This window comes from Paenibacillus arenilitoris (genome assembly GCF_014705655.1).
Taxonomy (GTDB): Bacteria; Bacillota; Bacilli; order Paenibacillales; family Paenibacillaceae; genus Pristimantibacillus; species Pristimantibacillus arenilitoris.
This window is the reverse complement of the sequence record NZ_JACXIY010000009.1, coordinates 115343-160119: the sequence shown is the minus strand read 5'-3', so window position 1 is coordinate 160119 and position 44777 is coordinate 115343. Positions and strand designations below refer to the sequence as shown.

General features: G+C 56.4%; 33 protein-coding genes (1 of these 33 cut by a window edge). 4 read left to right on the top strand and 29 right to left on the bottom strand.

Annotated elements, in window-relative coordinates:
- The 3 genes from pcrA to IDH41_RS07645 all read right to left on the bottom strand — a co-directional run.
- Window positions 1-2083 (bottom strand): DNA helicase PcrA (gene pcrA / locus IDH41_RS07655; RefSeq protein ID WP_449867045.1); only part of this gene is annotated, 2083 nt, incomplete at its 3' end.
- A 193-nt stretch (window positions 2084-2276) separates the two neighbouring features.
- Window positions 2277-2996, bottom strand: coding sequence for a heptaprenylglyceryl phosphate synthase (locus tag IDH41_RS07650; protein WP_190859742.1), 720 nt, complete (start codon window positions 2994-2996; stop codon window positions 2277-2279).
- Between the two features lie 22 nt (window positions 2997-3018).
- Complete coding sequence (locus IDH41_RS07645) at window positions 3019-5541, bottom strand: U32 family peptidase (RefSeq protein WP_190859740.1); 2523 nt, start codon at window positions 5539-5541, stop codon at window positions 3019-3021.
- 339 nt (window positions 5542-5880) lie between these two features.
- On the opposite strand from IDH41_RS07645, the gene IDH41_RS07640 reads away from it, so the two are divergent.
- A complete protein-coding gene (locus IDH41_RS07640; RefSeq protein WP_190859738.1) occupies window positions 5881-6849 on the top strand; it encodes a sugar phosphate isomerase/epimerase family protein in 969 nt (322 codons plus the stop codon).
- 56 nt (window positions 6850-6905) lie between these two features.
- Here the strand turns inward: IDH41_RS07640 and IDH41_RS07635 are convergent, their stop codons facing one another.
- Window positions 6906-7121 (bottom strand): hypothetical protein, encoded by a 216-nt coding sequence (locus IDH41_RS07635; protein WP_190859736.1) that lies wholly within the window; start codon window positions 7119-7121, stop codon window positions 6906-6908.
- A gap of 283 nt (window positions 7122-7404) precedes the next feature.
- Between IDH41_RS07635 and IDH41_RS07630 the strand changes: the two genes are divergently transcribed.
- Window positions 7405-9015 carry a nitrite/sulfite reductase gene (locus IDH41_RS07630; protein ID WP_190859734.1) on the top strand — a complete coding sequence of 537 codons (1611 nt, stop codon included), beginning with the start codon at window positions 7405-7407 and terminating at the stop codon, window positions 9013-9015.
- Window positions 9016-9223: 208 nt separating this feature from the next.
- Here IDH41_RS07630 and uvrA read toward each other — a convergent pair whose 3' ends face one another.
- The 3 genes from uvrA to IDH41_RS07615 all read right to left on the bottom strand — a co-directional run bounded on the left by uvrA (window position 9224) and on the right by IDH41_RS07615 (window position 15450).
- Window positions 9224-12106, bottom strand: a complete 2883-nt coding sequence (gene uvrA, locus IDH41_RS07625) for an excinuclease ABC subunit UvrA (protein WP_190859732.1) — start codon at window positions 12104-12106, stop codon at window positions 9224-9226.
- 17 nt (window positions 12107-12123) lie between these two features.
- Complete coding sequence (uvrB, locus tag IDH41_RS07620) at window positions 12124-14124, bottom strand: excinuclease ABC subunit UvrB (protein WP_397327604.1); 2001 nt, start codon at window positions 14122-14124, stop codon at window positions 12124-12126.
- A 165-nt stretch (window positions 14125-14289) separates the two neighbouring features.
- A complete protein-coding gene (locus tag IDH41_RS07615) occupies window positions 14290-15450 on the bottom strand; it encodes a response regulator (protein ID WP_190859728.1) in 1161 nt (386 codons plus the stop codon).
- 276 nt (window positions 15451-15726) lie between these two features.
- Between IDH41_RS07615 and IDH41_RS07610 the strand changes: the two genes are divergently transcribed.
- Entirely contained in the window at window positions 15727-19452 is a 3726-nt protein-coding gene (locus tag IDH41_RS07610) for a collagen binding domain-containing protein (protein ID WP_190859726.1), read from the top strand.
- A 64-nt stretch (window positions 19453-19516) separates the two neighbouring features.
- Here the strand turns inward: IDH41_RS07610 and IDH41_RS07605 are convergent, their stop codons facing one another.
- The 5 genes from IDH41_RS07605 to ftsE form a co-directional block, all read right to left on the bottom strand.
- Window positions 19517-20827 carry a PDZ domain-containing protein gene (locus IDH41_RS07605; RefSeq protein ID WP_223829523.1) on the bottom strand — a complete coding sequence of 437 codons (1311 nt, stop codon included), beginning with the start codon at window positions 20825-20827 and terminating at the stop codon, window positions 19517-19519.
- Between the two features lie 95 nt (window positions 20828-20922).
- Window positions 20923-22380: a S41 family peptidase gene (locus tag IDH41_RS07600; RefSeq protein WP_317890699.1), complete on the bottom strand. Its 1458-nt coding sequence runs from the start codon at window positions 22378-22380 to the stop codon at window positions 20923-20925.
- Between the two features lie 177 nt (window positions 22381-22557).
- Window positions 22558-23817, bottom strand: a complete 1260-nt coding sequence (locus IDH41_RS07595; RefSeq protein WP_317890698.1) for a murein hydrolase activator EnvC family protein — start codon at window positions 23815-23817, stop codon at window positions 22558-22560.
- Between the two features lie 12 nt (window positions 23818-23829).
- Window positions 23830-24747: a permease-like cell division protein FtsX gene (gene ftsX, locus IDH41_RS07590; RefSeq protein WP_190859724.1), complete on the bottom strand. Its 918-nt coding sequence runs from the start codon at window positions 24745-24747 to the stop codon at window positions 23830-23832.
- Window positions 24737-25423 carry a cell division ATP-binding protein FtsE gene (gene ftsE / locus IDH41_RS07585; protein WP_190859722.1) on the bottom strand — a complete coding sequence of 229 codons (687 nt, stop codon included), beginning with the start codon at window positions 25421-25423 and terminating at the stop codon, window positions 24737-24739. Before ftsE ends, ftsX begins: the two co-directional genes overlap by 11 nt.
- A gap of 287 nt (window positions 25424-25710) precedes the next feature.
- Between ftsE and IDH41_RS07580 the strand changes: the two genes are divergently transcribed.
- Window positions 25711-27066: a VanW family protein gene (locus IDH41_RS07580; protein ID WP_317890697.1), complete on the top strand. Its 1356-nt coding sequence runs from the start codon at window positions 25711-25713 to the stop codon at window positions 27064-27066.
- A gap of 85 nt (window positions 27067-27151) precedes the next feature.
- On the opposite strand, the gene argH is transcribed toward IDH41_RS07580, so the two are convergent.
- From argH to IDH41_RS07495, 17 genes are all read right to left on the bottom strand, one after another.
- Complete coding sequence (gene argH / locus IDH41_RS07575) at window positions 27152-28567, bottom strand: argininosuccinate lyase (RefSeq protein ID WP_190859720.1); 1416 nt, start codon at window positions 28565-28567, stop codon at window positions 27152-27154.
- A gap of 26 nt (window positions 28568-28593) precedes the next feature.
- Window positions 28594-29823: an argininosuccinate synthase gene (locus IDH41_RS07570; protein WP_190859718.1), complete on the bottom strand. Its 1230-nt coding sequence runs from the start codon at window positions 29821-29823 to the stop codon at window positions 28594-28596.
- A 48-nt stretch (window positions 29824-29871) separates the two neighbouring features.
- Window positions 29872-30831, bottom strand: coding sequence for an ornithine carbamoyltransferase (gene argF, locus IDH41_RS07565; protein ID WP_190859716.1), 960 nt, complete (start codon window positions 30829-30831; stop codon window positions 29872-29874).
- A 47-nt stretch (window positions 30832-30878) separates the two neighbouring features.
- Complete coding sequence (locus IDH41_RS07560; RefSeq protein WP_190859714.1) at window positions 30879-32069, bottom strand: acetylornithine transaminase; 1191 nt, start codon at window positions 32067-32069, stop codon at window positions 30879-30881.
- 6 nt (window positions 32070-32075) lie between these two features.
- Window positions 32076-32861 (bottom strand): acetylglutamate kinase, encoded by a 786-nt coding sequence (gene argB / locus IDH41_RS07555; RefSeq protein WP_190859763.1) that lies wholly within the window; start codon window positions 32859-32861, stop codon window positions 32076-32078.
- Window positions 32862-32911: 50 nt separating this feature from the next.
- Window positions 32912-34153, bottom strand: coding sequence for a bifunctional ornithine acetyltransferase/N-acetylglutamate synthase (gene argJ / locus IDH41_RS07550; protein ID WP_190859713.1), 1242 nt, complete (start codon window positions 34151-34153; stop codon window positions 32912-32914).
- 67 nt (window positions 34154-34220) lie between these two features.
- Window positions 34221-35270: an N-acetyl-gamma-glutamyl-phosphate reductase gene (gene argC, locus IDH41_RS07545; RefSeq protein ID WP_223829521.1), complete on the bottom strand. Its 1050-nt coding sequence runs from the start codon at window positions 35268-35270 to the stop codon at window positions 34221-34223.
- 326 nt (window positions 35271-35596) lie between these two features.
- Window positions 35597-36481: a YitT family protein gene (locus IDH41_RS07540; RefSeq protein ID WP_190859711.1), complete on the bottom strand. Its 885-nt coding sequence runs from the start codon at window positions 36479-36481 to the stop codon at window positions 35597-35599.
- A 106-nt stretch (window positions 36482-36587) separates the two neighbouring features.
- Window positions 36588-37695, bottom strand: a protein-coding gene (gene prfB, locus IDH41_RS07535; protein ID WP_190859709.1) for a peptide chain release factor 2 whose coding sequence is annotated in 2 segments (ribosomal slippage) — window positions 36588-37622 and window positions 37624-37695 — 1107 coding nt in all. Because the reading frame shifts where the segments join, the coding sequence is not laid out codon by codon here.
- Between the two features lie 64 nt (window positions 37696-37759).
- A complete protein-coding gene (secA, locus tag IDH41_RS07530; protein ID WP_190859707.1) occupies window positions 37760-40267 on the bottom strand; it encodes a preprotein translocase subunit SecA in 2508 nt (835 codons plus the stop codon).
- 138 nt (window positions 40268-40405) lie between these two features.
- A complete protein-coding gene (gene hpf, locus IDH41_RS07525; RefSeq protein ID WP_190859705.1) occupies window positions 40406-40951 on the bottom strand; it encodes a ribosome hibernation-promoting factor, HPF/YfiA family in 546 nt (181 codons plus the stop codon).
- Window positions 40952-41200: 249 nt separating this feature from the next.
- Window positions 41201-41398: a cold-shock protein gene (locus IDH41_RS07520; RefSeq protein ID WP_028599014.1), complete on the bottom strand. Its 198-nt coding sequence runs from the start codon at window positions 41396-41398 to the stop codon at window positions 41201-41203.
- Between the two features lie 140 nt (window positions 41399-41538).
- The gene (locus tag IDH41_RS07515; protein WP_190859703.1) at window positions 41539-41877 is read right to left on the bottom strand and encodes a hypothetical protein; all 339 of its coding nucleotides are present in this window, start codon (window positions 41875-41877) and stop codon (window positions 41539-41541) included.
- Window positions 41837-42268, bottom strand: a complete 432-nt coding sequence (gene fliS / locus IDH41_RS07510; RefSeq protein WP_190859701.1) for a flagellar export chaperone FliS — start codon at window positions 42266-42268, stop codon at window positions 41837-41839. Before fliS ends, IDH41_RS07515 begins: the two co-directional genes overlap by 41 nt.
- A gap of 11 nt (window positions 42269-42279) precedes the next feature.
- Window positions 42280-44073: a flagellar filament capping protein FliD gene (gene fliD, locus IDH41_RS07505; RefSeq protein WP_190859699.1), complete on the bottom strand. Its 1794-nt coding sequence runs from the start codon at window positions 44071-44073 to the stop codon at window positions 42280-42282.
- A 20-nt stretch (window positions 44074-44093) separates the two neighbouring features.
- Window positions 44094-44504, bottom strand: coding sequence for a flagellar protein FlaG (locus IDH41_RS07500; protein WP_190859697.1), 411 nt, complete (start codon window positions 44502-44504; stop codon window positions 44094-44096).
- Between the two features lie 122 nt (window positions 44505-44626).
- A protein-coding gene (locus tag IDH41_RS07495; RefSeq protein ID WP_190859694.1) for a flagellin N-terminal helical domain-containing protein crosses the window boundary here: on the bottom strand, window positions 44627-44777 show its end. The gene runs 1211 nt beyond the window's last position; the window shows 151 of its 1362 coding nt (coding positions 1212-1362); its start codon lies off the right edge, out of view; its stop codon occupies window positions 44627-44629.

Genomic DNA, 44777 nt, shown 5'->3' with positions numbered 1-44777 from the left:
CGGGCGCGCCGTATGCCGGCGCGCGCCCGCCAAAGCTGCGGCCGGCGGCGCTATGCGCTGCCGCGCCGCCGCCGAAGCCGCCCGCTCCGGCACCGAAGCCGCCTCCGCGGGAGAAACCTCCGCCGGCCGAAGCGGTTTCGCGCACGCCCTCCGGTATTTCCTGCAGGAAGCGCGAAGGGGCGTTGCTGCCTGTTCGGCCGAACAGCGTGCGCATTCTCGCGCACGTGAGGTACAGCCGCTTTTCCGCGCGGGTAATGCCCACGTAAGCAAGCCGCCGCTCCTCCTCCAGCTCCTCGTTGTCGGCCAGCGCCCGGCTGTGCGGAAATACGCTCTCTTCCATGCCGATGATGAACACGACCGGGAACTCGAGTCCTTTGGCGCTGTGCATCGTCATGAGCACGACCGCGTCGCCGCTTTTGTCCGCCGCTTCTTCTTCTTTGCTTAGCGTATCGATATCGGCAATCAAAGCGAGGTCCGTCAAGAACGCGACCAGCGTCCGATCCTCGTTCCGCTTCTCGAAGTCCATCGTCACCGACAGGAACTCCTCGATGTTCTCCAAGCGGGCCTTCGACTCGAGCGTGTTCTCCTGCTGCAGCTCCAGTCGGTATTGCGACAGCTCAAGCACCTTCTCGGTGAGCTCCGTCACCGATAAATATTCGACCATTCTCGTCAGGTTGTCGATAATCCCGTGAAATTCGCGAAGCTGCGTTCGCGTCCGTCCGTTCACGTCAAGATCGCGCAGATCGTCCAGTACCCGATAAATCGAGGTGCCCCGCCGCGCCGCTTCCTCCGCCAGCTTGCCGACCGTCGTATCGCCGATGCCGCGCTTCGGCACGTTAATGATGCGCAGCAGGCTGATATCGTCGTCCGGGTTCGAGACGAGCTTCAAATAACCGAGCAAATCCTTGATCTCTTTGCGGTCGTAGAACTTGATGCCCCCGACGATCTGATAAGGAATATCCGATTTGATTAGTATTTCCTCGATTACCCGGGATTGTGCATTCGTGCGGTACAAAATCGCGTGATCGGCGTATTTGTAGCCTTTGCCCAGGTTTTTGCGAATTTCTCCCGTTACGAAGTAGCCTTCCTCATGCTCCGTATCCGCCTGGTAGAGCGAGATCGGGTCGCCGGCCCCCTGATCGGTCCACAGCTTCTTCGGCTTCCGGCCCGTATTCAGCTTGATGACCGCATTGGCGGCGTCGAGTATGTTGGCCGTCGAACGATAGTTCTGCTCGAGCATAATCGTCCGCGCCTCGGGATAATCGCTTTCGAAGTTCAAAATGTTCGTAATGTCCGCTCCGCGCCACCGGTAAATCGACTGGTCGCTGTCGCCGACGACGCACAGGTTGTGGTGCTTATCCGCCAGCATGCGGGTCAGCATATATTGCGCCCGGTTCGTATCCTGATACTCGTCCACGTGGATGTAGCGGAATTTGTTCTGATAGAAATCGAGCACCTCGGGCATTTCCTTGAACAGCCGGATCGTGATCATGATCAGGTCGTCGAAGTCGAGCGAGTTGTTGCTGTACAGCCTCTTCTGGTACTTGGTATAAACCTGGGCCACGATGCCTTGAAAATAATCCCCGACCTTCTGCTCGTACTGCTCCGGCGTGATCAGCTCGTTCTTCGCGCCGCTGATCGCGGCTTGCACCGCCTTCGGCTCGAATTTTTTCGTATCGATGTTCATATCCTTCATGCAATTGCGGATAACCGAGAGCTGGTCCGAGGAATCCAGGATGGAGAAGCTGGACGTGAAGCCGATCCGGTCGATGTCCCTGCGCAGGATGCGCACGCACATAGAGTGGAAGGTCGAAACCCAAATATCCCTTCCCGACGGCCCGACGAGGGCGCTGACCCTGTCCTGCATCTCCCTCGACGCTTTATTCGTAAAGGTGATCGCCAGAATGCTCCACGGCGCCACGCGTTTCTTTTCTATTAAGTATGCAATCCGATGCGTCAGCACGCGCGTCTTGCCGCTGCCCGCCCCCGCCATGATGAGCAGGGGACCGTCGGTCGCCAGAACGGCTTCCCGCTGCGGCGAGTTCAGCTTCTGCACCGCTTGCTCGATGCCAATGGAATTCAACATGCTTTGGCTCCTTTGTTCGCATTTGTTCGCCTATTTCCAGTGTAGACAACGGCCACCGCCGTGTCAATTTGCTTAAGCTCATTTTTGAGAGAATTTTATTACTCCTTGCCATCCGACAAAAATGCCACCGTTCCGGGTTCAGAGCGATGGCATCCGTGCAATTCTTCTGTTGTTCGGCACCAGCCTTCGGTTACTTGGAGCCGATGGTGCCGCCCGCCGCTTCACGGACAGCCGCGACGGTGGAGAGCGCTGCTTCGAGGTCGCTGTAGATCGCGTTGCCGACCACGACCGTATGGGCCGATTCGGCCGCTTGGCGGGCCTTGTCCGCGCCGTCAATGCCTCCGCCGTAAAAAACGCGCGCCTGAACGGCGGCCGCCTTCGCCCGCTTCACGAGCTGCATATCGCCGAAACGTCCGCTATATTCCAAATAAACGACCGGCAGCCGCATGAGCCGGTCCGCCATTTGTACGTGCGCGACGACGTCGGCTTCGGTCAATTGCGTCCGCGCTCCCGTCAGCTTCGCCGCGGTCGCCTCCGCGTTCAAGATGAGATAGCCTTGCGCGGCCGTCGTCTCCCAAGGGACGAACGAGCCGTATTCCTTCAGCCCTTCCGTCTGGCGGCCGTTAATCCACTCCGCTTCGCCCGTGTTCAGGACGAGGGGAACGAAATAGCCGTCGAATCCGGGAACGGCGCCTTCCGCCGTCGATACTTCCAGCGCGCAGTCCAACGCGTAGCGGCGGACGCGCGCCATGAGGTCGACCGTATTCTCGAACGTGACGCCGCTCGAGCCTCCAATGATGATCGCATCCGTACCGGACGTACATACCGCTTCTAGCGCCTCATCGGAAATGTGCCGGTCGGGGTCAAGCTTAAACACATGCCGCCAACCGGAAAACCAAGCCTCGTTCATGAAAAATCCTGCCTCGCTATTGTTATTTAACCAGCTGTCCGCGGGTCACGCCAAGCTGATTGATCGCCTTCAGGCTCCGCCATACCTGCGTGCCGCTGATGCGTCCGTCGAGCGCGTCGCGGTATAGCGACAGCACCTCCAGCACCTTCTCCGATGACTCTTCCAAAAACTCGACGCGGAAGTTCTCGACGCCGAGGCCGACGAAGTTGCGGATATATTCCGCCCCGGACTGCTCGATCGCGTTGTATACCGTATTGCGGCAGCCTTCGTCGACGCGCACGGGATGCGCCATGCCGATCCGGTCCTGCAAGGACGCGCGCTGCTCCTCGCACGGCCGGCCGCAGTTCGTATAATCCGTGCCTTCGCTCATGAAGGTGCAGTACACGCAATGCTCCGTGTGGAACATCGGCAAATGCTGATGAATGACGACCTCCAGCTTCGAGGTGTCCGCGTGCTCGAGCAGATCGACCATCTGCTGAATGTTAAGGTCGTACGACGGCGTAATCAGGTCGAGGCCGACCTCGGCGAACAGGTTAACCGCCTTATGGTTCGCCACGTTAAGCGAGAAGTCGCCGATCAGCTTAGGGAACGGCTTCTCCGGATTCGCGGCGCGCGCCCTCAAATAATAGTAGAGCGCCCCCGTGTTCCGAACGAGCACCGCGTCCGGCTGCAGCTTCAATATATTCGCGTGATAGCCGTTCTCGCCCGGCATATGGATGCGCGGCGTCGCCAGCGCGATCGGCTTGCCCGCCTCGCGGGCGGCCGCGACCGCGGCGGGGAACTGCTTAATGAATTCGAAATCGGCGTAAATGTAGGCGACATCGGTTGTGACCGCGGCCTGCACCTGCTCGAGGCTGCGGCAGAGCGCCGTCAGCTTCGCATTCTTGCCGCTTCGCGGAGCGGTAATGTCCTTGCCTCCGGCATAGGCATCCGCGAACGCGTTCACTTTATTTTTGACGTAGACCGGCGGCTTCGGGCGCTCGCCTGCCAGCTGCTCGACCGCTTCGCGGCGCATTCGGTTCAGTTCGCGGATCGGTACGATCAAATCGCCCTGCAAGTCGACCTCCAGCTTGTCGAGCTGATAGATCGTCCCGCCGAGCCGTCCGAGCTGATCCTCCAGCAGCGCCGCGTCCATCGGCCGCTTCTGCGCCTGCTCCAGCAGCAGCTCGGACGCGACTTCAACCGTCGTTCCTTTCTGAACGTCCGTCCACCAGGTGCGCAGCGGCGCTCCGAGCTCGCCGGAGACGCGGATATGCAGCGGGAACACGCGGTACGGCTTCTCCGTCTCGAACGTTGCGCGCAGCCGCTTGTCTAACGCCGGATCGCTCGTCTTCCAGACGCGGTCGCCGACATGCACCTTGCGCAGATCAACGTCGTTGCGGCCGGCGACGAGTTCAATCACGACGCCTTCCTGCGCCTCGCCCTCGATCTTCACGCCTTGGCGGCGAATGTCGTAGACGCGTCCGCCCTCTTCCTTCTTCGTAGGGTCGCCCGCGTCGAACACGATGCCGTCGCCGCGCTTCAGCGGCGCTTCGATCCGCAGCGTAACCGCGTCGCGCATAATGCGTTCGACTCTGCCAAGATAGACGCCACGGCTTTTCGGGAACGTGCCCTCGACCAGCTGCTTGTTGTTCGTTCCTTGCAGGAAGCCGTGCGTAAAGCCGCGCGAGAAGCTTTGCTGCAGCTCGCGCACATCCTCGGCGGACGGCTTCGATAAGTCTCCCTCGAAATAGTTGTCGATCGCACGGCGATATTTGCTTACGACGTTCGCGACATATTCCGGGCTTTTGAGGCGCCCTTCGATTTTAAACGACGTGACGCCCGCTTCGATGAGCTCCGGCATGATATCGATCGCCGCCAAATCTTTCGGCGACAGCAAGTAGGCGATGTCTCCCATCGGCTTCACCTCGCCGTCGACCAGCAGATCGTACGGCAGCCGGCAAGCTTGCGCGCATTCGCCGCGGTTCGCGGAGCGGCCGCCCCACATTTCCGAGGTGAGGCATTGCCCGGAGTACGATACGCAAAGCGCGCCGTGCACGAACACCTCCATCGGCAGCTTCGCCTGCTCGCCGATCGTGCGAATTTGCTTCAGGTTATTCTCCCGGCCGAGCACAACCCGCTCCAGTCCGAACGGCTTCGTGAATTCGACCGCCTCCGGCGACGTGATCGTCATCTGCGTCGAGCCGTGGATCGGAAAGTCCGGCGACAGCTCGCGGATCAGCTTCACGAGCCCCAAGTCCTGCACGATGACCGCGTCGACGCCCGCGTCGATGCACATCTCGATCAGCTTCTGCGCGTCCCGCAGCTCGTCCTCGAACACGAGAATATTGAACGTCAGGAAGCCCTTGACGCCGTACGTATGAAGAAACGCCATAATCTCCGGCAGCTCCTCGCTGCGGAAGTTGTTCGCGCGGGCGCGGGCGTTAAACTTCTCCACGCCGAAAAATATCGCATCGGCGCCGTTGGCCACGGCCGCCCGCATGCAATCCCAATCGCCGGCCGGAGCCAGCAGCTCGACATCCGATCTATTTAAGGTTGTTTTCATCTATTCGTTAATCCCTCTCATTCCTCGCGTAAACGGCTGGCGCCGTTGCTTCTATCAGTGTATCAAACCGCGACTCTCTATTCCACCACACATTGCTGCCAGTCGGCTAGCCCCTTAACAGTATCACCTTCTACTAAATAGCTAAACAAGTATTATTCTATTACTAGGAACATAGTCTGACGTCGAACGGCCCCTCTGCCGCTCTATTCTTGTTTTGCTTTGTTATTATGCGATTTTGTCAAATGTCGTTTGGATTATGTGTTCCTTAGACGGAAGTGGTATACTAGAAGAGACTGCTAAAACAATCCATTCGGTGGATTTTGGGAGGTATATGATTCGATGAAATTAGGAGTATTCAGCGTTTTATTTGCTCAGAAGCCTTTCGAAGAAGCGCTCGACTACATCGCCTCCAAAGGGCTTGAAGCGATCGAGATCGGAACGGGCGGCTACCCGGGCAACGCGCACTGCGACGTTGACGCGCTGCTTGCGGACGAGGCTAAGCTGAAAGCGTTTAAACAGGCGGTGGAATCGCGCGGTTTGATCATCAGCGCGCTCAGCTGCCACGCCAATCCGCTGCATCCGCAGAAGGCGATCTCCACCGAGCATGACGGCGTGATCCGCAAAACGATCGAGCTCGCGAACCGTCTCGAAGTACCGGTCGTCAACACGTTCTCCGGCTGCCCGGGCGATCACGAGGATGCCAAGTATCCGAACTGGCCGGTTGCGCCATGGCCGAACGATTATCAAGATATTTTGAAATGGCAATGGGAAGCGAAAGTTATTCCATATTGGTCCGAAATCGGCAAACAGGCCGAAGCGGCAGGGGTCAAAATCGGCCTCGAGCTTCACGGCGGCTTCTCCGTGCACAGCCCGGCGACGCTTCTTCGCCTCCGCGAAGCGGCTGGCAGCGCAATCGGCGCCAACCTGGATCCGAGCCATATGTGGTGGCAAGGCATCGATCCCGTGCAAGCGGTACATATTCTTGGCCGCGCGGGCGCCATCCATCACTTCCACGCGAAGGATACGACGATCGATCCGATCAACGTCAACCATCACGGCGTAACGGACATGCAATCCTACGCGCTCATGCTTGACCGCGCTTGGCAGTTCCGTACCGTCGGCTATGGACACGACCTGAAGACATGGGCTGACATCCTCAGCGCGCTCCGCCTCGTCGGCTACGACTACGTCGTCAGCATCGAGCACGAAGACGGCTTGATGTCCGTTGACGAAGGCTTCACGAAAGCCGTTCAAAACCTTCAGCAAATCCTGATCCGCGAGCCGCTTGGCGAAATGTGGTGGGTATAATTTTGACAACAAAAGGTCTGCCGGATGCGTCCGGCAGACCTTTTGTTTCCCTATTTTTAAGCTAACCAAACCTTCGTGATCATGATGTAGTCGATGACCAGAAACAGGATGAGCGCTACCGCCGTGAATCCGATAGCGAACAAGTTCCTTTTGGGACGGGCGCCGAGCAGTCGAACGAAGCCGATTGCAATCAGTATGGTGAACGCGAGCATGAACCAATCGAACGTATTGATTTTGCTGGCCGCCTGAGCTGCTTCTTCTGCCAAAAACATGAAGGGACCTCCTTTTTTTCGCACGTAGCCTATATTACTCTATGTTAGCTTCAAGTTGCCGCGGACGCAAGTCCGAATCCGGTTTCGTAACAACTTTGTCACGAATTTCGAATGATCGCTTCAATATAATAAAAGCCAATCAATCGCATAATAAAGTCTTATGGATGACCTGCGCCATTTCATTGTACCCATACCTAAAATATGTTACCATCATCGTAGTATATTCATACTAAGAACGTCGGAATTTATAGGCATGCTTGACACTTACAAGGGGGACATGACAATGGCTTACGAACCGATTTGGATGAACGATCCGTCCAAATTGAATAAATTCGAATTTGTGAAGATGGAGAAGGACGGTCTCGACGTCATCCGCACCATCATTGAAGAATATTCCCAGAAAGGGTATTCCTCGATTCCGGAAGACGATATGAACCGCTTCAAATGGGCGGGCGTCTATGAGCAAAAGCCGCGCGACGGCCACTTCATGATGCGCATCCGGATTAACAGCGGCATTATGACGTCCGAGCAGGCGCGCATGCTCGCTTCGATTGGCCGCGATTACGGCCGCGATCTGATCGACGTCACGACTAGGCAAGCGATTCAGTATCACTGGTTGAAGGTCGAGAACCTGCCCGATATTTTCAAACGGCTTGAGCAAGTCGGCCTTTACAGCTACGAAGCTTGCGGCGACTGCCCGAGAACGATTGTAGGCAATCCGCTGGCGGGTATCGACAAGAACGAGTTGATGGATACGACGGCGATCGTGAGTGAAGTGAACGATTTCTTCCTGATGAACCGCGACTTCTCGAACCTGCCTCGTAAATATAAAATGTCCATCTCTGCCAATATCTATAACAACGCCAACGCGGAGATCAACGACCTTGCCTTCGTCCCTGCAACTAAGGTGATCGACGGCCAAGAGGTAATCGGATTCCACTTTTTCGTCGGAGGCGGCCTGTCCGCTAAGCCGCATTTGGCGAAGCCGATCGATATGTTCGTGCGTCCGGAGGAAGTATTGAAGGTAGCCATCGGCGTTACGACGATTTTCCGCGATTACGGGTACCGCGAGAAGCGCCATCAGGCCCGCCTGAAATATTTGGTCGCGGACTGGGGTCCGGAGAAGTTCAAAGAGAAGCTGGTCGAAATTATCGGCGACATGCCTTCGCGCGGCGAAGACAAAACGGCCGGCTGGCAAGCCGCTTACTTTGACGGCGTTCACCCGCAGAAGCAGGACGGCCTGAATTACATCGGCCTGAACGTTCCGGTCGGCCGCACGAATTCCAACGAATTCGAGCAGCTTGCCGATATCGCGGACAAATACGGAGACGGCACAATCCGCACGACGATGTCGCAAAACATTATTATCGCGGGAGTGCCGGACGACAAGGTGGAAGAGGCGCTTCAAGCACCCGTGTTTAACCGCCTGTCGCCGAATCCGAAGCATTTCATGAGCCGTACCGTATCCTGCACGGGCAACGAATTCTGCAACCTGGCGATCGTAGAGACGAAGGAATTCGCCCGCGTCGTCGCGCAATACCTGGATGAGAACGTCGAGCTGGACGAGAAGATCCGCATTCACTTTATCGGCTGCCCGAACGCTTGCGGCCAGAAGCATATCGCGGATATCGGCCTGCAAGGCTCGCTCGTCAAGACGCCGGAAGGCATGGTCGACGCATACGACATTGCCGTCGGAGGCATCCTCGGTCCGGACGCCAAGTTCAATACAGCGCTCAAAGGGCGCGTGAAGAGCAGCGACGTCGGCAGCGTGCTGAAGCAGTTGATCGAGTTCTACAAGGAGCAGCGGAGCAGCGGCGAAAGCTTCCACGCCTTCGTTAATCGCGTAGGCGTACCTGCTTTCCAAGAAAAGCTGACCGAAATTTTGGCTAGTTAAACCCTATTGCAAAATGTTAAAACCCGCTGGCGGACTAGGCTTATGCCGTTCCCGCCAGCGGGTTTTTGTCTATTTTCACCCTTTTTTGATAGAAGCCAAATTTACTCCTATCCCCCACTGGTGTTGCTCCTTTCCGTTATTGCCGAAAAAAGAGAGGGCTCATCGCCCGAAGATCCGAAGATCGACAGCGATGCGCCCTCCTGACGGTTTATTCTGCTGCGGCAGCTACCTGCTCCAGTTCCTTGCGTCTCGCGATCGTCCGTTCACGGTCGCGGGCCAGAACCGGCTTCAAATATTTGCCGGTATACGACTGCTCGACCTTGATGACCTGCTCCGGCGTGCCGGTCGCGACGATCGTTCCGCCGCCGTTGCCGCCTTCCGGACCGAGGTCGATAAGATAGTCGGCCGTCTTGATGACGTCCAGATTATGCTCGATAACGAGCACGGATTCGCCCGAATCGACCAGCCGGTGAAGCACGGTCAGCAGCCGGTCAATGTCATGGACATGCAAGCCGGTCGTCGGTTCATCCAGTATATAAAGCGTCTTGCCCGTCGACCTGCGGTACAGCTCCGCCGCCAGCTTCACGCGCTGCGCTTCGCCGCCGGACAGCGTCGTCGCCGGCTGACCAAGCTTCATATAGCCGAGACCGACATCGAGCAACGTCTGCACTTTGCGATGGATGCGCGGAAGATTCTCGAAGAAGACGCAGCTGTCCTCGATCGTCATTTCCAGCACTTCCGCGATGTTTTTCCCTTTGTACTTCACTTCCAGCGTCTCGCGGTTGTAACGCTTGCCTTTGCAAATCTCGCAAGGAACGTAAACGTCCGGCAGGAAGTGCATCTCGATCTTAATAATGCCGTCGCCGCGGCAGGCTTCGCAGCGGCCGCCCTTCACGTTGAAGCTGAACCGGCCCTTCTTGTAGCCGCGTACCTTCGCCTCGTTCGTGCTGGCGTACAAGTCGCGGATATCGTCGAACACGCCCGTATAGGTTGCCGGATTCGAGCGCGGCGTCCGGCCGATCGGCGACTGATCGATGTCAATGACCTTCTCCAAATGCTCAAGGCCGCGAAGTTCTTTGTATTGGCCAGGGCGAACCTTCGCCTTGTTCAAGTCCCGCGCAAGCGTCTTATACAAAATTTCATTAACGAACGTCGATTTGCCCGAGCCGGATACGCCCGTCACGGCGGAGAACACGCCGAGCGGGATTTTGACGTTGACGTTCCTCAGGTTGTTCTCCTTCGCGCCGCGAACCTCGAGCCACTTGTCGTTCGTCTTGCGGCGCTCCTCCGGCACCTCGATGAACTTCCGGCCGCTCAAATATTGGCCCGTAAGCGAGTTATCGTCCGCCATTACTTCCTTCGGCGTTCCCTGCGCGATAACCTTGCCCCCGTGAATGCCGGCGCCCGGTCCGATGTCGATAATGTAATCGGCCGCGAGCATCGTATCCTCGTCATGCTCGACGACGATGAGCGTATTGCCCAGATTGCGCATATGCTCCAGCGTCTGGATCAACCGATCGTTATCCCGCTGATGCAGCCCGATGCTCGGCTCGTCCAAGATATAGAGGACGCCCATCAGGCTGGATCCGATTTGGGTGGCCAACCGGATCCGCTGCGCTTCGCCGCCCGATAGCGTGCCCGCTGCTCGGCTTAGCGACAAATATTCAAGTCCGACGTTGACGAGGAACCCGAGCCGGCTGTTAATTTCCTTCAAAATAAGACCCGCGATCGTCCGCTCCTTGTCGATCAGCTTCAGCCCTTCGAAATAGCGGCTCGCTTCCCCGATCGACAACGAAGTGACCTGCGCGACGTTCTGCGCGCCGATCGTGACGGCGAGACTTTCCTTGCGCAGGCGCTGGCCCTTGCATGATCCGCAAGGCTTGGCGCTCATATAGCCTTCGATATGCTCGCGCATCATGTCAGAACCCGTGTCCCGGTACCGGCGCTCCAGGTTGTTGACGATGCCCTCGAACGGAACGTACGCTTCCTTGCGGTGGCCGAAGTCGTTCTCGTAGAGGAATCGGACGCGCTCTCCGCCGGTTCCGTACAGAAGCTTCTTCATCTGTTCGGCGGACAGCTCCGACACCGGCACGTTCTGGGGGATACCGTAATGAACGCAAACGGCGCTTAGAAATTGCGGGTAATAGTTCGACGTGCTTCCGACCCATGCCTGGAAGGCGCCTTCTTCGATCGTAAGCGAAGCATCCGGCACCAGCAATTCGGGATCGACGATCATCTTCACGCCCAAGCCGTCGCATTCCGGGCAGGCGCCGTACGGGCTGTTGAAGGAGAACATGCGCGGCTCCAGCTCGTCGATGCTGAACCCGCATTCCGGACATGCGAGATTCGAGCTGAACAGCAGCTCCTCCTGATCGATGATGTCGACGAGCACTCTTCCTTCGGCCAGCTTTAGTGCCGTTTCGAGGGAGTCGGCCAGCCGGCCGTGGACGTCCGACTTCACGACGATCCGATCTACGACGACCTCGATGCTGTGCTTCTTGTTCTTCTCGAGCTCGATCTTCTCGCTAAGCTCCCTCAGCTCGCCGTTCACCCGAACGCGCACGAAGCCCTGCTTCTGGATGTCGGCCAGCAGCTTCGCATGCTCGCCCTTGCGCCCCGAGACGATCGGAGCCAAAATTTGAAGCCTTGTCTTCTCCGGATATTCCATAATGCGGTCGACCATCTGTTCGACCGTCTGCGACGTAATCTCGATGCCGTGCTCCGGGCAGTGCGGCTTGCCGATGCGCGCGAACAGCAACCGAAGATAGTCGTAAATTTCCGTTACCGTGCCCACCGTAGAGCGAGGGTTGCGGCTCGTCGTCTTCTGGTCGATCGAGATGGCCGGGGACAGCCCGTCGATCGAATCGACGTCGGGCTTCTCCATTTGCCCGAGAAATTGGCGGGCGTAAGCCGACAGCGACTCCACGTAGCGGCGCTGGCCCTCGGCATAAATGGTATCGAACGCAAGCGAGGATTTGCCCGATCCGCTCAGCCCGGTTAAGACGACGAACTTGTCGCGCGGTATCGTGACGTCTATGTTTTTGAGATTGTGGGCGCGCGCGCCCTTAATGACGATCTTATCGCTAGCCAATTTCTTCTCTCCTCCTACTATCCCATCTCGGCGCGAAGCTCAAGCAGCGCGTCGCGAAGCTCCGCGGCCCGCTCGAACTGCAAGCTCTTCGCCGCTTCCTTCATCTCCGCCTCCAGCTTCTCCACAAGCGCCAAGCGATCCTTTTTGGACATTTTGTCGGCGTCCGCCCCGGTCAAGTAGTCGGACTTCTGCTCCGCTACCTTCGTAGCCTCGATGACGTTGAGGACTTTCTTCCGTATCGTCTGAGGCGTAATGCCATGCTTCTCGTTATGCGCCAGCTGAATCGCGCGCCGGCGCTCCGTCTCCTTGATCGCGCGATCCATCGAATCGGTGATTTTGTCGCCGTACATGATGACGCGGCCTTCGCTGTTCCTCGCGGCCCGCCCGATCGTCTGGATGAGCGAGCGGTCGGAGCGAAGAAAGCCTTCCTTGTCCGCGTCGAGTATCGCGACGAGCGATACTTCCGGCAGGTCAAGGCCTTCCCGTAGCAGATTGATCCCGATCAGCACATGGAAAACCCCGAGCCGGAGGTCGCGCAGGATCGCAAGCCTCTCGAGCGTCTTAATATCGGAATGAAGGTAACGGACTTTGATGCCGATCTCCTTCATGTAGTCCGTCAAATCCTCCGCCATCTTCTTCGTCAGCGTCGTGACGAGAACCCTCTCGTCCTTCGCGATCCGATCGCGGATTTCATGCAGCAAGTCGTCGATCTGCCCCTTCGTCGGGCGCACCTCGATGATCGGATCGATGAGTCCCGTCGGACGGATGATCTGCTCCGTCATCGTATCGCAATGCTCCAGCTCGTAAGGGCCGGGCGTGGCGGATACGTAAATGAGCTGCTTCGTCTTCTCCTCGAACTCCTCGAAGCGAAGCGGCCGGTTATCCATCGCGGACGGCAGGCGGAAGCCGTGATTGACGAGCATTTCCTTCCGCGCCCGGTCGCCGTTGAACATCGCCCGAATCTGGGGCAGCGACACGTGCGACTCGTCGATGACGACCAGCATGTCGTCAGGGAAATAATCGAGCAGCGTGTACGGCGTAGCCCCGCGCTCCCTGAACGTCAGCGGTCCGGAGTAGTTCTCGATGCCCGAGCAAAAGCCCATCTCGGCCATCATCTCCAAATCGTAGCGCGTCCGCTGCTCCAGCCGCTGCGCTTCCAGCAGCTTGCCTTCCCCGCGAAGCTCGGCGAGACGCTCCTCCAGCTCGCGCTCGATGTTGACCAGAGCCAGCTTCATCGTCTCCTCGTGCGTAACGAAGTGAGAGGCCGGGAAAATAGCGATATGCTCGCGTTCGGCGACGATCTCTCCGGTCAGCACGTCGATTTCCGAGATGCGCTCGATCTCGTCCCCGAACAATTCGACCCGAATGGCCCGCTCGTTATTCGCGATCGGGAAGATCTCGACGATATCGCCGCGCACGCGGAACGTGCCGCGCGTGAAGCTGATGTCGTTGCGCGAGTATTGAATGTCGACCAGCTTATGCAGGATCGCGTCGCGAGGCTTCTCCATCCCTACGCGCAGCGAGAGGACCAGGCTGCCGTATTCCATCGGCGAGCCGAGGCCGTAGATGCACGAGACGCTCGCGACGATAATGACGTCTCGGCGATCGAAGAGGGCGCTCGTCGCGGAGTGGCGCAGTTTATCGATCTCGTCGTTGATGCTCGAATCCTTCTCGATAAACGTATCCGTAGAAGGAATGTAGGCTTCCGGTTGATAATAGTCGTAGTAGCTTACGAAGTATTCCACGGCATTGTTGGGGAAAAAGGCTTTGAACTCGCTGCACAGCTGCGCGGCCAGCGTCTTGTTGTGCGCGATGACCAGCGTCGGCCGGTTCAGCTTCGCCACCGTATTGGCAATCGTGTACGTCTTGCCCGTCCCGGTCGCGCCCAGCAGCGTCTGATGCCTCTTACCCGCCTTGACGCCTTCTACCAGCTCCTCGATCGCCTTCGGCTGATCGCCCTGCGGCGTATACTCCGATATGATCTCGAACGGCTTCGGTTCCTTAATAAGCTCGCTCACGGCCGTCATCCACCTCCGTCATTCCTCAAGTTCTGTTACCAGTATAGTCAAAGAAAATGAATTCTCTACATTTGCCCATTCAAAAATAAGAATGTTTGTTCCCGTTCCATTATACTCTTTAATCTAAAAAGGTGCAAGATCGCGGCTTCTTCCGCCGGCGCGAGGTTATCCGCGGCTCGCGATCTTCCCGGCTCTCTCCTCCAGCCATTGCCGATACCATAGTCCGATCTGCACGGGGATGGACAGGCCAAGCTCCGATTCCATCTTCTCGTTGAGCTCCTCGTAATAGGCGGCGACCTTATCGAACTGTCCTTTTTCATCGTACAGCCGCAATAAAATCAGAGCCTCCTCCTCGCTGTAAGGATCGATCTGCTGGATGCGCTCGTAGAGCTGAACCGTGCTCGCGTGTCCGCGATCCGCCTTCAAATAATAGAGCCCCAGCTCGCGCGCGTGGCTAAGCCACAATCGCCGAAGCCGCTCGCTTTCATGCTCCGCCCATACGTAGCCGTGATCCTCCAAATAATCGCCTTCGTACGACATAAGCCATTCGAACCGTTCATTCGGGTTAGCAACAACCTCCATCCCCAGCCTGGCTCCCCTCTGCTCCCATTGCTCCTTGTCCAGCAGCGCTTCGCCGATCTCCAGGATATACCCTTCCTGAATGCTTGAATTTTGAATCGAAACGACCATTCCCGCCGCGTGCAGGCATTGCCTGATTTGGTAGATCGCCGTATACAGCTGGGCCATTGCCCGCTTCAGATCCATTCTGGGGAAGAACAGGTCCAGAAGCGTCGACTTGTGCACGATTTGTCCTTTATGATGCAGCAGGTACGCGAACATTTCCTGCGCCTTCGCCGTTCGCCACTTCGGCACCTCGGGCGATTTCCCACGCGATTGAAATCTCAAGGTCTTAAGGCAATAGATCGTTTTAGGCGTCTGATCGGCCGGCCCATTGTCTACACGTTCGGGTTTCAACTTCAGCAAACGCTCGACCGTTTTGTGCACGCGCTGCTTCTGAATCGGCTTCAATACATAATCGACCGCGTTTACCTCGAACGCTTGGATGGCGTATTCGTCATAGGCCGTTACGAACACGATGGCCGCATCGGGACATGAAACCTGCAGCAGTTCCGCCGCCTGCAAGCCCGACAGGCCAGGCATGTGAATATCCAAAAAAACGACGTCCGGCCTCGCCTTGGCTGCATGCGCAAGCGCTTCCTCCGGATCCTGGAACGCCTCGACTTCCGCGGTGTCTACGACCTCGCGAAGCAGCTTTTCCAATTGAAGAAGCGCCAGCCTCTCGTCGTCTACCAACATGAATCTCATTTCTTCACCTCTTGTTGTCGCTTGGCAACGAATGAATTCATTATAACCGTTCTATTCAATCATATCGGAAAATCTCTAACATTTTAACGACTTCGACATCGTCATGTTTAGACAGTATTTTTCAGATTTTGTATATTTCGATACAGTACAATACAAAGGATGTTATAAAAAGTCGTACTTTGATGGATAAAGGAGGTTCCCTTGTATTTTAGCCTTCCGTTATCGGAACGGCAATCATTTTAAACTATTACATTGATAGGTACGGAGGTAAGAGACGTGAGAAAGAAATCGGCTGCGCTCATCATCGCGTTATTGCTCTTGTTTCAGTATGCCAATTATGCCGGCGTATTGAAGCAAGTCGAAGCGGCAGGAAACGAAATTACGGAAAATATACTGACGAAAGTTTCGATTGTAAAGGACGACCCCGCACGGACGGTTATCGCTTCGGTATACGATTCCGGGACGGGCGTCATATCCAATCCGGACTTCCGAATCGACCCTGACGATAAAGTACGTTTGTATTATGAATGGGCTTTGCCTAACGATCACCCTTACCAAGCGGGCGATACGTTCAAGTTTTTGCTTCCGAAAGCTTTCAAGCTGTATAACGGCTTCACAGAGCCTCTGAAATTTAATGGCGAAGAAATTGGAACTTTTACGGTCACGAAGACGAGCGACTCTAGCAGCGACAATGAAGTCGTCATGACTTTTAACAATTTAATTAAGGAACGTTCCAATGTACAAGGAACCCTCGAATTTTTCACCGAATTCGAGCAGAGCACCGTCATCAAGCAAACGACTGAGGAAATTAAGTTCAAAATTAACGGCGGTGAGCAGACCGTTACCCTGCTATTCAATCCTAAGGGAGGCTCACCGATTTCGAAGTCCGGTAAGACCGACAGGGTGAAAAACGCAAAGAACATCAATTGGACGATCGATGTCAACAAAAGCCTGGGCCGCGTCACGAATGCTTTGGTAACGGATCCGATTCCAAGCGGTCTTGCGCTAAAAGCGGACTCCGTCAAGGTGTATAACCTTAACGTCAATATTGACGGTACGGCTGACAAAGGATCAGAAATCACAACAGGATTCACCGTCGGCAAAATCAACGGCACGGACGACTTCACGGTAGGACTCGGCACCATCGACAAAGCGTACCGGATTGAATTTACGACTGCGATTTTGGACGGTACCGCAACGGACTTTACAAACGAAGCGACATTTTCGGGCGACAATATTACGGACGCGACCGCCGAGGATACCGTAGACACGCCGCGGGGCGAGCTCCTTGGGAAAAGTTCGACCGGTTACAACTCCGCTACTCAAACCGTCGACTGGGCGATCGCGTACAATTACGGCGAGACGACTATCGCGGCGGATGATGCTCTGCTTCAAGACCGGTTCGACGATTCTCAGCAATTGATAGCGAACAGCATCGTCGTCCATCAGATGAAAATCAACGACAACGGTACCGCATCAGAAGACGGCTTGGTCGATGCTTCTGAATACACGGTCACTCCTGTTACGGCATCCGGCGGCAAAGAAGGTTTCGATCTTAAGTTCAATTCCGAGATCGACTCGGCCTACAAAATTTCTTACAAAACAAAAGCGGATGGCCACGTTTATGCAAATTCAACGATTCATAACGAAGTAACAACTGGAACGACCACGAAAACAGGCACTCGTGCGCTTGAGCAGCAATTTGCCAAAAAGTCGGATTCCAATCCTGATTATGACGCGAAAACCGTTGATTGGACTATTGTGATTAACGGCAACAATAACAGTCTTGAAGGCGTATCCATTACGGACGTTTTCGAACAGGGCGGGCTTGAGTTCATCCCGGAAACATTAGCCGTAAAGGAAGCTGATACCGGGACAGTCATCTCATCCGTTTACGCGGTGAGCGCGCCTGACAAAAAAGCCGGGTTCACTTTAACTTTCAATCCTGGTCATGTCGTTAATAAAAAGTATATCATCACCTATAAAACGAAGTTCGATAACGACTGGAAACATGCTAGTGCAAACAGTAACGGAACTTTTTACAATGAAGGGACGCTAGCGTGGACTTCCATCGACGGTTCGACGGCCGACGCCACGAAGAGCATAGATTTTTCAGACACGTTCAATCCCGATACTTATACAAAAGACAACGGTTATAAGAAAGGTTCTTATAACGCTACCACCAAAGAACTCACCTGGGATATCGGAATCAACTACAACAAGAAGCAAATAGCCAATGCGTCAGTATCCGACAAGCTCCTGTCCGGCCAGAAGCTGCAAGCAGGAACTTTGGAAATCCATCACATGACATTAACCGGCGGGGCTAACGGAACTTCGACCGGCGCACCGGTCGATCCGAGTCAATACGAGGTCATCGAACCGTCCGAGGCTAATGAAAACACGTTAACCGTCAACTTCATGAACCCTATCGATTCTCCTTATCAAATTACATTCAAAACAACGCTCGACCAAGTACTTATTAATAATAAAGTAGACAATACCGCAGTTCTATCTGGAGTGGGCGGCTATTCAGCTAGCTTGAAGCATACGGTCAATATCCCGCAAGGCGGAGAATATATCCGTAAAACAGGAGCTCAGGACGCAACGGATCCTAACTTCGTGAACTGGACCATCCAAATCAATCGCGGACAATCTCATGTCGCCGATGCCAAAATCATTGACGAGCCTAGCGGCAATCAGGTACTGGATGAGGAATCGTTCAAATTATTTGCAACTACTGTAGCAGCGAACGGCAACGTGTCGAAAGCAGCCGAATTAATGAGAGATACCCATTATGAGCTTGATGTCGTCACGGCGCCTGACGGGAAACAAACGTTCACGCTCAGCTTCATCGACCCTAATCCGATTACGACAGCTTACATCCTCGAATATAGAACCGTGACAGATGCGGCCCATGGCGTTGCCATTACCAATAAAGTCAGCTTCGAGGGCAACGGGGTGACCACCGTGACTAAAAACGAGGAGACGCCAATCGTCATCCAACGCTCATCTGGTTCGGGTACAGGCTCCGGCTTGACTGGAAGCCTTGAGATCACAAAGGTCGACGCGTCGGATACATCGAAGGTCCTTTCAGGAGCCGAGTTCGAGCTCCGCCGTAAGTCTACCGGTGCCGTAGTCGGCAAACTGACAACGAACGCTTCGGGTAAGGTCGTTTTCCCGACGCTGCTGTACTCGCAATACATTTTAAAAGAAACGAAGGCTCCTGTAGGCTATCTCCTTCCTGCAGACAATGAACAAATCATAACCATCAATTCTAAAGTGGCACAAACGATTACGATCTCGAACACAGTAGATCCGGACGCGCCGACGCCGACGCCTGATCCGACTACTCCGACACCGACGCCGGATCCGACTACTCCGTCGCCAACGCCGGACACGTCTACTCCGTCGCCAACGCCGGATACGACTACTCCGTCGCCAACGCCGGATACGACTACTCCGTCGCCAACGCCGGATCCGACTACTCCGTCGCCAACGCCAGACACAACTACTCCGACACCGACGCCGGATACGACTACTCCGTCGCAAACACCGGACACGTCTACTCCGTCGCCTACGCCGGATACGACTATTCCAAGCCCGACGCCTCCCGTTGTAGAAGAGGAGACGAAGGAAGATACGCCGATCACGGGCGAAGTCGAAGTGCCGGATGACGGCAAGGTTACAGTCGGCGATAAGCCTGCTAACGGCAGCGTGACCGTTACGCCTGACGGCAAGTGGACGTACACGCCAAAGCCGGGCTTTGTCGGCAAAGATAAGTTCTCCGTCATCGTCACGGACGGCGACGGCAACGCGGAGGAAATTTTCTTCGAGGTCGACGTGGAGGAAATTCCGCTCGGCACGGTCGATGGCCAACCGGACGTATCGGTACTGCCGAAGACGGGAGAAGACAGCTACCTGTCCTGGCAGCTGATCGGCCTCATGCTGATCGCGCTGGGCGCCGGCCTGTACTTCACCCGTAAGAAGAAATCGACGAACTGATCCTCCTTACACGCGTTAAAAAAGCGGCGGAGCCCCAACCGGGCTCCGCCGCTTTCCTTTTTCTTTATACCTCGGCCCGCTCCTTGCCGGATGCCGCTGCCTGGCCGCGCCGGCTCGATACCCGCGTGCTGCGCAGCAGCCCGATGAGCGAGGCCGGGCCGGACGAAGCATAGAAGTTCGCCTGCTCGTCCGGCGCCAGAATGACGCCGAGCTGATGATGCTCCCCGGCATATCTCGCCCGCTGCGCGAATTTCAGCTCGCCTTCGTTGTTCAGCACCTCCAGCTTGCAGAAGGCCGAATTTTGGACGAGCGCCTCATACAGCTCTTCCTTCGTGCGGACGCGCACGCCGTTCACCTTCTGCACGATCTCGCCTGCCGCGAGACCCATCGCATCCGCCGGCGTTCCCGGAACGACGCCCAATATGCGCAAGCCTCTCGCGTCATGCACGTACAGCGGCGTCCGGGCCGACTCGAGATAGCGGCTGCGCCAAATCATCGCTTCGTGAAGCATGATGGAGACGAGGGCCGCTGCAGGGAGCAGCGCGGACTGCCACCAAGCGAGAACCGCGGCGGCCGCTAACGCCGCGCTGTAGATGAGCAGCCCTCGCGCGGCATGTCTCGCCTTCTCCTTCGGCAGCATCGAACGGGTCATCTCCGTAAAGCCGATAATCATCGGCAGCGCAATGACGGTCCACCCCAGCGACCCGGCCGCCGTGCCGAAGAGCGGCGTCCAAGGCAGCTCGATCGCCTGCGCTCCTTCGGCTGTAGACGGCACAAGCATGAGCAGCGGCACCGGCCAGAAGCCCTGCAGCATATAGCCGCCCACGAGCTTGCCCCTCTTCCCTTCCACAAAAAGCGGCGTCGACAGCCGATCCCCCTGCCAGCGCACAAGAAGCGCCTCCGCCAAATGGAGCAGCGCCACGAGCGCGAGAAGTCCGGCCGCGTCGATCCCTGCAAGGGAGACCGCGAGCGATCCGATCCAGTCATCCCGCTCCGCCAGCGTCGTCCACCCCAGCAGCCATTGAAGCAGCGCGATGATCCCGGCGCTATAGGCGAAGCACAAATAGCGTATGCGGACGAGCATAAGGAGCGCGGCGACCGCCCACAGCCAGATGACGGCTTGCGCGCTTAAGGCAAAGCCGAGGAATGCCCCGGCGAAGGATGCGCCGATGCCGATCGCAACGCCGGCAAGCAGCGCTTTCAAGACGAGACCGGGCCAGTGGCGGAGCTTGACGGCGAACAGCTGCCGCTCCATTCGGATTTGCCTCGTATATTGCAGGATAATAAATAAAACCGCGATATAATAAAACGGCTGGGAAACCAATTGGACGGCCGCCCGTCCCGCCAACCGCAGCACTTCCATCGTCGTCTCCAATTTTCCGATCCTCCCCGCTCGAGTCCAGGCTTGATTGCAAAAAATAAAGGCTGACCCCGGTCGGGCCAACCTTATACGTTTTCGACATGCGCGGTTTATTTCCTGCTTACGGCCTTGATCGCTTCATGCAGCTGGTTATCGTTATTTTTTTCCTGAATCCATTTAACAACCGCCTTCTCGAGCGCCTCGCCGGTTTTCCGGTCGACCAGACCGCTCACGGTCAAGCCGTGCTCGGCTTGGAACTTGCTCACGGCCTGCGCCGTCTCGGCGTCGAAATAGCCGTCCTCGCGCCCGGGCTCGTAGCCTAAGCCGCCCAGCATGATTTGCGCGCTCTTCACCTGCTCGCCGAGCATATCCTGCTTCAGCGTCTCCGACAGATTCAACCTTGCTACCGTATACAGACCCGGCGGCTTTACCTCGATATCCGGCTTGATCCCGTTCTCGTGAATCCAGTTACCGTCCGGCGTCAGCCACTTGGCTATCGTCATCTTCACGAGGCTGCCGTCGCCGAGCGCCTTATTATAGCTGACCTGTACCGTCCCTTTGCCGAAGGAGGTTTCTCCAACCAACTTGGCGCCTGCGCCTTCCTTCAGCGCTCCCGCCAATATTTCCGATGCGCTGGCGCTGCCGCCGTTGATCAGAACGGCGATCGGATACGTTTTGCTCTTCCCGCCCGACACCGTCTTCTCCCGGTTGCCTTCCCGGTCCTCCACCTGGACGATCGTTTTTCCTTTCGCCATGAACGACTCCGCGATCTCCACGACGACCGGCAGCACGCCGCCCGGGTTGTTGCGCACGTCCAGCACGAGTCCCTTCATGCCCTTCTCTTCGAGCCGGGCGAGCTCTTCCTTGAACCGTTCCGCCGTATGCAGCGAGAACTGGCGGATCTCGATAATGCCGACGCCGTCCGGCCTCAAGCTGGCGTAGACCGTCTCGACATCGATGTCGTCGCGAATGAGGACGAGCTGAATCGGCTCCGAGAAGCCAGCCCGCTGCACTTGAATTTTGGCCTTCGTCCCTTTCGGCCCACGGATCTTCGCCACCGCTTCCTGCAGATTGAGGCCGTCGAGCTTCTCGCCGTTGACGGACAGGAGCACGTCCTTGGCAAGCAAGCCCGAACGCTCGGCGGGCGAGCCCTTGATCGGCGATACGACGACGACGCGGCCGTTCTCCATCGTCACCTCCGCGCCGATGCCCGTGAACGAGCCTTCGATCGATTCCGAAAAATGCTGCGCCTCGTCCTTCTCCATATAAACGGAGTACGGATCCGACAGCGACGCCATCATGCCGCTCACCGCCCCGTCGAGAAGTTCGCCGCGGTCGACCTTTTGAAAGTACTTCGTTTCGATCAATTCGAGCACCGCGTTCAGCTTCGTCAGCTCATTGTCCCGCAGCCTGTAGCGGTCGCCTTCGGAGGCCGCCGCGGCCGTAACCGCATAGGGCGACGACTCGTCCCGTTTCAAGATCAAATCCGCGCACGTCAGCGTAACGAGCACGGAAGCGATCATCGTCAGCATGACGAACGCGAATACTGTGCGTCCTTTGAATTGCACCTTTCTACACCACCTTCTCAATCCTTACACGGTCTTCGAAATCAAGACCACCCTAGTATATGACAAGCGGCTTGCAATTATTTGCCTGATCCGGCTAATCCTGCGATTCGTCCGATTTTGAATAAGAAGGCAGCCACGCGGGCTGCCTTAGATTCGAAGCTATCGTATAAGTGCCGCTTATTTCAAATAGCCGCTCGGATTGACCGGCGTCTCGTTTTTGCGAACCTCGAAATGCAAATGCGGGCCGGTCGAGTTGCCCGTGCTGCCGACTTCGGCGATATTTTCGCCTTTCTTGACCGTATCGCCCTTCTCCACAAAAGTGCCGCCGTTGCGAATATGCGCGTAAAGCGTCCACAGACCGTTGCCGTGGTCGATGATGACGCAGTTGCCGTACGTGCTCCATACTTGCGCCACGATCACGACCCCGTCCTCGGCCGCATAGATGTCCGTTCCTTGCGGAGCCGCGAAGTCGAGGCCCGTATGCGTGTGCCGCTTGCCCGTGATCGGATGGATCCGCGTGCCGAAGCCCGAGCTGATCCGGTAGTTGTCTTTGATCGGCATGCCGAGCCTGCCTCCGGTATAGGGGTTGGCGATCCGGTTCTTCTCGGCGTTCAGCTTGGACACCTCCGAGGCGAGCTTCATCAGAAGCTCCTCCTGCTCCTTGCTGATTCCCTCCAGCTCTTCAAGCTGGTCGTCGATCTCCTCGAGCTTGGAATCCAGCTGCTGAATGTTCGCGTTGTAGCTGGCGATCATTCTCTCCTTCTCCTGCTCCTTCTTCACGAGATGATCCTGGTACTTCTCCAGTCTGGCGTACATCTCCTGAACCTCGCCGAGCTGCTTCTCCACTTCGGCCTTCTTGACGACGACGAGCTCCTTCTCTTTCTTCTGCTCCTCGAGAATTTCGCGGTCCTGCGTCAGAATCGATTGAAGGGCGTCGAACCGGTCGATAAAATCGCTGAAGCTCGTCGCGCTGAGCAAGACGTCCATATACGACACGAAGCCGTTCGTGTACATGAGCCTCATCCGCGATTGCAGCAGCTTGTCTCGCTCGATGACGCGCTTCTCGGCCTGCTCCAGCTCGAGACCAGTCTGGAGCAGCTCCTCTTCCTTCGCGTCAAGCTCCGCCTGCGTTTTCGTCTTGTTGATCACGACGTTATCGATTTCCGCGAGGAGGTTGGTGATGGAAGCTTGAGCCTCCACCTTCTTCCCTTCGATATCGTGCTTCTCGCTCTCGGCGTTCGCCGCATCGTTCTTCGCGCTGTTCGCCTGATGCTGAGCGTTCGCCGCCCTGCGCTCGGCCTCTCTCATTTCCTTCTTCGCCGCTTCAAGCTGCTTCTGAATGTCCGAGAGGGATGCCGCTTCCCCGCCGGTCGGCTGAAGGATGAACGCCGACAGCATCATGACCGCGACAAACCATAACCATTTTCTCTTTTGCACGTTTTCGTCCACCTACACTTTCAAATACTTTCGTACCGAAATGGTGCTTCCCCAAATGCCGATTAACGTACCGAGTCCGATGAGAAGCGCTGCGGTCAGCAGCCCGGACTCCTCTAGGGTGACAAGCTTGATCATCATCAGCGACATTTCCATCTGCGTCAGCTTCACGAGCTGAGAATAGCCGATCAATATAAGAACCGTCGTAACGATCGAGCTTATGATGCCGATCAATGCGCCTTCGATAAAAAAAGGCCAGCGAATGAACGAGTTCGTCGCGCCTACCAGCTTCATGATGCCGATCTCGCGGCGCCTTGCGAGGATCGTCATTTTGATCGTATTGGAAATCAGGAACATCGCGGTCACGGACAGTCCGACGACGATGACGATGCCGATGTTTCGGACCGCATTCGTAACTTTGAACAGCGTCTCGACCGTGCCTTGTCCGTATTTGATTTTCGAAATGGGCTGCGTCTCGTCCGCCTTGTTGATGGCGTCGATCTGCTGCGCCGCCGCTTCGATCGATTGCGGATCGTAGACGTCGACGGTAAAGGAGTCCGGGAGCGGATTTTTTTCGTTGTCGTAGCCCTCGAGCAAATCCTCGTTTTCCTTGCCCAAGTTTTTGCGGAGCAGCTCAAGCCCCTCGGCCTTGGACACGAACGTTACTTTGCTGACCTCGGTCAGGTTGCCGATCTTGTTCTGCAGCTCCGTCATCTTGGCTTGTTCGACATTCAGCTGCAAATAGACGCGAATTTGGACCTGGCTCTCCATCTGGCCGGCCATCGAATTGACGTTCATCGCCAGCAGGAAGAATGTTCCCAATATGAAAAGCGAAATAAAAATCGAGCTCATCGACGCAAACGACATCCAGCCGTTCCGGATGATATTTTTGGCCCCTTCGCGCAGGTGCCGGAGCAGCGTGCTAAACCTCATAGCCGTACTCCCCTCTTGCCTCGTCGCGAACGATGTTGCCGTTCTCGATCGCGATGACGCGCTTGCGCATGGAGTTGACGATCTCCTTGTTATGCGTCGCCATCACGATGGTGGAGCCGCGGAAGTTAATCTCCTCGAGCAAATTCATGATTCCGACCGACGTCTCCGGATCCAGGTTGCCCGTAGGCTCGTCCGCGACGATGACGGACGGGTTGTTCACGATCGCCCGCGCGATCGAGACGCGCTGCTGCTCGCCGCCGGACAGCTGGGCCGGAAGGCTGGCATGCTTGTGCTTCAAGCCGACGAGGTCGAGCACCTCCATCGTCCGCTTCTTCATGATCCGCCGCGGCGCCTCGATGACCTCCATGGCGAAGGCGACGTTTTCATAAACCGTCAGCTTGGGCAGCAGTCTGAAATCCTGGAAAATGACGCCGATGTTCCGCCTGACGAACGGGATTTTGCGCGGCTTCAGCTTGCCGATGTTAAAGCCGTTAACCGATAATTGCCCTTTGGTGGGCACTTCCTCTCGGTAAATCAATTTCATGAACGTCGACTTGCCCGCGCCCGACGGTCCGACCAAATAGACGAATTCGTTGCGATCTATACGTACAGATACGCCTCGGAGAGCATGCGTCCCATCGGCGTAGGTCTTCCAGATGTCTTGCATTTCGATCACATTATCACATCCTGTATGTATTTCAGTAGTACTATTTCGACAGATTGCGCTGAATTCCTTCACAACCGTCTCATCTTCCTCATTTTTCACAAATCTCATAATTGACCAATTGTCGAATCCGGGTCTGCTATGGCGGGAGACAATTTATCCGCATGTGCTGCATATACATGTAAGACTGTCTCATTTGGAATGCGCCGGAAGGAGTGATCCCTATTTTAAAACGAATTCACATCGGCCTTATCGTCCTTTGTTCATTGCTCCTCGTTGCCGCCGTCGGATGGGGTTTCGTGTGGAATTACGCAAACCAGAACACCGTACCGGCAAAGGCGGAAGCGGCCGGCATCCCCATCGGGGGGATGCCGATCCTGAACGCGCTGAAGCTGCTCGAGCAATACGAGGAATCGCTGCTGCAGCGCACGATAACGATCCGCGCCTCCAAGGGGGCGGCGGACAGCAAGAGCTGGTCGGTCGCCGAGCTTGGGTACAAGGCCGAGTTCTCCGGCGTCAGGGAGGCGATCGCGAAGCTGCAGGACGGCGACTTGTGGGAACGCGCCGTTCACCGCTACAAGTTCGAAAAGTCTTTCGCGTTGGAGCAGAGCTGGAACAGCGACGTTTTCGACGCCGCCGTCCGCAAGCAATGGGGCTGGCTCGAGAACAGCGAAACGAAGAACGCCTCGCGCGCGATTACCGCGAACGACGAGGTCAGGTATGAGCCGCATGTCGATGCTTATCGACTGGATATGAAGGCGTTGTCGAAGGAGGTCGGAAAGTGGATTTTACTGGAGCGGGAGGAGATCGGCGCGGACGTGGAAGAAGCTTTCGAAGCGGAGCTGCCCGTCGCCGTCATCCACCCGGAGGTGACGCTGGAGAAGCTGAAGGACGAAGGCATCGATCGCAAAATCATCGAGTTCTCGACGGACTTCAAAACGAGTGCCGAAGGTCGTGCGCATAACGTCACGGTAACCGCCGAGGCGCTTAACGACTGGCATCTGGCGCCGGGTGAAATATTCGACTACGGCAAGCTGATCGCCCGCGCGGAAGAGCTGTACGAATACCGCGAGGCGCCGGTCATCCTGAACGGCAAGCTGGTGCCGGGCATCGGCGGCGGCATCTGCCAGGTGTCGAGCACGCTGTACAACGCGGTGCTCCGCTCGGGCCTCGAAATCGTGGAACGCCGCAACCACTCTCTCCCCGTCGCCTACCTGCCGCTCGGGCAGGACGCGACTTATGCGGGCGGGGCGATCAACTTCCGTTTCAAAAATACGACCGGCAAGCATTTGATCATCCGCACCGAAGTGAAGGACCGCGAGCTCACCGTCAAGCTGTTCGGCACGATGCCGGATAATATTCGTTACGACATCGAATCGGTCACGCTGAAGACGGTCGCGCCTGCCGTGCAGGAGAAAGTAAACGATAAGCTCTCGCCCGGCCAACGGGTGACGGTCGAGCAAGGCAAGCCGGGCTACGTCGTCGACACGTACCGCACCTTCGTGCGGGACGGCGAGGTCGTATCGCGCGAGAAGGTGTCGCACGATACGTACCGGGCGCAGCCGACGATCGTGGAGGTTGGGGCGATGAAAGGCGGGCCGGAGCCAACGCCGACGCCGGATCCTTCGGAATCTATTTTGGAGGATGGTTTGTAGGAGCGCACTCCCGCTGCCCGCAAACCAAAACAGCTCAGCCGTCAGCCGTCTCCGGCTGCTGCTGAGCTGTTTTGTTCATCCCCTATTACCTGCTGCGCTCGAGATACTCCGAGACCCAAGCGGCTGTCGCTTCGAGCGCTTGATCGGCGCGGCCGATCGCGTCTTCCACTTGCGCTTTCGCCGTGCCGCCGTAGACGTTGCGCGCGTTGACGACCTGCTCCGGCTGAAGCACCGCATAGATGCGGTCGTCGAACAGCGTCGAGAACTGCTTGAACTCGTCAAGCGTCAGGTCAAGCAGGTACTTGTTCTGCTCGATGCAGTACAGCACCGTCTTGCCGATCACCTCGTGCGCCTGGCGGAACGGAAGCCCCTTGTTCACGAGGAAGTCGGCGATATCCGTCGCATTCGAGAAGTCCTGGTTCACCGCTTGGCGCATTTGCTCCTTGTTCACCTTCATCGTCGCGATCATCGGCGCGAACAGCTGAAGCGCGCCCTGCAGCGTCTTCACCGTATCGAACATGCCTTCCTTGTCCTCCTGCATGTCCTTGTTGTACGCAAGCGGCAGCGACTTCAATACGGTCAAGAGGCCGACGAGGTTGCCGTAGACGCGGCCGGTTTTGCCGCGGACAAGCTCGGGCACGTCCGGATTTTTCTTCTGCGGCATAATGCTGCTGCCCGTGCAGAACGCGTCGTCCAGCTCCACGAAGCGGAACTCCGTGCTCGACCATAGAATAAGCTCCTCGCTGAGGCGCGAGAGGTGCATCATGATGATCGAAGCATGCGACAGGAACTCAAGAATAAAATCGCGGTCGCTCACCGCGTCCAGGCTGTTCTCGTACACGCGGTCGAACTTCAGCTGGCTCGCGACGAAGTGGCGGTCGATCGGGAACGTCGTCCCGGCGAGCGCGCCCGCGCCGAGCGGCAGCACGTTGATCCGCTTGTAGCTGTCCTGCAGCCGCTCGATATCGCGTCCGAACATCGAGACGTACGCCATCAGATGATGGGCGAACAGGATCGGCTGCGCCCGCTGCAGATGCGTATAGCCCGGAACGATCGTGTCGACGTTCGCCTTGGCCTGCTCCACGAGCGCCGCTTGCAGCTTGTGCAGCATGTCGACGAATTCGACGACGCGCTTGCGAAGCCACAAGTGCATATCCGTCGCGACCTGGTCGTTGCGGCTGCGGCCCGTGTGCAGCTTGCCGCCGACGGAGCCGACGTCGTCGATCAGCGTTTTCTCGATATTCATGTGAATATCCTCATCGCCGATCGAGAACTCGATGTCGTCCCGCTTAATGCGCTGCAGGACGCGATGCAGGCCGTCCTTGATTTTCTCGACGTCGCCCTCCGGCAGAATGCCCTGCTTGCCGAGCATCGTCACATGCGCCAGGCTGCCTTGGATATCCTCCTCGGCCAGCTCTTTGTCGAACATAATCGACGCCGTATATTCCTCAACCAATTGGTCCGTTTTCTTCGTGAAACGTCCGCCCCATAATTTGCTCACTGATTCGATACACCCCTTCGTCAAGCTTACTTGTTCGTCACTGCGGAGGACACCTTAAGACGCAATGCGTTCAGGCGGATAAAGCCGGTAGCGTCGCCTTGGTCGTACGCTTGCGAAGGATCCGCTTCCATCGTCGCGATGTCGGGATTGTACAGGCTGACCGGGCTTTGCACGCCCGCGCCGATGACATTGCCCTTGTACAGCTTGAGACGAACGACACCGCTGACATTCTTCTGCGACTCGGTAACGAGCGCCTGAAGCGCGAGACGCTCCGGCGCGAACCAGAAGCCGTTATAAACCAGCTGGCTGTATTTGGCGATTAACGAATCGCGAAGATGCATAACCTCGCGGTCCATCGTCAGCGATTCCATTTTGCGATGGGCGGTGAACAGGATCGTGCCGCCCGGCGTCTCGTACACGCCGCGGCTCTTCATGCCGACGAAGCGGTTCTCGACCATGTCGACGCGTCCGATGCCGTGCTTGCCGCCAAGCTCGTTCAGCGTCTCCATTACTTCGAGCGGGCTTAGCGCCTTGCCGTTGATCGCCGTACAGTTGCCCGCTTCGAACGTCAGCTCCACGTATTCCGACTTGTCCGGCGCTCTCTCCGGGGATACGCTCAGCACGTACATGTCCTCGTTCTCCTCGGCGCTCGGATCGAACCAAGGATCCTCCAGCATGCCGCTCTCGAAGCTGATGTGCAGCAGGTTTCGATCGGTCGAATACGGCTTCGCCGCGGATGCCGTCACCGGAATGCCGTGCTTCTCCGCGTAGGCGATCATCTCCGCGCGGCCCGGGAACTGCTCGCGGAACGCTTCAAGGCGCCAAGGCGCGATCACGCCGATCTCCGGCGCCAGGGCGGCGGCCGTCAGCTCGAAGCGTACCTGGTCGTTGCCTTTGCCCGTTGCGCCGTGAGCGATCGCCGTCGCGCCTTCCGCGCGGGCGATGTCGACCATGCGCTTCGCGATCAGCGGGCGGGCGATCGAGGTGCCGAGCAGGTATTGGCCTTCGTACAGCGTGCCCGCCTGGAACATCGGGTAGATGAAATCCTTCGCGAACTCGTCGCGCAGGTCATCGATGTAAACCTTCGAAGCGCCGGTAGCGAGAGCCTTCGCTTCCAATCCGTCAAGCTCGTCCTTCTGGCCGATATCCGCCGTGAACGCGATGATTTCCGCGTCGTACGTTTCTTTCAGCCATTTGAGGATAACCGATGTATCCAGGCCGCCGGAGTAGGCCAGCACGATTTTTTCTTTTGCCATAATAATCGATAACTTCCCTTCGAATGAATTTAGGATGGAGAAGCCGGATTAGGACATAATCGCGGCCATGATCGCTTTTTGCGCATGAAGACGGTTCTCGGCCTGGTCAAAAATGATCGAGCTGTCGCCGTCGATAACCCCTTCGCTCACTTCTTCGCCGCGGTGCGCAGGCAGGCAGTGCATGAACAAATAATCCTTCTTCGCGTATTTCGTCAGCTCTTCGTTCACCTGGTAAGCGGCAAAAGCGATCTCGCGCTCCTTCTGCTCCGTTTCCTGTCCCATGCTCGCCCACACGTCCGTGTAGACGATATCGGCGTCCGCGATCGCTTCCTTCGGATCGCGGCAAATTTGAATGCGCGAACCCGTCTCCTCCGCGTTGTCCATCGTCTGCTTCACGATGTCGGAATCCGGCTCGTAGCCTTCCGGCGTCGCGACGGACATATGCATGCCGAGCTTGGCCGCGCCCATCATGAGCGAATGCACGACGTTGTTGCCGTCGCCGATGTAGGCGATTTTCAGCCCTTCCAGGCGGCCTTTGTGCTCCAGCACCGTCTGATAATCGGCAAGCGCCTGGCATGGATGGGACAGGTCGGTCAAGCCGTTAATGACCGGAATCGTCGCGCCGCGCGCCAGCTCGACGACCTTGCGGTGCTCGAACGTGCGGATCATGATACCGTCGAGGTAACGCGACAGCACCTGCGCCGTATCCCAGATCGGCTCGCCGCGCCCGATTTGCAGATCGCTCCCGCTCAAGAACAGCCCTTGCCCGCCGAGCTGGTAGATCCCCACCTCGAACGAGACGCGGGTGCGCGTGGACGATTTTTCGAAAATCATGCCGAGCGTTTTGTTTTTGAGCAGCTGATGCGGCTCGCCCGCCTTCTGCTTCTTCTTCAAATCGATCGCCAGATCGATCAGGTAGCGGATTTCCTCCGGCGTAAAATCAACCAGCATGAGAAAATCGCGCCCTTTCAAGCTAAGCGCCAGTTCCTCGTTCAATGTTCCTTGCATGAGGTGCCCTCCTTCAGGGGTAATGCTCTATTTAGAGCGTTCGGCCGCTACGCTTCCAGCAATTCCGCCAAAATCGCGACGGCCGTATCGATTTCTTCGTTCGTGACAAGCAAATTCGGCAGCAGTCGGATCACGTTCGGCCCCGCCGAGATGGCAAGCAAACCGCGCTCCTGCGCCTTGTTCAAAATATCCGCGATCGGCTCGGCGCACTCGATGCCGACGAGCAGACCTAAGCCCCGCACTTCTTTCACGAATGCGTTGCCGGCCAGCTTCCCGCGCAGCTGCGCGATCAGGTAATCGCCCTGCCTCGCGGCTCGCTCCGGCAACCCGTCGCCTACGATCGCCTCGAGCGTCGCCTTCACGACCGCCGTCGCGATCGGCGTGCCGCCGAACGTCGAGCCGTGGGTGCCGGCCGTAAAGCCGTCGCGCAGCTTCTCCTTCGCCGCCATGGCGCCGACCGGGAAGCCGCTGCCGAGCCCCTTTGCCATCGTGAAGATATCCGGCTCGATGCCGTAATGCTCGTAAGCGAACAGCTTGCCGGTGCGGCCCATGCCCGTCTGAATCTCGTCGACGATGAGCAGGATGCCTTCACGCTCGCAAAGCGCAGCAAGCTCTTTCATGTAAGCCGCGTCGACCGGATGGATGCCCCCTTCGGCCTGAACCATCTCCAGCATGACGGCCGCCGTCTTGTCGCTCACGGCCGCCCGAAGCGCCGCAAGATCGTTCAGAGGAATCGTCTTGAAGCCTTCCGGCAGCGGCGCGAACCCTTCCTTCACCTTCGCCTGGCCCGTCGCCGTCAGCGTAGCCAGCGTGCGTCCGTGGAACGACTGCTCGAACGTAATGATCTCGCAGCGCCCGTTGTTCAGCACATTCTGGTTGTAGCGCCGCGCCAGCTTGATCGCCGCTTCGTTCGCCTCGGCGCCGGAGTTGCAGAAAAACACCGCGTCCGCGCAGCTGTTATCCGTAATGAGCTTCGCCGCTTCCGCCTGATTCGGGATTTGAAACAGGTTGGATACGTGCCACAGCTCATCCAGCTGCTTGATCAAAGCCTCTTTGATCCGCTTCGGCGCGTGGCCGAGGTTCGTTACGGCGATGCCGCTCATGAAATCGAGGTATTTGTTCCCCTTGTCGTCCCAAAGCCAGCTTCCTTCGCCCTTGACCAGGGCGAGCGGATATCTTGCGTATGTAGGAAATAAGGAATGCGATGCTGTCTCTAACGCCGTTTGCGTCTCGCTCACCTTTTGTTACACCTGCCCTTCGTTCGTTTGCACGATCCGCGTGCCTACGCCGCCTTCGCGGACCGCCTTCGTCAAGACGCCCGGCTCCTCGCCGCTCACGATCACGACCTCGCGCACGCGCCCTTGAATGCACTGAATCGCCGCGCGCACCTTCGGAATCATGCCGCCGTAAATTTCGCCGCTTGCGATCATCTCTTCGATCTCCGCCACCGTGACGACCGGCAGCACCCGCTTCTCGCCGTCCACCGTCTTTAGAATGCCCGGAACGTCGGTCACGACAATCATCCGCTCCACGCCGAGATGCGACGCGACCGCGCCCGCGGCCGTATCGGCGTTAATGTTGTAACGCTGGCCCTCGCCGTCGATGCCGATCGGAGCAATAACCGGAATGTAGCCCATTCCCATCACGCCTTCGATGATCGCCGCGTTCACGTTCGTCACGTCGCCGACAAAGCCGATCTCCGCCGCGTTCGCGACCGGACGCGCTTCGATCAGCAGACCGTCCACGCCCGAAAGGCCGAGCGCCTTTGCGCCGTTCGTTTGAATTTTGCGCACGATTTCCTTGTTGATGCGTCCGGCCAGCACCATCTCCACCACGTCGAGCACCGCGTCGTTCGTCTTGCGCAGGCCGTTCACGAATTCCGTCTCGATGCCGAGCTTGCCGAGCGTCTCCGAAATCGCCGGTCCGCCGCCGTGCACGATCACCGGGCGGACGTCCGCCAGCTGCAGCAAGCGCAGCTCGTCAAAAAAACCGTCCGGAAGCGCCGCAAGCGTGCTTCCTCCGCATTTCATCACAAACCGTTGTTCCGTCACCGTCTCATACCCTCCAGCGCTCACTTTGCTTATGTGCGATAGGCCGCGTTGATGCGGACATAATCATAGGTTAAATCACAGCCCCAAGCCGTCGCCTGGCCGTCGCCGCCATGAAGGTCCACGCGAATGACGACCGTGTCGCCCTTCAAGTACTCCAAAGCGATCTCCTCGTCGAATGCGACCGGACGGGACTGCTCCAACGTCAAAATATCGCCGAGACGGATATCGACCGTCTCCGGATTGACGGGCTGGCCCGCGCGGCCGACCGCCGCGATGATGCGGCCCCAGTTCGCGTCCGCGCCGAACACGGCCGACTTCACGAGCGATGAGCCGATGACCGTCTTCGCGATCGCCTGCGCCGAATCGTCGCTGACCGCTCCGCTCACCCGAACCTCGACCAGCTTCGTCGCGCCTTCGCCGTCGCGCGCGATCGCCTTCGCCAGCACCTCGCAGACGTGGCGGAGCGCCGCCGCGAACGCCGCCCAGCCTTCGTGCTGCGGCGTAAGCTCGTCGTTACCGGCAAGGCCGCTCGCCATCGCCACGAGCATGTCGTTCGTGCTCGTGTCGCCATCGACCGTAATCATATTGAACGTCAGGTCCGTCGCCTGACGCAGCAGTCCTTGCAGCGCCTCGCTGCCGATCGCGGCGTCCGTCGTGACAAAGCCGAGCATCGTCGCCATGTTCGGATGAATCATGCCCGAACCTTTAGCGGCCCCCGCCACGTACACGCGCTTGCCGTCCAGCTCAAGCTCGACGCACACCATCTTTTGCACGAGGTCCGTCGTCAGGATCGCTTGGCAGAAGTCGTCCGCCCCTGCGCGGTCGCCTGCCAGGCGGACGGGCAGCTCGTCGATGCCGCCGCGCACTTTGTCCATCTTCAGCAGCTCGCCGATGACGCCCGTCGAAGCGACAGCCACATGCTCGGCCGGCACGCCGATCGATTCGGCAAAGCGCGCGCGCATCTCGTACGCGTCATCTTCGCCCTGCTTGCCCGTGCAGGCATTCGCGTTGCCGCTGTTCACGAGCACCGCGCGCAGCTTGCCGCTCGCCCCGATGCTCTCCCGCGTCACCGCAAGCGGCGCCGCCTGGAACACGTTCGTCGTGTATACGCCCGCCGCCGAAGCGGACACCTCGCAGACGATCGCGCCCAGATCGTGGCGCGTCGTTTTTTTCAAACCGCAGTGCAGCCCGCCGGCCTTAAAGCCTTTGGGCGTCGTAATCGAGCCGTCCGCGACGACCGAGAACGGACTTGCCGAGTTGTCCTGTCCCATCGTAAAATCGTTTCTCCTTCGCATGTATGAGTGAAAAGAAAGAGTGCGTTAACTGCTTCGATGCCGATTACGGATAAGCCGGCACGAACTGCAGGCCGAGCGTCTCGTCCCAGCCCATCATCAAATTCAAATTCTGAATCGCTTGGCCGGCCGCGCCTTTGACCAAATTGTCGATGACCGATACGATCGTCACGCGTCCCGTGCGCTTATCGACGGCAAAGCCGATGTCGCAGTAGTTGGAGCCCCACACTTCCTTCGTGGACGGCCACTGGCCTTCCGGACGGATGCGCACGAACGGACGGCCTTCGTAGTAGGATTTGTACAAATCGATAAAATCCTGCGCGCTCCGCTCGCCCTGCACGCTTGCGTACATTGTGGACATAATGCCGCGCGTCATCGGGACGAGATGCGTCGAGAACGTCGCGACGACCGGCCTTGCGGCCATATCCGACAGCACCATCTCGATCTCCGGAATATGCTGATGCTGATTCAGCTTGTAAGCGCGGAAGTTCTCGTTGAGCTCCGAGTAATGGGTACCGAGCGAAGCGCCTCGTCCCGCGCCGGAGACGCCGGACTTCGCGTCGATAATAATCGTCGAAGGATCGATCCAGCCTTCCTTCACCGCGGGCACGAGGCCGAGCAGCGTCGCCGTCGGATAGCAGCCCGGATTGGAAATGAACGGCGCGTCCTGTACGCTGTCCCCGTACACTTCGGGAAGCCCGAATACCGCCCGCTTCAAATACGCCTCGTCGGCCGCTTCCTTCTTGTACCACTCTTTGTAGAGGTCGGGCGACTTCAGCCGGAAATCACCGGACAAATCGATGATCTTAAGGCCGGCCTCGAGCAGCTGCGGGACAAGCTTCGAAGCAACGCCCGGAGGCGTAGCCAGGAACACGACGTCCGCCTTCGCTTTGATCGCCGCCGGATCGACGTCGTCGAGCAGTTCCTCCCGAATGCCGGTCAAATGCGGATAGCCTTCCGTAATCGACGTTCCCGCGCTTGACGACGAGATGACCGACGTCACCTCGGCAAGCGGATGGGACGCCAGCAATCGAATCAACTCTACGCCGCCGTAGCCGGTAGAGCCGACGATCGCGACTTTCACCTTTGCACTCATGGTTATCTCTCCCCCGAAAACTGGACGCCGCATGCCGAATCGCCCCCTAGACAAGGGGCGCTCGCGGCTCCATCTATTGGTCTTTCCGCTCACGGAAAGGTTGTCTTCTACTTCAACTTTTTATTTTACAACATTCGGCAGTTGATGGAAACACGCATCGTGTTCCGTATTATTATACAATCGTATTCATAATAATACAACGCACTTTTAAGGGGAATTCCATATGCGAAATTTTGACAAAACGGCCCGTCCCGAACGTAAAAAAAGGCCCAAAGCCCGCTCCCGCGAGCCCTGAACCGTCTTGAACCTCCCCGAGTCTTCAACCGTCACTGCTCCAGCTTGAACCCTTGCCCGAGCACCTCGGCCGTATTGCTAATGATGACGAACGCTCCCGGATCGATCGCCCGAACGAGCTGCTTCAGCTTCGGCACCTCGTTCTGGCCTACGACGACCATCAGCACCGTCCTTCCCGCTCCGGTGTAGCCGCCGTGGCCGTCGAGCTTCGTTAAGCCCCGGTCCAGATCATTAAGTATGGCGCCAGCGACCGCGTCGGCCTGATCGCTGATAATGAAGGCGACCTTCGAAAGCTGCAGGCCGGTCTGCACGAAGTCGATCGTCTTGCTCGTCACGAACAGGCCGATCAGCGCGTAGAGCGCGATTTCGGGCGAGATGACGATGCCCGCGGCCGCGATGACGCATCCGTCGAAGCAGACGATCGCGAGGCTGAGCGGAAGCCCCGTGTACCGATGCAAGATTTGCGCGGCCAAGTCCAGCCCGCCCGTCGAAGCGCCGCCTCGAAACACCAAGCCGAGACCGAGGCCGATCCCGATCCCGCCGTAAATGGCGGCAAGCAATGGATTTTCCGTCGGCGACGGCCATCCGTCGGTCAGCAGCACGAACAAGGGCAGCACGATCGAGCCGAGCGCCGTCTTCAGCGCGAAGCGCTTGCCGAGCAGCCATAAGCCCGCCAGAAACAGCGGAATGTTGATCGCCCACTGCGTGATGGCCGGCGTCACCCCGAACATGCGCTGCACGAGAATGGACACGCCCGACACGCCGCCGGAGGCGATCCCGTTCGGCACCATGAACATGTTGAAGCTGATCGCCACGATGACCGAACCGACGATCAGCCAGATGACGCTCCACGCCGTTTGCGTCCGCGGACTGAGGCTCCTCCCGCCCTTCCTTCGTTTGCCGCTGCCTTCCTTCATGCCATCAGTCTCCTTGGACGCTCAATTTCGCAAAAAGAAGAGCCCCTCACCGTTTGCCCGTGTCGGAACTCTTCCCCATTGTTATTCTATTTCATGTCTTAACGCGCTAGTCGTGCCGAATTTGGCTGCGCAGGTAACCGTCGATGAACATATCCAGATCCCCGTCCATGACGGCGCCGACGTTGCCCGTCTCCACCGACGTGCGATGATCCTTGACCATGCTGTACGGATGGAAGACGTAGGAGCGAATCTGGCTGCCCCAGGCAATATCCGATTGCTCGCCGCGAATTTCCGCCAGTTCCTTCATCTGCTCCTCGATCTTGCGCTCATACAGCTTGGAGCGGAGCATGTTCATCGCGCGCTCGCGGTTCTGGATCTGCGAGCGCTCCTGCTGGCAAGCGACGACAATGCCCGTCGGAATGTGCGTAATCCGGATGGCCGACTCCGTCTTGTTGACGTGCTGGCCGCCCGCTCCGCTCGCACGGTACGTATCGATCTTCAAATCCTCGCTGCGGATTTCGATCTCGATGCTGTCGTCGATCTCGGGCACGACGTCGAGCGAGGCGAAGGACGTGTGGCGGCGTCCGGCCGAATCGAACGGCGAGATGCGGACGAGCCGGTGCACGCCCTTCTCCGCCTTCAAATACCCGTAGGCGTTGTAGCCTTTGACGAGCAACGTCACGCTCTTGATGCCCGCCTCGTCGCCCGGCTGGTAATCGAGCAGCTCGACCTTGAAGCCGCGCTTCTCCGCCCAGCGGGTGTACATCCGGTAGAGCATCGAGCCCCAATCCTGGGACTCCGTGCCGCCCGCGCCCGGATGAAGCTCGACAATCGCGTTCAGCTTGTCGTACGGCTGATTGAGCAGCAGCTGCAGTTCGAACTCGCCAAGCTTCACGAGAAGAGCCTGCACGCCGGCTACGACGTCCGCCTCCAGCGACTCGTCGCCTTCCTCCTCCGCAAGCTCGAGCATCATTTGCAGATCCTCCTGCTCGCCGTTCAGCTTGCCGTACTGCTCGACGACCGACTTGACCGCGTTCAGCTCGGAGATGACGCTCTGCGCCTTCTCGTTGTCGTCCCAGAAATCGGGCATCGTCATTTTTTCTTCAAAGTTGGCAATGATCTCCTGTTTGAGATCTAAGTCAAAGAGACCCCCTAAGTTCTTGGAGCCGCCCCGCCATTTCGCGCAGGTCTTGTTTCACCGTAATGTCTATCATAGCGTCCGCTTCACCTCAAAATAAATGTTCATTCCACCGTATGCCGCAGCCGCGGAAGCCGTTCTTACTTCCCGTGGCACTGCTTATACTTCTTGCCGCTGCCGCAAGGGCATGCGTCGTTGCGGCCGACGCGCTCTTCGCGCTTCACGGGGCGTTTCTCCTGCGCCTCGCCGCCGCCGCTCGTCGTCGACGTCTGGCCTTTGGCAACCTCTTGGCGCTCCAGGTTGTTCTCCACGCGAGCCTTCATGATATACTTCGCGACTTCTTCCTGGATATGCTCGATCATTTCCTTGAACATCTCGAAGCCTTCGAATTGGTATTCGCGAAGCGGATCCGTACCGCCGTACGCCCGCAGATGGATGCCTTGGCGCAGCTGATCCATCGCGTCGATATGATCCATCCACTTGCTGTCTACCGCGCGCAGGACGACGACCTTCTCGAACTCGCGCATCGTCTCCGCGCCGAGCTGCTCTTCCTTCACGTCGTAGGCGGCGACGACCTTGTTGAAGATATACTCCACGATATCTTCCTTCTCTTTGCGTTCGATCTCTCCCACGGTCAGCGAGCCTTCCTCCAGGAACGTCGCGTTCGCGTAGTCGACGATCGCCTGCAGATCCCATTCTTCCGGAATATCCTCGGCGCAGTGCGCTTCCACGATGCGCTCGATGACCGGCTTGATCATGTCCATGACCTCCTGGCGGATGTTCTCGGAGCCAAGGATGTCGCGGCGCTGCTTGTAAATGACTTCGCGCTGCTGGTTCATGACGTCGTCGTACTGCAGGACGACCTTCCGGACGTCGAAGTTATTGCCTTCGACGCGCTTCTGCGCGGACTCGATCGCCCGCGAAATCATGCGGCTCTCGATCGGCTGGTCGTCGTCAAGGCCGAGGCGGTCCATCATGCCCATAATGTTCTCGGAGCCGAAGCGGCGCATCAGCTCGTCTTCCAGCGACAAATAAAATTGCGACGAGCCCGGGTCGCCTTGACGGCCTGCGCGTCCGCGCAGCTGGTTATCGATCCGGCGGCTCTCATGCCGCTCCGTGCCGACAATATGCAGGCCGCCGAGATCCGCCACTCCATCGCCCAGCAGAATGTCCGTACCGCGGCCGGCCATGTTCGTCGCGATCGTCACGGCTCCCGCCTGACCGGCGCGCGAGATGATCTCCGCTTCCTCGGCGTGGAACTTCGCGTTCAGCACCTTGTGCGAAATGCCTTTGCGCATCAGCATATCGGAAAGCTTCTCCGAATTTTCGATCGAGATCGTGCCGACGAGCACAGGCTGATTCTTGGCGTGTCGCTGCACGATTTCCTCCACGACCGCTTTGAACTTGCCGTTCTCCGTCTTGTAGACGACATCCGCGATGTCCTTCCTGATCATCGTGCGGTTCGTCGGCACCTGAATGACTTCAAGTCCGTAGATGCGCTTGAACTCTTCTTCCTCCGTCTTCGCCGTACCGGTCATGCCGGCCAGCTTGCGGTACATCCGGAAGTAGTTCTGGAACGTGATCGTCGCGAGCGTCATGCTCTCGTTCTGAACCTTCAGCTGCTCCTTCGCTTCGATCGCTTGGTGCAAGCCGTCGCTGTACCGGCGGCCCGCCATGAGGCGGCCCGTAAATTCGTCGACGATGACGACTTCATCTTCCTGCACCACGTAGTCGACGTCGCGCTTCATGATGAAATTAGCCTTCAGCGCCTGTTGAATATGATGATTCAGCAGCACGTTGGCATGGTCGAACAGGTTCTCGATATGGAACGCCTTCTCCGCCTTCTCGACGCCCGCTTCCGTCAGCATGACGCTCTTCACCTTAATGTCGATCGTGAAATCTTCTTCCTCTTTCAACTTGCCGACGAAACGATCCGCCGCAAAATAAAGCTCCGTCGACTTGGCGGCCTGTCCGGAAATAATGAGCGGGGTCCGCGCTTCGTCGACAAGAATGGAGTCCACCTCGTCAATAATCGCATAATACAGCGGGCGCTGAACCATTTGTTCCTTGTAAAGCACCATGTTGTCGCGCAAGTAATCGAAGCCGAACTCGTTATTCGTACCATAGGTGATGTCGCATGCGTAAGCCGCTTGCTTCTCGTCATGCGACAAGCCGTGCAGGTTGCAACCGACGGTCAGGCCGAGAAATTCGTAGACCTTCCCCATGATCTCGCTATCGCGCTGGGCCAAATAGCCATTAACCGTTACGACGTGAACGCCTTTGCCGAGCAGCGCGTTCAAGTAGACCGGCAGCGTACCGACGAGCGTTTTCCCTTCGCCCGTTCGCATCTCCGCGATTTTGCCCTCGTGCAGCGCCATGCCGCCCATCAGCTGCACGTCGAAATGACGCATGCCAAGCGTCCGCTTGGATGCTTCGCGCACCGTCGCGAAAGCATCCGGAAGCAGCTGGTCAAGCGTCTCTCCCTTTTCGAGCCTTGCTTTGAACTCTTCGGTCTTCGCGCGAAGCGCCTCGTCGGACAGACCCGTGAATTTCGATTCCATCGCATTTATTTCATCTACCGTTCGCTGGAGCCGTTTTACTTCGCGCTCGTTTTGATCGCCAAAAATTTTCTTAACTAGTCCGAGCATGGAATTCCCCTTTCGTCATTACGCCTCTTTGCCTTAAATTGTATCAGTTTGTCGACACCGCCGCAACGAGAGGTGTTGGAAATGAAAAAGCCTCTTCTCCCTTATGGAGAAAAGGCTCGTAGTAATTTGCGAATTAGTTCAGCCTTGCTCGATTAAACCGTATTTGCCGTCGCTGCGTTTGTATACCACGTTGACTTCCTTATTATCCACGTTCGCGAATACGAAGAAATTATGTCCAACCATATTCATTTGCAAAATGGCCTCTTCCACGTCCATCGGCTTCAGCGGGAAGCGCTTTGTTCTTACGAGCTCCAGATCGTCCTCCTCCTCGAGGACGCCGACGGCAGAGCCCTCTTCCCGGAACAACGAACGGACGCCGTGGCCTTGGCGGAATTTGCGGTTCACTTTCGTCTTATGTTTACGTATTTGCCGTTCGAGTTTGTCCGTTACCAGGTCGATCGAGGCGTACATGTCCTCGCTCTTCTCCTCGGCTCTCAGCATGACGCCTGGCAGCGGAATCGTTACTTCGACCGTATGTTTTCCTTTGGTTACCGCTAGCGTTACGTTAGTTTCGGAGGCGATTGGTTCTTCGAAATATTTGTCCAACCGGTTGAGTTTCTTTTCGACGTAGTCTCTCAAAGCATCGGTTACTTGAAAGCGTTGACCTCGAATGTTGTAATTCATGTGGAACTCCTCCTTTACATACTCTTATTATAACATATGCAGGCGGCGAGTTCAAAATTGTTTTTAGTTTATTGTGAATTTTCAGACAAGTTATCGTCTGGGAGGCTGGCTCCGCTTTCCTTGATAGGTGTCATTTGCTCATATGTCAGTTAATATCACATCCAATTGAACAGAAAAAAGCTCCGGTTGCCCGGAGCTTGCGTGTGTACTTATCCACTAACCCTAATGGGTGGCTGGATCAGCCAATGATTACAGTTTTACAACGTTTGCAGCTTGTGGGCCACGAGCGCCTTCAACAATATCGAATTCAACCGATTGGCCTTCTTCGAGCGTCTTGAAACCTTCGGATTGGATTGCGGAGAAATGAACAAATACGTCGCCGCCTTGCTCAGTCTCGATGAATCCATAGCCCTTCTCTGCGTTAAACCATTTCACTTTACCTTGCATGTGCAAACATTCCCTTCATCTTCAAATACTGTGAGGCATCACATCGTGTAACCCACAAATTGAATATAACACCAGTCCCTCGAAATTGTCAAACAATTTGTTGTAAGCGAATACATGGTTGCTGTAAGCCCTTTTCGGGCTTATCGTTTCCTGTCGAAAAACAGGCTGTCGTCGCCGTAGGACGACTCGTACAACATTTTCGATCGCTTGCCTTTATTGAGCTTGTCGATCTCCCGGTTAGCCTCGTCTCGCAGCTCGGTCATTCTGCCAATAATGATCCGATCCATTGCGAATAGGCGCTCGACCTGTTGCCGATGCTCCGCGACTTGGGATGAGGAGGGCGGACCCAGCCTTTCGAGCTCGGCGAAGATCCGGTCCCGCTCCTCCATATAGGCATCGATCTCTTCGAGCACGCTTCCGCGAAGATTGGAAACCAGCTCAGACGACAGTTGATTGAGTCGCTGTAAAAGTGTTTCCACCGGCTTGTCCCGCGATCTGATTGTATTGCTTGGCAGCTTGTATCCACGTTTCCTTAAGCTCTACAAGGTGTCCGAGCACCTCTTCGGCTGGCTCGACATTTTTCTTCATGTTAGCCTCAACGAGCCGGGTATTAAAATATTCATATAAATAAATTAAACTCTCAGAAATCGGTGATGTCCGATCAATCGTAATGATAAACTCGTTGATGATATCCTGAGTTCTCAGGAAGCTGGTGTTAGCTGCTGCATAATTTCCCCCCCTGATTGCTTCAATCCCTTGGCGGCAGAAACGAATAGCACCGTCATAAAGCATAATAAGAAGCTGCTGAGGAGTTGCGGTTTGAACGGTGGTCTGCAGGTATTTATTACGCTGCTGTTGTTGTGCTAGCATACGATTACCTCCTATGAGCTAAATTGCTGAGCAAGCCATGAACTCTGAGAGTTCATCTGATTGATGAAGGTTTCCATTGCCGTGAATTGTTTATAGTAACGTGTCTCCAAGTCTGTTAAACGATCGGTTAGGGCAGCCATCTGCTTGGAAATCCGTTGACTTTCTTTACCGAGTTCATAATTGCTTTCTATAGAAGTTGCCGTACCAGCCCGATCGGTAATCTGATTGAATAACGCCGCTGCTTTATCATAAAGTCTTGTAGCGATACCATCAGTTGATTCTGTTGAGCCGTCGGTCGTAAACAGCGTCATCACTTCATCCGGATTTTCCGTTATCGCTTTTTTTAGCTTTGTTTCATCAATATACAATTTTCCCCGATCGGAATACGCACCTGAGACAGTCGATCCACTCACGTTAGCATTTGAAATCCCGATTTCAGCCAAGCTTTTTAATTGCCCAACAGGTAAACCGTTAACCGTATCCGATAAGATACGACGGAGGGAATAAACGCCGCTGCTAAGCAGCTGGTCATTAGCAAGCATACCGCTTTTTGCTTTCTCTTCCCAACGTTTGATATCATCTTCTTCCATCTCATCTTTTTGAGCTTGGGTTAATGGTTGAAAGTCTCGGTTCCGTTTTTCTAAAGTTTCCTTATTGATTTCGTCAATTAGAGAATTGTATTTTTCGACAAACTTTTTAATGTTTTCGACTACAGCATCGACATCCTGTAATACGCCTACGGTTACCGTATCCGCGCTCACTTGCTTAGCATCAAATGTCATTCCTGCAATAGAAAAATTGTTCGACTCGTATTCCGATGCAATTCCATTAAAGAGTACTTTGGCGTTCGTTCCGGTAACATTGATCTGAGTTGAAGCAGTTAATGCTGATTGCAGACCTAGATTGGTTACCACTGCTCCTGAATTGGAATCTGAGAAAGCGACCGGTTTTAGTAGCGAATTTTCTAAAACGAGTTGCCCATTGCTTAACGATGCCGTGATGCCTGTGTCCGTCAAGCTTTCATTCATTTGGTCGACAAGTTCTTCGATTGTGGTTGCATTCGTTACACTAAAGTTATAATCCGTTCCATCAACCTTCATGGTGAACGTTTGATTATCCGCGCTGATCGGAGTAGCGATTGCTCCGCCCGTTATCGTCCTTGAAGACATATTTAAAGCGGCGTTCAGATCCATATTCGTTGCCGTACCATCATTCACGATCTTCATGTCTATTTTCGAAGCTTGTCCTGTCTTCGCCGATACAAAGAACAGACGGTCCATCGTTGAATCATACGTCGCTTTGATACCCGTAACATTCGATTGATCATTAACCGCCTTTACCAGCTGGTCTATCGTATCCGTTGTTTTTATTGCGATGTTCGCCGATCCTTTATCCCCAGTCAAGGTGAGCGTAGAATTACCGGTTAGTCCGAGTTTAAGGTCTAATGTTTTACTGCCTCCTGCATCTCCACTCAAATTCCCCGTGTTAAAGCCTGCTGTAGCCGCTAATTGATCCACTCGAATAGAGTACTGTCCTTCGCTGGCATTTGGAGTTCCGGAAACAGAAACGATATTTTCCTGTGAGGAAGATACCTTCTTCGCCAAGTAACCGGATTGCAGCTTCATATCGAAGGCCGCATTGCGGAACTCCAATATTTTGTTATTTAACGTACGGTAATCATCGCGCTTCCATTCGAGAAGTTGTTTCTTTTGAGTCATCTTATCCAGCGGTATTCGCTGTGCGTTCATAAGATCCTTGATAATTGTATCTGTATCCAAGCCGGAGGCAAGACCGCTAATCCGCATTGTTTAAGCTCCTTTCGTATCTATCGTTTTTCATCAATCAGGATGCCTGCCATCTCCCACAGTTTGGCTACAAAGTCCAATGTTTTCTCGGGGGGGATTTCACGAATAATTTCGCCCGACTCTCGGTCTATCACCTTTACAGCAATTCTCTTCGTCTCTTCATGGACGGCGAACTCAAGATTAGTTGATTTCCCCTGCATCGCCTTAATTGCGCTTTCGATCGCTTTAACTATTTGCTCATCGCTTACTGTATGTTTTTCTCCGCGCAGCTCAGCTCGCTTAAGCTCTTCCATATTCGTAAAAGTCGCGATCGAATTCGTAGAGCTCGCAGAAACTTGAATGGATTCTGTAATTGATCCCGTCGTTTTACTCTCTGCTGCTGTACGATCAATAGATCCGTTTATTCCCGTAACTGATGGATTAATGTTCATATCAAACCAATCCCCCAACGTTTATTTTCTAATAATTATATCGGTTACTCTGTATCGAATAATTATAGATAAAAATAAGAGGGACCCTAGATAATCTAGGATCCCTCTTATTTTTACTAGAACTAACGAAGAAGTTGCAATACGCCTTGCGGTTGTTGGTTAGCTTGAGCAAGCATAGCTTGAGCAGCTTGAGCAAGGATGTTGTTCTTTGTTTGCTCCATCATTTCTTTCGCCATATCTACGTCACGCACACGGGACTCAGCAGCCGTCAGG

Excerpts from the sequence above, each read along its gene's own strand:
- IDH41_RS07650 (WP_190859742.1), bottom strand. The coding sequence starts at position 2,996 with ATGAACGAGGCTTGGTTTTCCGGTTGGCGGCATGTGTTTAAGCTTGAC.
- IDH41_RS07645 (WP_190859740.1), bottom strand. The coding sequence starts at position 5,541 with ATGAAAACAACCTTAAATAGATCGGATGTCGAGCTGCTGGCTCCGGCC.
- IDH41_RS07640 (WP_190859738.1), top strand. The coding sequence starts at position 5,881 with ATGAAATTAGGAGTATTCAGCGTTTTATTTGCTCAGAAGCCTTTCGAA.
- IDH41_RS07635 (WP_190859736.1), bottom strand. The coding sequence starts at position 7,121 with ATGTTTTTGGCAGAAGAAGCAGCTCAGGCGGCCAGCAAAATCAATACG.
- IDH41_RS07630 (WP_190859734.1), top strand. The coding sequence starts at position 7,405 with ATGGCTTACGAACCGATTTGGATGAACGATCCGTCCAAATTGAATAAA.
- IDH41_RS07615 (WP_190859728.1), bottom strand. The coding sequence starts at position 15,450 with ATGAGATTCATGTTGGTAGACGACGAGAGGCTGGCGCTTCTTCAATTG.
- ftsX (WP_190859724.1), bottom strand. The coding sequence starts at position 24,747 with ATGAGGTTTAGCACGCTGCTCCGGCACCTGCGCGAAGGGGCCAAAAAT.
- IDH41_RS07570 (WP_190859718.1), bottom strand. The coding sequence starts at position 29,823 with ATGGCAAAAGAAAAAATCGTGCTGGCCTACTCCGGCGGCCTGGATACA.
- argF (WP_190859716.1), bottom strand. The coding sequence starts at position 30,831 with ATGCAAGGAACATTGAACGAGGAACTGGCGCTTAGCTTGAAAGGGCGC.
- argB (WP_190859763.1), bottom strand. The coding sequence starts at position 32,861 with ATGAAATGCGGAGGAAGCACGCTTGCGGCGCTTCCGGACGGTTTTTTT.
- argJ (WP_190859713.1), bottom strand. The coding sequence starts at position 34,153 with ATGGGACAGGACAACTCGGCAAGTCCGTTCTCGGTCGTCGCGGACGGC.
- argC (WP_223829521.1), bottom strand. The coding sequence starts at position 35,270 with ATGAGTGCAAAGGTGAAAGTCGCGATCGTCGGCTCTACCGGCTACGGC.
- IDH41_RS07540 (WP_190859711.1), bottom strand. The coding sequence starts at position 36,481 with ATGAAGGAAGGCAGCGGCAAACGAAGGAAGGGCGGGAGGAGCCTCAGT.
- secA (WP_190859707.1), bottom strand. The coding sequence starts at position 40,267 with ATGCTCGGACTAGTTAAGAAAATTTTTGGCGATCAAAACGAGCGCGAA.
- hpf (WP_190859705.1), bottom strand. The coding sequence starts at position 40,951 with ATGAATTACAACATTCGAGGTCAACGCTTTCAAGTAACCGATGCTTTG.
- IDH41_RS07520 (WP_028599014.1), bottom strand. The coding sequence starts at position 41,398 with ATGCAAGGTAAAGTGAAATGGTTTAACGCAGAGAAGGGCTATGGATTC.
- fliS (WP_190859701.1), bottom strand. The coding sequence starts at position 42,268 with ATGCTAGCACAACAACAGCAGCGTAATAAATACCTGCAGACCACCGTT.
- fliD (WP_190859699.1), bottom strand. The coding sequence starts at position 44,073 with ATGCGGATTAGCGGTCTTGCCTCCGGCTTGGATACAGATACAATTATC.
- IDH41_RS07500 (WP_190859697.1), bottom strand. The coding sequence starts at position 44,504 with ATGAACATTAATCCATCAGTTACGGGAATAAACGGATCTATTGATCGT.